This window comes from Pseudomonas sp. 28 E 9 (assembly GCF_900004785.1).
GTDB lineage: Bacteria > Pseudomonadota > Gammaproteobacteria > Pseudomonadales > Pseudomonadaceae > Aquipseudomonas > Aquipseudomonas orientalis_A.
In genome coordinates, this window is record NZ_CVTK01000050.1 from 195086 (window position 1) to 249976 (window position 54891).

Annotated in this window: 54 protein-coding genes and 1 pseudogene (1 of these 55 running past the window's edge); 25 read left to right on the plus strand and 30 right to left on the minus strand. The window is 61.8% G+C overall.

The window, feature by feature from the left end:
• Positions 1-14 precede the first annotated feature (14 nt).
• Entirely contained in the window at positions 15-848 is an 834-nt protein-coding gene (locus tag BFQ00_RS17120) for a thymidylate synthase (RefSeq protein ID WP_065934189.1), read from the plus strand.
• A 130-nt stretch (positions 849-978) separates the two neighbouring features.
• On the opposite strand, the gene cadR is transcribed toward BFQ00_RS17120, so the two are convergent.
• Positions 979-1419 carry a Cd(II)/Pb(II)-responsive transcriptional regulator gene (gene cadR / locus BFQ00_RS17125; RefSeq protein WP_065934190.1) on the minus strand — a complete coding sequence of 147 codons (441 nt, stop codon included), beginning with the start codon at positions 1417-1419 and terminating at the stop codon, positions 979-981.
• A gap of 85 nt (positions 1420-1504) precedes the next feature.
• Here cadR and BFQ00_RS17130 point away from each other — a divergent pair, with 85 nt between their 5' ends.
• From BFQ00_RS17130 to BFQ00_RS17160, 7 genes are all read left to right on the plus strand, one after another.
• Positions 1505-3751 carry a heavy metal translocating P-type ATPase gene (locus tag BFQ00_RS17130; protein WP_065934191.1) on the plus strand — a complete coding sequence of 749 codons (2247 nt, stop codon included), beginning with the start codon at positions 1505-1507 and terminating at the stop codon, positions 3749-3751.
• 16 nt (positions 3752-3767) lie between these two features.
• Entirely contained in the window at positions 3768-4631 is an 864-nt protein-coding gene (locus BFQ00_RS17135; protein ID WP_065934192.1) for a LysR family transcriptional regulator, read from the plus strand.
• 196 nt (positions 4632-4827) lie between these two features.
• Positions 4828-5892, plus strand: a complete 1065-nt coding sequence (locus BFQ00_RS17140) for a putative 2-aminoethylphosphonate ABC transporter ATP-binding protein (protein ID WP_065934193.1) — start codon at positions 4828-4830, stop codon at positions 5890-5892.
• A gap of 1 nt (position 5893) precedes the next feature.
• A complete protein-coding gene (locus tag BFQ00_RS17145; RefSeq protein ID WP_065934194.1) occupies positions 5894-7606 on the plus strand; it encodes a putative 2-aminoethylphosphonate ABC transporter permease subunit in 1713 nt (570 codons plus the stop codon).
• A gap of 20 nt (positions 7607-7626) precedes the next feature.
• Complete coding sequence (locus BFQ00_RS17150) at positions 7627-8640, plus strand: putative 2-aminoethylphosphonate ABC transporter substrate-binding protein (RefSeq protein ID WP_065893863.1); 1014 nt, start codon at positions 7627-7629, stop codon at positions 8638-8640.
• A gap of 130 nt (positions 8641-8770) precedes the next feature.
• Positions 8771-9895, plus strand: coding sequence for a TIGR03364 family FAD-dependent oxidoreductase (locus BFQ00_RS17155; protein ID WP_065934195.1), 1125 nt, complete (start codon positions 8771-8773; stop codon positions 9893-9895).
• Positions 9895-10467, plus strand: coding sequence for a phosphonate degradation HD-domain oxygenase (locus BFQ00_RS17160; RefSeq protein WP_065934196.1), 573 nt, complete (start codon positions 9895-9897; stop codon positions 10465-10467). The genes BFQ00_RS17155 and BFQ00_RS17160 overlap by 1 nt, the downstream gene beginning before the upstream one ends.
• On the opposite strand, the gene BFQ00_RS17165 is transcribed toward BFQ00_RS17160, so the two are convergent.
• Positions 10446-11813, minus strand: coding sequence for a GTPase/DUF3482 domain-containing protein (locus tag BFQ00_RS17165; protein ID WP_065934197.1), 1368 nt, complete (start codon positions 11811-11813; stop codon positions 10446-10448). The genes BFQ00_RS17160 and BFQ00_RS17165 overlap by 22 nt on opposite strands.
• Complete coding sequence (locus BFQ00_RS17170) at positions 11806-13185, minus strand: DUF2868 domain-containing protein (RefSeq protein WP_065934198.1); 1380 nt, start codon at positions 13183-13185, stop codon at positions 11806-11808. The genes BFQ00_RS17165 and BFQ00_RS17170 overlap by 8 nt, the downstream gene beginning before the upstream one ends.
• Positions 13186-13254: 69 nt before the next feature.
• Here BFQ00_RS17170 and BFQ00_RS17175 point away from each other — a divergent pair, with 69 nt between their 5' ends.
• Entirely contained in the window at positions 13255-13767 is a 513-nt protein-coding gene (locus BFQ00_RS17175) for a dihydrofolate reductase (protein ID WP_065934199.1), read from the plus strand.
• Between the two features lie 85 nt (positions 13768-13852).
• Here the strand turns inward: BFQ00_RS17175 and BFQ00_RS17180 are convergent, their stop codons facing one another.
• Positions 13853-15244 (minus strand): L-cystine transporter, encoded by a 1392-nt coding sequence (locus BFQ00_RS17180; RefSeq protein ID WP_065885324.1) that lies wholly within the window; start codon positions 15242-15244, stop codon positions 13853-13855.
• A 241-nt stretch (positions 15245-15485) separates the two neighbouring features.
• Between BFQ00_RS17180 and BFQ00_RS17185 the strand changes: the two genes are divergently transcribed.
• Entirely contained in the window at positions 15486-16544 is a 1059-nt protein-coding gene (locus tag BFQ00_RS17185) for a phosphorylcholine phosphatase (protein ID WP_065896128.1), read from the plus strand.
• 237 nt (positions 16545-16781) lie between these two features.
• Here the strand turns inward: BFQ00_RS17185 and BFQ00_RS17190 are convergent, their stop codons facing one another.
• Together BFQ00_RS17190 and ilvD are read right to left on the minus strand one after the other, a co-directional pair.
• Entirely contained in the window at positions 16782-18242 is a 1461-nt protein-coding gene (locus BFQ00_RS17190) for a hypothetical protein (protein WP_130183833.1), read from the minus strand.
• Positions 18243-18406: 164 nt separating this feature from the next.
• Positions 18407-20248 (minus strand): dihydroxy-acid dehydratase, encoded by a 1842-nt coding sequence (gene ilvD, locus BFQ00_RS17195; protein ID WP_065885327.1) that lies wholly within the window; start codon positions 20246-20248, stop codon positions 18407-18409.
• Between the two features lie 418 nt (positions 20249-20666).
• Here ilvD and BFQ00_RS17200 point away from each other — a divergent pair, with 418 nt between their 5' ends.
• Positions 20667-21125 (plus strand): REP-associated tyrosine transposase, encoded by a 459-nt coding sequence (locus BFQ00_RS17200; RefSeq protein ID WP_065896131.1) that lies wholly within the window; start codon positions 20667-20669, stop codon positions 21123-21125.
• A gap of 123 nt (positions 21126-21248) precedes the next feature.
• On the opposite strand, the gene BFQ00_RS17205 is transcribed toward BFQ00_RS17200, so the two are convergent.
• On the minus strand, positions 21249-22445 hold the full coding sequence (locus BFQ00_RS17205) for a class I SAM-dependent rRNA methyltransferase (RefSeq protein ID WP_065885329.1): 1197 nt from the start codon (positions 22443-22445) through the stop codon (positions 21249-21251).
• A 241-nt stretch (positions 22446-22686) separates the two neighbouring features.
• Between BFQ00_RS17205 and BFQ00_RS17210 the strand changes: the two genes are divergently transcribed.
• A complete protein-coding gene (locus BFQ00_RS17210; protein WP_065934201.1) occupies positions 22687-23553 on the plus strand; it encodes an HDOD domain-containing protein in 867 nt (288 codons plus the stop codon).
• Positions 23554-23574: 21 nt separating this feature from the next.
• Positions 23575-24387, plus strand: coding sequence for a bifunctional DNA-formamidopyrimidine glycosylase/DNA-(apurinic or apyrimidinic site) lyase (mutM, locus tag BFQ00_RS17215; protein WP_065891590.1), 813 nt, complete (start codon positions 23575-23577; stop codon positions 24385-24387).
• Between the two features lie 124 nt (positions 24388-24511).
• On the opposite strand, the gene BFQ00_RS17220 is transcribed toward mutM, so the two are convergent.
• From BFQ00_RS17220 to BFQ00_RS17240, 5 genes and pseudogenes are all read right to left on the minus strand, one after another.
• Positions 24512-24763, minus strand: coding sequence for a YfhL family 4Fe-4S dicluster ferredoxin (locus tag BFQ00_RS17220; protein ID WP_003195146.1), 252 nt, complete (start codon positions 24761-24763; stop codon positions 24512-24514).
• A gap of 101 nt (positions 24764-24864) precedes the next feature.
• Positions 24865-25344, minus strand: coding sequence for a pantetheine-phosphate adenylyltransferase (gene coaD, locus BFQ00_RS17225; RefSeq protein ID WP_003234650.1), 480 nt, complete (start codon positions 25342-25344; stop codon positions 24865-24867).
• A 103-nt stretch (positions 25345-25447) separates the two neighbouring features.
• Positions 25448-27043 carry a GMC family oxidoreductase gene (locus BFQ00_RS17230; protein ID WP_065934202.1) on the minus strand — a complete coding sequence of 532 codons (1596 nt, stop codon included), beginning with the start codon at positions 27041-27043 and terminating at the stop codon, positions 25448-25450.
• 35 nt (positions 27044-27078) lie between these two features.
• Complete coding sequence (locus BFQ00_RS17235) at positions 27079-27624, minus strand: twin-arginine translocation pathway signal protein (protein ID WP_065891588.1); 546 nt, start codon at positions 27622-27624, stop codon at positions 27079-27081.
• 28 nt (positions 27625-27652) lie between these two features.
• Positions 27653-29092: pseudogene (locus tag BFQ00_RS17240) on the minus strand (coniferyl aldehyde dehydrogenase); the annotation flags it as partial.
• A 133-nt stretch (positions 29093-29225) separates the two neighbouring features.
• On the opposite strand from BFQ00_RS17240, the gene BFQ00_RS17245 reads away from it, so the two are divergent.
• Together BFQ00_RS17245 and BFQ00_RS17250 are read left to right on the plus strand one after the other, a co-directional pair.
• Complete coding sequence (locus BFQ00_RS17245) at positions 29226-29897, plus strand: TetR/AcrR family transcriptional regulator (protein WP_065934204.1); 672 nt, start codon at positions 29226-29228, stop codon at positions 29895-29897.
• A 33-nt stretch (positions 29898-29930) separates the two neighbouring features.
• A complete protein-coding gene (locus tag BFQ00_RS17250; RefSeq protein WP_065934205.1) occupies positions 29931-30785 on the plus strand; it encodes a sulfurtransferase in 855 nt (284 codons plus the stop codon).
• Between the two features lie 119 nt (positions 30786-30904).
• Here BFQ00_RS17250 and BFQ00_RS17255 read toward each other — a convergent pair whose 3' ends face one another.
• From BFQ00_RS17255 to BFQ00_RS17270, 4 genes are all read right to left on the minus strand, one after another.
• Positions 30905-31900: a hydrolase gene (locus BFQ00_RS17255; protein WP_065934206.1), complete on the minus strand. Its 996-nt coding sequence runs from the start codon at positions 31898-31900 to the stop codon at positions 30905-30907.
• 132 nt (positions 31901-32032) lie between these two features.
• Positions 32033-32638: a 16S rRNA (guanine(966)-N(2))-methyltransferase RsmD gene (rsmD, locus tag BFQ00_RS17260; RefSeq protein ID WP_065934207.1), complete on the minus strand. Its 606-nt coding sequence runs from the start codon at positions 32636-32638 to the stop codon at positions 32033-32035.
• The gene (locus BFQ00_RS17265) at positions 32638-34128 is read right to left on the minus strand and encodes a M16 family metallopeptidase (protein ID WP_065934208.1); all 1491 of its coding nucleotides are present in this window, start codon (positions 34126-34128) and stop codon (positions 32638-32640) included. Before BFQ00_RS17265 ends, rsmD begins: the two co-directional genes overlap by 1 nt.
• Positions 34121-35476, minus strand: a complete 1356-nt coding sequence (locus BFQ00_RS17270; RefSeq protein ID WP_065885340.1) for a M16 family metallopeptidase — start codon at positions 35474-35476, stop codon at positions 34121-34123. The genes BFQ00_RS17265 and BFQ00_RS17270 overlap by 8 nt, the downstream gene beginning before the upstream one ends.
• Before the next feature lie 231 nt (positions 35477-35707).
• On the opposite strand from BFQ00_RS17270, the gene ftsY reads away from it, so the two are divergent.
• From ftsY to rpoH, 4 genes are all read left to right on the plus strand, one after another.
• A complete protein-coding gene (gene ftsY / locus BFQ00_RS17275; RefSeq protein ID WP_065934209.1) occupies positions 35708-37114 on the plus strand; it encodes a signal recognition particle-docking protein FtsY in 1407 nt (468 codons plus the stop codon).
• Complete coding sequence (ftsE, locus tag BFQ00_RS17280; protein WP_003213784.1) at positions 37111-37782, plus strand: cell division ATP-binding protein FtsE; 672 nt, start codon at positions 37111-37113, stop codon at positions 37780-37782. The genes ftsY and ftsE overlap by 4 nt, the downstream gene beginning before the upstream one ends.
• Positions 37779-38801, plus strand: coding sequence for a permease-like cell division protein FtsX (gene ftsX / locus BFQ00_RS17285; RefSeq protein ID WP_065885342.1), 1023 nt, complete (start codon positions 37779-37781; stop codon positions 38799-38801). The genes ftsE and ftsX overlap by 4 nt, the downstream gene beginning before the upstream one ends.
• 130 nt (positions 38802-38931) lie before the next feature.
• Positions 38932-39786, plus strand: a complete 855-nt coding sequence (gene rpoH / locus BFQ00_RS17290; protein WP_003176698.1) for an RNA polymerase sigma factor RpoH — start codon at positions 38932-38934, stop codon at positions 39784-39786.
• Positions 39787-39917: 131 nt separating this feature from the next.
• Here the strand turns inward: rpoH and mtgA are convergent, their stop codons facing one another.
• Positions 39918-40640 carry a monofunctional biosynthetic peptidoglycan transglycosylase gene (gene mtgA, locus BFQ00_RS17295; protein ID WP_065934210.1) on the minus strand — a complete coding sequence of 241 codons (723 nt, stop codon included), beginning with the start codon at positions 40638-40640 and terminating at the stop codon, positions 39918-39920.
• A gap of 74 nt (positions 40641-40714) precedes the next feature.
• Here mtgA and BFQ00_RS17300 point away from each other — a divergent pair, with 74 nt between their 5' ends.
• The 4 genes from BFQ00_RS17300 to trmB all read left to right on the plus strand — a co-directional run bounded on the left by BFQ00_RS17300 (position 40715) and on the right by trmB (position 42953).
• A complete protein-coding gene (locus BFQ00_RS17300) occupies positions 40715-41089 on the plus strand; it encodes a DUF423 domain-containing protein (RefSeq protein WP_065891580.1) in 375 nt (124 codons plus the stop codon).
• Between the two features lie 79 nt (positions 41090-41168).
• Positions 41169-41369 carry a sulfur carrier protein ThiS gene (gene thiS / locus BFQ00_RS17305; protein WP_065885539.1) on the plus strand — a complete coding sequence of 67 codons (201 nt, stop codon included), beginning with the start codon at positions 41169-41171 and terminating at the stop codon, positions 41367-41369.
• A gap of 54 nt (positions 41370-41423) precedes the next feature.
• The gene (locus tag BFQ00_RS17310) at positions 41424-42218 is read left to right on the plus strand and encodes a thiazole synthase (protein ID WP_065934211.1); all 795 of its coding nucleotides are present in this window, start codon (positions 41424-41426) and stop codon (positions 42216-42218) included.
• A 9-nt stretch (positions 42219-42227) separates the two neighbouring features.
• The gene (gene trmB, locus BFQ00_RS17315) at positions 42228-42953 is read left to right on the plus strand and encodes a tRNA (guanosine(46)-N7)-methyltransferase TrmB (RefSeq protein ID WP_065934212.1); all 726 of its coding nucleotides are present in this window, start codon (positions 42228-42230) and stop codon (positions 42951-42953) included.
• 141 nt (positions 42954-43094) lie between these two features.
• Here the strand turns inward: trmB and BFQ00_RS17320 are convergent, their stop codons facing one another.
• From BFQ00_RS17320 to BFQ00_RS17360, 9 genes are all read right to left on the minus strand, one after another.
• Positions 43095-43418 carry a DUF3392 domain-containing protein gene (locus tag BFQ00_RS17320; RefSeq protein ID WP_003176691.1) on the minus strand — a complete coding sequence of 108 codons (324 nt, stop codon included), beginning with the start codon at positions 43416-43418 and terminating at the stop codon, positions 43095-43097.
• 19 nt (positions 43419-43437) lie between these two features.
• Positions 43438-44640, minus strand: coding sequence for a radical SAM family heme chaperone HemW (gene hemW, locus BFQ00_RS17325; RefSeq protein ID WP_065934213.1), 1203 nt, complete (start codon positions 44638-44640; stop codon positions 43438-43440).
• Positions 44637-45233, minus strand: a complete 597-nt coding sequence (gene rdgB / locus BFQ00_RS17330; protein ID WP_005792276.1) for an RdgB/HAM1 family non-canonical purine NTP pyrophosphatase — start codon at positions 45231-45233, stop codon at positions 44637-44639. Before rdgB ends, hemW begins: the two co-directional genes overlap by 4 nt.
• A complete protein-coding gene (locus BFQ00_RS17335) occupies positions 45230-45664 on the minus strand; it encodes a DUF4426 domain-containing protein (protein ID WP_065934214.1) in 435 nt (144 codons plus the stop codon). The genes rdgB and BFQ00_RS17335 overlap by 4 nt, the downstream gene beginning before the upstream one ends.
• A 21-nt stretch (positions 45665-45685) precedes the next feature.
• A complete protein-coding gene (gene metW, locus BFQ00_RS17340; protein ID WP_016972957.1) occupies positions 45686-46306 on the minus strand; it encodes a methionine biosynthesis protein MetW in 621 nt (206 codons plus the stop codon).
• Positions 46307-46331: 25 nt separating this feature from the next.
• Complete coding sequence (locus BFQ00_RS17345) at positions 46332-47474, minus strand: homoserine O-succinyltransferase MetX (protein WP_065934215.1); 1143 nt, start codon at positions 47472-47474, stop codon at positions 46332-46334.
• Positions 47475-47617: 143 nt separating this feature from the next.
• Complete coding sequence (locus BFQ00_RS17350) at positions 47618-48205, minus strand: YggT family protein (protein WP_057723513.1); 588 nt, start codon at positions 48203-48205, stop codon at positions 47618-47620.
• A gap of 25 nt (positions 48206-48230) precedes the next feature.
• Entirely contained in the window at positions 48231-49049 is an 819-nt protein-coding gene (proC, locus tag BFQ00_RS17355; protein WP_065934216.1) for a pyrroline-5-carboxylate reductase, read from the minus strand.
• A gap of 33 nt (positions 49050-49082) precedes the next feature.
• Positions 49083-49769, minus strand: coding sequence for a YggS family pyridoxal phosphate-dependent enzyme (locus BFQ00_RS17360; RefSeq protein ID WP_065885351.1), 687 nt, complete (start codon positions 49767-49769; stop codon positions 49083-49085).
• Between the two features lie 57 nt (positions 49770-49826).
• Here BFQ00_RS17360 and BFQ00_RS17365 point away from each other — a divergent pair, with 57 nt between their 5' ends.
• Positions 49827-50861, plus strand: coding sequence for a type IV pilus twitching motility protein PilT (locus BFQ00_RS17365; protein WP_065934217.1), 1035 nt, complete (start codon positions 49827-49829; stop codon positions 50859-50861).
• A 135-nt stretch (positions 50862-50996) separates the two neighbouring features.
• Here BFQ00_RS17365 and BFQ00_RS17370 read toward each other — a convergent pair whose 3' ends face one another.
• Positions 50997-51635 (minus strand): C40 family peptidase, encoded by a 639-nt coding sequence (locus tag BFQ00_RS17370; RefSeq protein ID WP_065885353.1) that lies wholly within the window; start codon positions 51633-51635, stop codon positions 50997-50999.
• A 267-nt stretch (positions 51636-51902) separates the two neighbouring features.
• Between BFQ00_RS17370 and BFQ00_RS17375 the strand changes: the two genes are divergently transcribed.
• Positions 51903-52313, plus strand: coding sequence for an NINE protein (locus BFQ00_RS17375; RefSeq protein WP_165386099.1), 411 nt, complete (start codon positions 51903-51905; stop codon positions 52311-52313).
• Between the two features lie 134 nt (positions 52314-52447).
• On the opposite strand, the gene BFQ00_RS17380 is transcribed toward BFQ00_RS17375, so the two are convergent.
• The 3 genes in view from BFQ00_RS17380 to pyrR are tightly spaced (at most 24 nt apart) and all read right to left on the minus strand, a layout consistent with a single transcriptional unit that may run on beyond the window.
• A complete protein-coding gene (locus BFQ00_RS17380) occupies positions 52448-53719 on the minus strand; it encodes a dihydroorotase (protein WP_065891572.1) in 1272 nt (423 codons plus the stop codon).
• The gene (locus tag BFQ00_RS17385) at positions 53716-54720 is read right to left on the minus strand and encodes an aspartate carbamoyltransferase catalytic subunit (RefSeq protein ID WP_065885356.1); all 1005 of its coding nucleotides are present in this window, start codon (positions 54718-54720) and stop codon (positions 53716-53718) included. Before BFQ00_RS17385 ends, BFQ00_RS17380 begins: the two co-directional genes overlap by 4 nt.
• A 24-nt stretch (positions 54721-54744) precedes the next feature.
• Positions 54745-54891 carry the 3' end of a bifunctional pyr operon transcriptional regulator/uracil phosphoribosyltransferase PyrR gene (gene pyrR, locus BFQ00_RS17390; RefSeq protein WP_065934219.1) on the minus strand. It continues 360 nt past the right edge of the window, so 147 of the gene's 507 nt are visible here — the last part of the coding sequence; its start codon lies off the right edge, out of view; the stop codon is at positions 54745-54747.

A 54891-nucleotide genomic window follows, 5' to 3' on the forward strand; every position in this document is an offset into this window, starting at 1 on the left:
ATACGGGTAATCACATGAAGCAATACCTCGAACTCCTGCACGACGTCGTGACCAATGGCCTGACCAAGGGCGATCGTACCGGCACCGGCACCAAGGCCGTGTTCGCCCGCCAGTATCGGCATAACCTGGCCGACGGCTTCCCGCTGCTGACCACCAAGAAGCTGCACTTCAAAAGCATCGCCAACGAGCTGATCTGGATGTTGAGCGGCAACACCAACATCAAGTGGCTCAACGAAAACGGCGTGCGCATCTGGGACGAATGGGCCACCGAAGACGGCGACCTGGGCCCGGTGTACGGCGAGCAGTGGACCGCCTGGCCCACCAAGGAGGGCGGCACGATCAACCAGATCGACTACATGGTTCACACGCTCAAGACCAACCCCAACAGCCGCCGCATCCTGTTCCACGGCTGGAACGTCGAATACCTGCCGGACGAAACCAAGAGCCCCCAGGAAAACGCGCGTAACGGCAAGCAAGCGCTGCCCCCGTGTCACCTGCTCTACCAGGCGTTCGTGCACGACGGCCACCTGTCAATGCAGCTGTACATCCGCAGCTCCGATGTCTTCCTCGGCCTGCCCTATAACACCGCCGCGCTGGCGTTGCTCACCCACATGCTGGCGCAGCAGTGCGACCTGATCCCCCACGAGATCATCGTCACCACCGGCGATACCCACGCCTACAGCAACCACATGGAACAGATCCGCACCCAACTGGCGCGCACGCCGAAAAAGCTGCCGGAACTGGTGATCAAGCGTAAACCGGCATCGATCTACGACTACAAGTTCGAAGACTTCGAAATCGTTGGCTATGACGCGGACCCGAGCATCAAGGCTGAAGTCGCGATCTAAACCCTGCCTCGGTAAAAGTGTGGGAGGGGGCTTGCCCCCGATTACGGTGTGTCAGTACCCAATATTCTGACTGACACACCGCTATCGGGGGCAAGCCCCCTCCCACATTTTGATCTGTGTTCACTTGAGGCTAATGGCCGTGGCTGCGGCCCACGTGCGAGGGCTCGGCCTCGCTGGCCGCAATCGCGCCGCTGACTTCCAACTGCTGCAGGATTCCACACGGCTCCCCACCCCCGCAGCGCTGGCGCAGGTCCAGCAATTGCTCCTGCAACGCCAGCAGCCCATCGATCCGCGCCTTTACATGGTGGATATGCTCATCAATCAACGCATTCACGCTTTCGCACTGGTCCTGGGGGCTGTCGCGCAGGTTTAGCAGGCTGCGGATTTCTTCCAGTGTCATGTCGAGGCTGCGGCAGTTGCGGATAAAAATCAGCCGCTCGGTATGCGCCTGGGTGTACACGCGGTAGTTGCCCTCCGTGCGCGCGGGGGGTGGCAGCAGGCATTCCTTCTCGTAATAACGGATGGTTTCCACCGGGCAGTCGGTGAGTTTGGCCAGTTCGCCGATCTTCATCGCAGCAATCTCCAAATGGGTGCTTGACCCTATAGTGGCTACAGGGTCTTTACTTGGCAACAGGCACCTTTCCGGACGCGACACCATGAGCGATTCCCTCAACACCCCGCACAAGCACGACCACGATCACGATCACAGCGAGCACACGCTCAAGCCGGTGCATGACCACGGCGGCGCCTGCTGTTCCGGCGCTCCGGCACCTGCGCGGGTGCAACTGAGCGACGCCCCCACCGCTGGCTCGCGCCTGAGTACCTTTCGCATCGAAGCGATGGACTGCCCTACCGAACAGACGCTGATCCAGAACAAACTGGGCAAGCTTGCCGGCGTGCAGCAGTTGGAATTCAACCTGATCAACCGCATCCTCGGCGTCACCCACGATTTGCCGAGCATTGCGCCGATCATCGACGCGATCAAATCCATCGGCATGCAGGCCGACCCGATTGAAGAAGGCACGCCTGCCGCCGCCCCGCCGGCCAAGAAGCACTGGTGGCCGCTGGCTGTGTCGGGCGTGGGCGCGTTGGGCGCCGAGGTCCTGCATTTCAGCGGCATTGCACCGACCTGGGTGATTGCCCTGGTGGCGCTGGTGTCGATCCTCAGCGGCGGTCTCACGACCTACAAAAAGGGCTGGATTGCCCTGAAAAACCTCAACCTGAACATCAACGCACTGATGAGTATCGCCGTGACCGGCGCGGTGCTGATTGGCCAGTGGCCGGAAGCGGCGATGGTGATGTTCCTGTTTACGGTGGCCGAGTTGATCGAAGCCAAGTCCCTGGACCGTGCGCGCAATGCCATCAGCGGCTTGATGCAGATGACCCCGGAACAGGCCACGGTGCGGCAGGCTGATGGTTCCTGGGTGGAACAGGAAGTGAAAAACATCGATCTTGGCGCCATTGTGCGGGTCAAGCCCGGCGAGCGCATTGGCCTGGACGGCGAGGTGACTGCTGGTCAATCCACCATTGACCAGGCACCGATCACCGGTGAAAGCCTGCCGATTGAAAAGACCGTGGGCGATAAAGTCTTCGCCGGTACGATCAACCAGGCCGGCTCCCTGGAATACAAAGTGACCGCAGCCGCCAACAACTCCACCCTGGCGCGGATCATTCATGCGGTGGAGCAGGCCCAGGGCGCCCGGGCACCGACCCAGCGATTTGTCGACAGCTTCTCGAAAATCTACACCCCGGCGGTGTTCCTGTTCGCCCTGGGCGTGGCCGTCATCCCGCCGCTGTTCATGGCGGGCGTCTGGTTCGACTGGATCTACCGCGCCCTGGTGTTGCTGGTGGTCGCGTGCCCGTGCGCCCTGGTGATCTCCACCCCGGTGACCATCGTGAGCGGCCTTGCGGCGGCGGCGCGCAAAGGCATCCTGATCAAGGGCGGCGTGTACCTGGAGGGCGGTTACAAGCTCGACTACCTGGCCCTGGACAAGACCGGCACCATCACCCACGGCAAGCCGGTGCAAACCGACTATGTGCCGCTGTTCGACACCGTGCAGGACAGCGCGCCGGCCCTGGCCGCGAGTCTGGCGGGGCGTTCCGACCACCCGGTGTCCCTGGCCATTGCCAACGCGGCGGTGGATAAAAACCTGCCGTCCCACGTTGTGGATAACTTCGAGGCATTGCCCGGGCGTGGTGTGCGCGGTGACATCAACGGCGAAACCTACCATCTGGGCAACCACCGTCTGGTGGAAGACCTCGGGCTGTGCTCGCCGGCGCTGGAGGAGAAACTCTTCGCCCTGGAAAAACAGGGCAAGTCCGTGGTGTTGCTGCTCGACAAGTCCGGCCCGCTGGCCTTGTTTGCGGTGGCCGACACCGTCAAGGACAGCAGCCGCGAAGCCATCCGGCAACTGCACGACCTGGGCGTCAAGACCTTGATGCTGACCGGTGATAACACCCACACCGCCCAGGCGATTGCGGCTCAGGTCGGTATCGATCAGGCCCGGGGCGACTTGTTGCCCACCGACAAGCTGCAGGCGATTGAAACGCTCTACGGCCAGGGCTACCGCGTCGGCATGGTCGGGGACGGCATCAACGACGCGCCGGCCCTGGCCCGTGCCGAAATCGGCTTTGCCATGGCCGCAGCGGGCACCGACACCGCGATCGAGACCGCCGACGTGGCATTGATGGATGATGACCTGCGCAAGATTCCCGCATTCATCCGGCTCTCCAGGCAAACGTCGAGTATCCTCAAGCAGAACATCGCCCTGGCGCTGGTGATCAAGGCGATTTTCCTGGCGGTCACGTTCCTGGGCATGGCCACCATGTGGATGGCGGTGTTCGCCGACATGGGCGTCAGCCTGCTGGTGGTGTTCAATGGCCTGCGCCTGTTGCGCAAATAGACGATGAGAGGGCGGTGTGCTGAGTGCTGAGCTGAAGGCGTTTTACAAGGTCGCCCGCCTGGGCAGCATCACCCAGGCGGCGAAAAAACTCGGCCTGAGCCAGCCCACGGTCACCACCCAGATTCGCAACCTGGAAAGCCAATACGGCGTTGAACTGTTCTACCGTGGCGGTCGCCGTCTGACGGTGAGCGATGAAGGCGCGCGGCTGTTGCCGATGGTCAAGGCGCTGTTGCAGCAGGAAGCGGATATCGAGTTTTTCCTGCGCAACAACGGTCAGGTCCAGGGCTCCTTGCGCATTGCTGCGACGGCGCCGTACTACATCCTCGATCTGGTCAAAGCCTTTCGCGAACGCCTGCCGCAAGTGGAAGTGTCGGTGGAAATCGGCAACTCCCAGCAGGTGCTCGAAGCGCTGGACGACTACCGTGTCGACGTCGCCGCCTCGTCGCAACTGCTGGAAAACGCGCGCCTGGTGCGTCGTGTGCTGGGCACTGATCCTCTGGTATTGGCGGTGCATCGCAACCATCCGTTGGCCAGGCTTGATCATGTGCCGTTGACTGCGCTGGCCGGGCATACGCTGCTGATGCGTGAAGCGGGGTCCACCACCCGCCGGCTGACGGAAGACATGCTTCAGGGCGCTGGCGTCAGCTACGGGCCGCTGCTGGAAATCGGCAGTCGTGAGTCGATCCGCGAGGCGGTGCTGCGCAATATCGGCATCAGCATCATTGCGCGGCAGGAAGTGCCCCATGATCCGCAGCTGAAGGTGCTGACCCTTGAGAATGCGCCGCAGATTCCGGAGTATCTGTACTGCCTCAAGGAGCGCAAAGGTGCGCGGCTGCCGGCGGCTTTCCTTGGCCTGGCTCAGGAAATGTCGCCCTTGTAGGAGCGAGCTTGCTCGCGAAAAAACCCAACGATGACGCAGCGCTATCAGGCAGCCCGCGTTGTTCTCAAGTTCTTCGCGAGCAAGCTCGCTCCTACAAAGAATACCAATACCCCTATCACGCCCTTTTGCCCTTCTGCCACATCAGCGAAGTATTCCCCCCCTAGCATGGCCTTCATCCGATCGATGAGGCGCCACCATGAACACAGCCCTGACCCACCCCGGCGCACCGATGAAGGTGCGCGGTCTCCAGAAACGCTTCGGCGCCTTTACCGCGCTCGATAACGTGTCCCTGGATGTCGCCGCCGGCGAACTGGTGTGCCTGCTGGGCCCGTCCGGCTGCGGCAAGACCACCATGCTGCGCTGCATCGCCGGCCTTGAGCACCAGGACAGCGGCGAAATTTACCTGGGTGACCGCGATGTTTCCCGGCTGCCGCCCCAGGCGCGGGACTACGGCATCCTGTTCCAGTCCTACGCGCTGTTTCCCAACCTGACCGTAGAAGCGAACATCGGCTACGGCCTTAGCGGCGGCGGCCGCGATGAGGTGCGCAAGCGTGTCGGGCAGATGCTTGAACTGGTCGGCCTGCTCGGCAGCGAAAAGAAATACCCCGGCCAATTGTCCGGCGGGCAACAGCAGCGGGTAGCCCTGGCGCGTGCCCTGGCGCCGGCACCTTCGTTATTGCTGCTGGATGAACCGATGTCGGCCCTCGACGCCCAGGTTCGCGAGCATCTGTGCACCGAACTGCGCCAACTGCAACGACGCCTGGGCATCACCACGCTGATGGTTACCCACAATCAGGACGAAGCCATGCTGATGGCCGACCGTATCGCCGTGATGAACAACGGCAAGGTCGAGCAATACGCGACGCCCCAGGACATCTACGACCGCCCGGCCACGCCGTTCGTGGCGGAATTTGTCGGCCAGGGCAATTGGTTGCCGTTCAGCCGCAACAGCGCCAGCCACGCCCAGGTCGGAGGGCTGAAGATGCGCCTGGCCGACGACGCCGGCATGGCCACCTCCGGTCGCCTGTTCTGCCGGCCGGAAGCCATCAGCGTGAATCCGCCGGTGCATGAAGAAAACCTGTTTGCGGCCAAGGTGCGCGAGATCACGTTTCTGGGCAACCGCTGCCGCATGAGCTTCGAACTGGCGCAGCTGCCGGGCCACGCGTTGCTGGCCGAACTTGCGCCGCACGACATGCCGCGCCTGGGCAGCCAGGATATCTGGGTGGCGTTGCCGCCGCGCAGCCTGCAGGTGTTTGCCTGAGATGGCTTCGATCATGAGCGTGCCGCTGCCGCGTCAGGCGGCCCGCGCCGGGTGGGGTGACCGCCTCTTCGTGGTCGGCGGCAAATGGCTCTGGCTGGGCCTGTTGGTGGTGGCGGTGCTGCTGCCGCTGCTGGCGATCTTCTGGCGTGGCTTCAGCAGCGAAGCCGGGCAGGGCGGCGGCCTGATCGCCACACGGGAATTGCTGGCCAGCGCCAATTTCCACTGGTTGCTGGGCAATAGCCTGAAAGTCTCCCTGAACGTAGCCGCCATCGTCGTACCGCTGGCCTATCTGTTTGCCTACGCGCTGCAACGCACCTTGATTCCCGGCAAAGTGATCTGGCGCGGCGTTTCGCTGCTGCCGTTGATGGCGCCCTCGATGTTGCCGGGCATCGCGCTGGTGTACCTGTTCGGCAACCAGGGGCTGTTGCGTGGGTTGCTCTCGGACAATATCTACGGCTTCTGGGGCATTGTCCTGGGCGAAGTGATTTACACCTTCCCACACGCCCTGATGATTCTGCTGTCCGCATTGTCGCTGGCGGATGCGCGCTTGTTCGACGCGGCCTCCAGCATGGGCGCCAGCCCCGCCCGGGCGTTTCGCAGCATCACCTGGCCGGCCACGCGCCAGGCGGTGTTCGCGGCGTTCTGCCTGGTGTTCACGTTGACGATCACCGACTTTGGCGTGCCGGTGGTGGTCGGTGGGGACTACCAGGTGCTGGCCCTGGAAGCCTACAAGGCCGTGGTCGGTCAGCAACAATTCGGGCGTGGCGCGTTGATCGGCATGGTGCTGCTGTTGCCGGCGCTGTTCAGCTTTGGTGTGGATGCGTGGTTGCGCCGTCGTCACGGTGATGCCATGAGCGGCCGTGCCCAGGTCTTTCAACCGCTGCCGTCGCGTCCAAGGGATGGCTGCTACCTGGCCATCGTGCTGCTGATCTGCGCGGCCCTGCTGCTGGTGTTCGGCATGGCGGTGTATTCCTCGCTGGTCAAATTCTGGCCCTATAACCTGTCGCTGTCGCTCAACCACTATCAGTTCGAAGACACCGCCGGCGGCGGTTGGCTGGCCTATCGCAACAGCCTGACCATGGCACTGTGCACGGCGCTGATCGGCAGTGTGCTGATCTTCACCGGTGCCTATTTGATGGAAAAAACCAAGGGCCAAAGGGGCCTGAATCTGGCCCTGCGTCTGCTCAGCTTTGTGCCGATGGCCGTGCCGGGCCTGGTGCTTGGCCTGGGCTATGTGTTCTTTTTCAACCTCGGCGGCAACCCGCTGCATGTGTTCTACGGCAGCATGGCACTGCTGGTGGTGTGCACCATCGCTCACTACCTGACCACTGCACAAATGACCGCCACCACCGCACTGCGCCAACTGGACGCCGAGTTCGAAGCCGCCGCGTTGTCCCTCAAGGCGCCGCTCTACCGCCATTACCTGAAAGTGACGGTGCCGATCTGCCTGCCCGCGCTGCTGGATATTCTGCGTTACCTGTTCGTGTCGGCAATGACCACCGTCTCCGCTGCGATCTTTCTCTACAGCCCCGACACCATCCTCGCCGCCGTCGCCGTGTTGAACATGGACGACGCCGGCAATGTGGGCGGTGCGGCGGCCATGTCGACCCTGATTCTGTTCACCTCAGGCAGCGTTTCGTTGCTGCTGGCGTGGGCTTCACGTGGCGCCTTGCGCCGCTCCCAAGCCTGGCGCCAGACCGCGCCCGGGCAATGATCCTTCAAAGGAGGTATTCCATGTTCAAGCCCCTGGCGCTGGTCGCTGCCGTACTCACTGCATTCAGCCTGAATGCCTTCGCCAAGACTGAGCTGACCGTGTACACGGCCCTCGAAGCCGAACAGTTGAAGACCTACAAAAAGGCCTTCGAACAGGCCAACCCCGACATCGAGATCAAGTGGGTGCGCGACTCCACCGGCATCATCACCGCCAAACTGCTGGCCGAGAAAGACCGCCCGCAGGCTGACGTGGTCTGGGGTCTGGCCGCCTCCAGCCTGGCGATACTCGACCAGCAAGGCATGCTCGATACCTATGCTCCGAAAGACTTGGACAAGATCGGCAAAAACTACCGCGACGCCGCCAACCCGCCGGCCTGGGTCGGCATGGACGTGTGGGCCGCCACCATCTGCTTCAACACCGTCGAAGCCGAAAAGCAGGGCCTGACCAAGCCGGTGAGCTGGCAGGACCTGACCAAGCCTGAGTACAAGGGCAAGATCGTGATGCCCAACCCGGCCTCCTCCGGCACCGGCTTCCTGGACGTGAGCGCCTGGTTGCAGACCTTCGGCGAGAAGCAGGGCTGGCAATACATGGACGACCTGCACCAGAACATCGGCCAGTACGTGCACTCCGGCTCCAAGCCGTGCAAGTTGGCGGCATCCGGTGAGTTCCCGATCGGGATTTCGTTTGAATACCCGGCCGTGCAGTTGAAACGCCAGGGCGCACCGCTGGACATCATCCTGCCCAAAGAGGGCCTGGGCTGGGACATCGAAGCCACGGCGGTGATCAAGGGCACGACCCATGCCGAGGCTGCGAAAAAACTGGCGGACTTCTCTGCAAGCCCGGCGGCGATGGCGTTGTACAAGGACAATTTCGCCGTGCTCGCCCAACCGGGAATCGCCAAGCCGCAGACCGAATTACCCGCCGATTACGAGCAGCGGTTGATCAAGAACGACTTTGTGTGGGCGTCGAAGCATCGCGACAGCATTCTGGCTGAATGGCGCAAGCGTTATGACGGGAAGTCGGAGAAACAATAACTTTTACCTCAACCTGTAGGAGCGAGCTTGCTCGCGAAAAACCAACAGGCGACGCGGGTAATCAGACGCACTGCGTCATCGTTGGCGACTTTCGCGAGCAAGCTCGCTCCTACAGAGGGCTGCATACTCCATGACAGATTTACTGATTGTCGGCGCCGGCATCCTCGGCCTCTCCCATGCCTACGCCGCCGCCAAGCGCGGCCTCAAGGTCAAGGTCTTCGAACGCAGCGCCACGCCCCTGGGTGCCTCGGTGCGCAACTTCGGCCAGGCGCTGGTCACCGGCCAACCACCGGGGCCGATGCTCGACCTGGCAAGGGAAAGCCGCGCGATCTGGGGGCATTGGGCGCAGGTGGCCGGCCTTGCGCTCAAGCGCAATGGCTCCTACCTGTTTGCCCGTACCGAAGCCGAAGCGCATCTGCTCGAAGCCTTTTGCCTCGGGCGTGCCCGCGAGCACGGCTACAACGTCGAGCTGCTGCAAGGCGCGGCCTTGAATGACCTGTACGCCGGCCAGTTCCGCCATCACCGCGCCGCGCTGCATGGCAGGGACGACCAGCAACTCTATTCACGCGAAGCGATTCCTGCGCTGATCAACTACCTGGCGCAAGCGCTGAACGTGGAGTTTCACTTTTCCACCCTGGTGCATGATGTCGAGCCGGGCCAGTTGCACAGCACGGCGGGGCGTTTTCGCGGCGAGCAGATCATTGTGTGTTCCGGTCACGACTACCAGACCCTGCTGGCCGATTCGATGGCCGCACTCAACCCGCAAGTCTGCCGCCTGCAAATGCTGCGGGCACGGCCGGCGCATGACCTGAACCTGCAACATGCCTTGCTGACCGGCCTCAGTTGCGTGCATTACGGTGCGTTTGCCGACTTGCCCGAGGCCGCCGCGGTACAGGCGCAGATCCTGCGCGAAACGCCGCACTTGCAGGCGCACGGGATTCACCTGCTGATCAGCCCCACGCCCCATGGCGAGTTGATCATCGGCGATTCCCATGATTACGGCAGCGATGCATCACCCTTCAACGCCGAACAGGTCGATGACTGGCTGATCGAACTGGCCGAGCAGACCCTGGGTTGCAAGATCCAGGTGGTGGAGCGCTGGCAGGGTGTGTATGGCTCGCGTGGGCCTGCGCCGTTTTCATTTGTACAGGCGGCTGCGGGCATCAGCGCCGCGTTGATGCACACCGGTGTGGGCATGAGCGTGGGCCCGGCGATGGCCGAGCGGAATATCACCACAGTGTGGGGGCCGGCGTAATGACTCGTGAGCGCTTGCTTGCCGAGCTGTTCGGCCTGTACGAACGCCATGGCACGGCGGATTACATTGGCGAGCCGGTGTCGCAGATCGAGCACATGTCCCAGGCCGCGCAACTCGCGATGGCCGAAGGCTTTGACGATGAAGTGGTGCTGGCGGCGTTCTTCCACGATATCGGCCACCTCTGTGGTCAGGGTGGCGAGGGCATGGGTGGGTATGGCGTGCTCAGCCATGAGCGGCTTGGCGCAGACTACCTGCGCCGTGCGGGCTTCAGCGAACGCATGGCGAAGTTGGTGGAGTATCACGTACAAGCCAAGCGCTACCTGACCTTCAAGCAGCCGGACTATTACGCACAGTTGAGCGAGGCCAGCCGCCGCACGCTGGCGTATCAGGGAGGAGTGATGACCGCGCAGCAAGCGCAGGCGTTCGAGCAGGACCCGCTCTGTCACATCAGCCTGCGCATGCGCCATTGGGACGAACAGGCCAAGCAGATGCACGTCTCGTTGCTGGACCTTGAAGTGCTCAAGGCCAAGGCCCTGCGACTATTGGCCGATCAGGACGCGTCCAGCCGCTGAGCCAGCGCCTGGATTTGCTCCTGACGCTCGGCCTGGCTCAACTTGGGGTGTGGGTTGAGCGACGACCATTGCGGATAGGCGCGGGCCCTGTTCAGCGCGTCCGGCAGCTTGCCTTCGCGCCAGGTCTTGTCCTGGGGCGTGTCGACTTTGATGCTGTGCATGGCCGCATGGCCGCGCAGGTTCAAGGCCTTGACCAACTGGCGCTGGCGCAGGGCGAGCAGCCGCAGCACGCTGTCGTCGACGGTCAGCTCGCGCTGGCCCTTGATCTTGCCGAGCAGGCGACTGCCGTAGCTGCGTGCGGTTTGCAGGGCGCCGCCGGCAATCGCGCCGGCCAGCGCGGCAGCGCCAAGGGTCAAGCCGCCGACCAGCAGGTCCACGCCGGCGCCTGCCGCCGCGCCTGCCGCAATCCCGCCACCGACGCGCACGCCGAGTTGCTTGAGGGTTTGCGGATTGAACAGGTCGTCGCCCCAGCGCCCGTCCAGCAGCGGCAAGTCACTGGCGGCGGCGTCCTGGGGGCGGAAACCAAATAGCTTGAGTAACGCTTCCACACATTCCTGTTCGCGCTGGCGCACGGCGTTGCGTAAATCACTGATGGCTTGGGGTTCATCTTCAGTCACCACACTGCGACGGCAGGCCGCGCAGTCGATCAACAGTTCGGCGATCAAGCGCGCGGCGCTTTGCTGGCGGGCCTGGCGCTGGGCCTCCTGATCAAGGATCAACCGTTCCAACTGCGGTCGTGCGCTTTCCAGCAGCAGGGCCAGGCTTTCATACAATCGGCGCTCGCCGTCTTCGGGCGGTGCCACACTGTCGAAACGCACCAGCGCATGCAGGCCGAGGCGGGCCAGGGCTTCGCGCCAGTCCGGTTCGCGGTGGTCGGCGCTGCTGACGAAATTGAGCACCGGCAGCAACGGTTTGCCGCAACTGGCCAGCACTTGCAGCTCGTCACGGTACTTGGCCAGCACCGGCTCGCGGGCATCGATCACATACAGGCCGGCGTCCGAGGCCAGCAGTTGGCGCAATACCTTGGCTTCCTGTTCGAAGCGTTGGCGCGCCTCGCTGCCCTCCAGGAACCGCGCCAGGCGTGCCGGACCATCGAGGCGTTCGCCGGGGCGGTCCAGGCGCTCCAGGTAGTCGAGCAGGGCGATGGCATCTTCCAGGCCGGGCGTGTCGTACAACTCCAGCAAGGCTTGGCCGTCCACCGACAAGCGTGCGCCCTCCACATGCCGCGTGGTGCTGGGGCGATGGGAGACTTCGCCAAAGCCGACATCGCGGGTCAGGGTGCGCAGCAGCGAGGTCTTGCCCACATTGGTATGGCCGACCACGGCGAGCTTCAGCGGTTTAGTCATGACCGGTCTCCAGCCAGTTCAGCGGCGCGCAATCGGCGAAGGGCAGCTCAAGCTGTTGCAGCGCGCTGTGCCAGTCGCCCAGGCGCTCGGCGTCCAGCGCCTGGCCGGGCGGCGCCTGCAGCAGCCATACGCGGGTGGCGGTGGCGCTGCGTGTCAGTTCGGCGATCAGCGCCAGGCTGCCACGGTCGGGCGAGCGGCGCGGGTCGCAGACGATGGCCAGGCGCGCGGGGGGGAATCGGCTGAGTTGTTCCAGCAGTTTGTTGCGCGATTCGCGGCTGTCGAGGATGCCGGCGTTCCTCACATTGGCGGGCAGTTTGGGCGGCCAGGGGTGCTGATCATCGAGTTCGATGGCCACCAGCAAGGCTCCATCGCTTTGCATCTCGCTGACGCCGCCGCTGACGTGATGCAACTGTTCGGGGGCGGCATCGTTGACCCCAAGCCGTTCGCTGCTGGGCATCAGGCGTTCGCGCAGTTGGGCGTAGCCGGGCAGGTTGAGGTCCAGGCGCAAAGCGGCGCGCCCACGCTTCCAGCGCCACAGGCAGAACAGGGCAAGGACCGCGCGGGGCGACAGGCCGTAGACCAGCAGCACGCCCACCAGCCAGGCGGCCCAGGCTTGGCGGGCGCTTTCGATATTCAGGGCGGAATCGCCGCTGGCGCGGATCATTTCAACTGTCGGTACATTGAAACCGAGCAGGGCGGGCAGGGTGCCGAGGGCCTGGGTGACGGCGATGAAGGTGTCGGCACCGAGGATGGTGGTTTCCCACACAAAGCCGTAACGTCGGGTGGCGAGCAGTATCAGCAACATCAGCATGGCGCTGAGCAACGCCAGTGACCACAGGCTGTTGACCAGCACGCCGACTGCCCAGCGATTGAGCTTCTGGCGCTGTAGCAACAGCAGCAGTGCCGGCGCCAGTTGCGCGGCCTTGGCGTCGCGGGCGAGTTTTTCACTGAGCCACAGCCACAGGCGACCGAGGCTGGCACTGTGTTCGCCGGCAAACACCAGCCCCAGGGCCCAACCGAGCAGCAGGATCAGGTTCAGGCCGAGCAGGCTGCCCAGGGCCCAGAACACATTGACCGGGGCCAGGCCGTTGCCCAGGGCGGCAAACGCCAGGCCGGCGCCGCTGATAATCGCGACGATCGCCAGCAGCACCAGGGCCAGGCGTGCGCCTTGCAGCCAGCGTGTGAGGGCGCCGGTCAGGCCATCTCGTTCGGCCAGGTGCAGCGCGCGATGCACGATGCGCGTCGGCAGGTTGCCACCGGCCGTGCGGGCCAGGCGGTTGGCTTCGAGATCTTCCAGAGGGCCGGCGTGTTCTTCGCGCAGGCGCACGGTTTCGGTCAGCCAGAGGTTGTGCAGCGGGTTCAGTGCAGTCACGCGCCATCCTGTTGTGTTCGTGAGGTTGGAGCATAACTGCTGACTCGCAGCTCTGGTATTCTCGTGACCATGAAAAAAACTCTCCCTTTAAGCCTGATCGCAGCCCTCGGTGAAAACCGCGTGATCGGCGTCGACAACAGCATGCCCTGGCATTTGCCGGGGGATTTCAAGTATTTCAAGGCCACCACCCTGGGCAAGCCGATCATTATGGGGCGCAAGACCTGGGATTCCCTGGGCCGACCGTTGCCGGGGCGGCTGAACATTGTGGTCAGTCGTCAGACCGACCTGGTGCTCGAAGGTGCGCAAGTATTTGCGTCACTGGAGGCGGCGATAGCGCGCGCGGAGGAGTGGGCCAAGGCCCAGGGCGTGGACGAGCTGATGTTGATCGGCGGCGCGCAGTTGTATGCCCAGGGGCTGGAGCAGGCGGATCGCCTGTACCTGACGCGGGTGGCGTTGAGCCCGGAAGGGGATGCGTGGTTTCCGGCGTTTGATGCGAACCAGTGGACGTTGGTGTCGAACGTGGAGAACCCAGCCGAAGGGGATAAACCGGCTTACAACTTTGAAGTCTGGGAGAAAGCTTAAAAGCATCGGGGGCAGGCCCCCTCCCACACTTGAATGTATTCGCACATCAAAATGTGGGAGGGAGCTTGCCCCCGATAGCGCTCTATCAGACCTGCGCTAACTCAGCATGCTCATCGGCCTCGAGCAACGCCTTGTCCGTCTGCCCCATGATCTGGCTGGTAATCGCCCCCGCCGTCATCGAGCCATTCACGTTCAGCGCCGTACGGCCCATGTCGATCAGCGGCTCCACGGAAATCAGCAGCGCCACCAGTGACACCGGCAAGCCCATGGCCGGCAGCACGATCAATGCCGCGAAGGTCGCACCACCGCCCACACCCGCCACACCGGCCGAGCTCAGGGTCACAATCGCGACCAGCGTCGCGATCCACAGCGGGTCCAGCGGGTTGATGCCGACGGTCGGCGCGACCATCACCGCCAACATCGCCGGATAGAGCCCTGCACAGCCGTTCTGGCCGATGGTCGCGCCAAACGAAGCGGCGAAACCGGCAATGGACTGCGGGATTCCCAGGCGGCGGGTCTGCGCTTCAATACTCAAGGGGATCGAGGCGGCGCTGGAGCGGCTGGTGAAGGCAAAGGTCAGTACCGGCCAGACCTTGCGGAAGAAGCGCAGCGGATTGACCCCGGCCAGCGACAGCAACAGGCCATGCACCACAAACATCAGGCCCAGGGCCAGGTACGACACCACGACAAAGCTGCCGAGCTTGATGATGTCCTGCAGGTTGGAGCTGGCGACCACCTTGGTCATCAGCGCCAGAACACCGTACGGGGTCAGCTTCATGACCAGGCGCACCAGGCGCATCACCCAGGCTTGCAGCGTGTCGATGGCGTTGAGCACCTTCTGGCCTTTTTCCACGTCGTCCTTGAGCAGTTGCAGCGCGGCAACCCCCAGGAACGCGGCGAAAATCACCACGCTGATGATCGACGTCGGCTTGGCCCGGGCCAGGTCGGCGAACGGGTTGGCCGGCACGAACGACAGCAGCAATTGCGGGATATTCAGGTCGGCGACCTTGCCCGCGTAATCGTTCTGGATCACTTGCAGGCGCGCCATTTCCTGGGTGCCGGCGACCAGCCCTTCGGCGGTGAGGCCGAACAGGTTGGTCAGGCCGATACCGATCAGCGCCGCGATCGCGGTGGTGAACAGCAAAGTGCCGATGGTCAGGAAGCTGATCTTGCCCAGGGACGAGGCGTTGTGCAGGCGCGCCACGGCACTGAGGATCGAGGCGAACACCAGCGGGATCACGATCATTTGCAGCAGTTGCACATAGCCGTTGCCGACCAGGTCAAACCAGCCTATGGAGGCCTTGAGTACCGGGTGACCGGCCCCGTAGATGGCGTGCAGCACCACACCGAACACCACGCCAAGCACCAGGGCGAACAGGACCTTCTTGGCCAGGCTCCAGTTCGTACGGCGGGTTTGTGCCAGGCCCAGCAACAGGGCCACGAACACCAGTAAGTTGAGAATCAGGGGAAGATTCATTGAAGCTCCGTTGAGAAGGCAGCCAATCGCGCGAGCCTGCGATTGCGAACAGGGAAGCCTAACAGCTTGAAATATATTGATTTAATACCGATATGGAATGGTGACTGTCGTTTTTGGAATAAGCGCTTGACGCTCTGGCGTACGACCCTGGCGCGATCAGGATGCACACGGTCGGGCTCGACACGGGAACTGTCACAGGGATTTGTTAGCGTCGATGTTTTTCACTCAGGAAGAAACGCTTATGAAGCTTGCGCCGAAATTGCTTGCCGCCGCGCTTTGCCTCGGACTCGCCAGCCAGGTATTCGCCGCCACCGAGTTGAAACACTGGCCGGCGCCTGCCGCCAAACAGTTGAACGAGATGATCGCCGCCAACGCCAACAAGGGTAACTTCGCGGTGTTCGACATGGACAACACCAGCTACCGCTACGACCTTGAAGAGTCCTTGCTGCCGTACATGGAAAACAAGGGCCTGATCACCCGCGACAGCCTCGATCCGTCGCTCAAGCTGATGCCGTTCAAAGACACCGCCGACCATAAGGAAAGCCTGTTCAGTTACTACTATCGCCTCTGCGAAGTGGACGACATGGTGTGCTACCCGTGGGTGGCCCAGGTGTTTTCCGGGTTTACGCTCAAGGAACTCAAGGTCCAGGTCGACGAGTTGATGGCCTCCGGCAAACCCGTTCCCGTCAGCTATTTTGAAGGCGATACGGTGAAAAAGTCCGAGGTGCAGCCACCGAAAGTCTTCACCGGCCAGGCCGAGCTGTACAACAAGCTGATGGAGAACGGCATCGAGGTGTACGTGATGACCGCCGCCTCCGAGGAACTGGTGCGCATGGTCGCCGCCGATCCGAAGTACGGCTACAACGTCAAACCCGAGAATGTGATCGGCGTGACCACCCTGCTCAAGGACCGCAACACAGGCGAACTGACCACCGCGCGCAAACAGATTGCCGCCGGCAAGTATGACGAGAAGGCCAACCTCGGCCTGGAACTGACCCCGTATCTGTGGACCCCGGCGACCTGGATGGCCGGCAAGCACGCGGCGATCCTCACCTATATCGACGAATGGAAAAAACCGGTGATCGTCGGCGGCGACACGCCAACCAGCGATGGCTACATGCTGTTTCATGACGTGGATGTGGCCAAGGGCGGCATTCACTTGTGGATCAACCGCAAGGACAAATACATGACCCAGCTTAATGGCATGATCGCCAAGCATGCGGCGGCGCAGGCCAAGGAGGGGTTGCCGGTAACGGCGGACAAGAACTGGGTGATCGTCAAGCCGGAAGATATCCAGTAACAGGCTGGATGCAGTAAAAAATGTGGGAGGGGGCTTGCCCTGATAACGCTTTTGTAGGAGCGAGGGGGGTGCCTAGCTCTTGCTCGCGAAAAGCTCACAGGCACCGCGTTCAGTCAGGAAGCGCGCGTTATCGTTGACGTTTTTCGCGAGCAAGCTCGCTCCTACAGATGGCGGTTTACGCCCTTTCCTGATTTTTCAGGCAATTCAGTGTTGGGTATTTAAAAAGTATCTATAAAATCAATGCCTCGAGCGTGAAGTGTTCAATAATTTGCAGGCATCAAGCACTCTTTGATAAGCGTGTTCTACTGCGTCGGCGTTATATTGGTCCGCGCCTGCCAGTTGATTGAATAATAAAGGCGTGAAGTTTTTCTGATCGTTATACGAAAACACCGTATAGGCTTCGTTAAGCGAGTGGCCTCCGCTGAAGGTGAGATAGGCCGCCGTCAGGGTTTTCGCATGCTCCATGGAAAATACCTTGCCTTCCTCGGTCAGACTTTTAAATAAATGGTTCAGCACGTTGGTGCTGCCGGACATGCCGGTGCCTATTGCACGCTCAGCGTGCAGCGCGGCTCGATTGTGTGGAGTTATTTTCTGTGTGGTAAGTTGGTAGCAGTCAATCGGCCTGATGCCCTTGGTGCCCAGCAGGCGGGTCGGTTGCTGTGGTGCTGACTGATAAGGTAGCAATAGCCCGTATCGATCGCTGCGAAAGTTGCTGTTTTCGAGAGATTCAATCCGCTCTCGCTGGTTCTCGATGACATCGATATAGTGCTGCGTTGCCACCTCCGCCAGTGGCCGTAAATTGGGGGCCACCAACATATATTTCACTGCCAGCGACAAGGTCAATGGAATCGCATAAGGGTCGCGACTTTGCAGCATGGCGGTAAATTTTTGCGTATCGAAGGCTCGCAGGAATTCTTGAGTTTCCTTGATCTGTTCGCGCCATCCGGGTGGGTCGTCGCGCATCCTCTGATGGATTTCCGCGCACAGCGCGAGTTGCATGGCAGGTGGGTAACTGTTGAAGTCCGTTAGAAGTTTTTGCGTCAGCAATTCGTTGATGTGGTGCGATTGTGCCGTGGGATTGTTAATTACATATTCTGAAAACGCAGTGTCGAAAAGCCGTCCATAGTAATTGTCATTGCGTTTGGTAATATAAAATTCCTTTTCCAGGGTATTTGATATCTCCTCTATTCTCGACAGTAACGCCTGGTTTTTTTTCGCTTCGAATGACAGGTCGCGCTGAAGCTGCGTTATAAGGTTTTGCGTAATGTCTCTTGAACTCCTGTTATCCAGCCAGCTTACTTTAAGGCGCTCGATGATGGGCGTTTTGATCGAGGTATCCAGCTCCGACTCTGCAATCGCAAGGGTCAACGCCAACAGCACTTCCTTGGGCGTCCTTATCAGCTCTTGCGCAGGCTGTGGTCGCTGAGTCAGTGGCGCGGTGATTGAATTGGAGATGTCTGTAAAGTTGCTGTTGGACAAGTGCCTGGGTTGAACTTTAGTGATCATGCCTCGGCTGTCCACCGTGACCATTTCCCTCATCCGAAACGCAGTTTCAGGGCTTATGGTTTTGCCGAGCAAGGTGTTGGCCATTTCGTCAGGACGTAAACGCCTGGTGCTGTTTTCAGAGCGCTGAGGTGCACAGGGGGCGTAGTCCTGGGCCCGGAATTCTGCTGGAGGAACGCCGTCCGATATCTTCATCGCACCACCCTTTGGTTAAATCGATCGTCTCGCTTGGTGGGCGATTCGGTAAAAGGGTTCCAGATGGCAGTGCAAGGGACGCGGCGCGTCAGGCGGGGTAAAAAAATGCCCCGTGGGTACGGGGCATTTTTCAGGGGCAGCGATAGAGCGAAGGCAGATTAGACTTACAGCCCATCCAGCATCGCCTTGTTACGCACAGCGCCCTTGTCGGCACTGGTCGCCAGCAGCGCATACGCCTTCAACGCGGTGGTCACCTTGCGTGGACGTTTCTCCACCGGTTTCCAGCCCTTCTTGTCCTGCTCGACCCGACGCGCCGCCAGTTCTTCATCGCTGACCAACAGGTTGATCGAGCGGTTCGGGATGTCGATCAGCACCTTGTCGCCATCCTGTACAAGACCAATCGCGCCACCGGCAGCAGCTTCCGGCGAGGCGTGGCCGATGGACAGGCCCGAGGTGCCGCCGGAGAAGCGACCGTCGGTGAGCAGGGCGCAGGCCTTGCCCAGGCCTTTGGACTTGAGGTACGAAGTGGGGTAGAGCATTTCCTGCATACCCGGGCCGCCTTTGGGGCCTTCGTAGCGGATGATCACGATGTCGCCTTCTTTCACTTCGTCGGCGAGGATGCCGCGTACCGAGCTGTCCTGGCTTTCGTAGATCTTGGCGCGGCCTTCGAAGACGTGGATGGATTCATCCACACCGGCGGTTTTCACCACGCAACCGTCGAGGGCGATGTTGCCGTACAGCACGGCCAGGCCGCCTTCTTGCGAGTAGGCGTGCTCGACGCTGCGGATGCAGCCGTTTTCACGGTCGTCGTCCAGGGTGTCCCAACGGGTCGACTGGCTGAACGCGGTCTGGGTCGGGATACCCGCCGGGCCGGCTTTGAAGAAGTGATGCACCGCTTCGTCGTCAGTCTGGGTGATGTCCCACTTGGCGATGCCTTCGGCCAGGGATTTGCTGTGCACGGTCGGCAGGTCAGTGTGCAACAGGCCGCCACGGGCCAGGGAGCCGAGGATCGAGAAGATCCCGCCGGCGCGGTGCACGTCTTCCATGTGGTACTTCTGGATGTTCGGCGCGACCTTGCACAGCTGCGGCACGTGGCGTGACAGGCGGTCGATGTCGCGCAGGTCGAAGTCGATCTCGGCTTCCTGGGCGGCGGCCAGCAAATGCAGGATGGTGTTGGTGGAACCGCCCATGGCGATGTCCAGGGTCATGGCGTTCTCGAACGCCTTGAAGTTGGCGATATTGCGCGGCAGTACCGACTCATCATTCTCGGTGTAGTAACGCTTGCATAGCTCGACGATGGTGCGGCCGGCCTGCAGGAACAGCTGCTCGCGGTCGCTGTGGGTGGCCAGTGTGGAACCGTTGCCCGGCAAGGCCAGGCCCAGGGCTTCCACCAGGCAGTTCATCGAGTTGGCGGTGAACATGCCGGAGCACGAACCGCAGGTCGGGCAAGCGCTGCGCTCGTATTCCGCGACCTTCTCGTCAGACGCGCTGGAATCGGCGGCGATGACCATGGCGTCGACCAGGTCCAGGCCATGGGAGGCAAGCTTGGTCTTGCCGGCTTCCATCGGGCCGCCGGAGACGAAGATCACCGGGATGTTCAGGCGCAGGGCGGCCATCAGCATGCCGGGGGTGATCTTGTCGCAGTTGGAGATGCACACAATGGCGTCGGCGCAGTGGGCGTTGACCATGTACTCCACGGAGTCGGCGATGATCTCGCGGCTCGGCAGCGAATACAGCATGCCGTCATGGCCCATGGCGATGCCGTCATCCACGGCGATGGTATTGAATTCCTTGGCCACGCCGCCGGCGCGTTCGATCTCGCGGGCGACCAGTTGACCCAGGTCCTTGAGGTGGACGTGGCCGGGTACGAATTGGGTAAACGAGTTGGCAATCGCGATGATCGGCTTCTTGAAGTCGTCATCTTTCATCCCCGTGGCACGCCACAATGCGCGCGCGCCGGCCATGTTGCGGCCGTGGGTGGATGTTTTCGAGCGGTAATCAGGCATTGGAGCACTCCGGGCGGCTAATCACTTACTAATCAGGTGCTAAAGGGGAGAGAGCTTCTATTGACGTCTGGAACACTCAGAAAATGGCCGTGTGTCCGGAAGTTGCCACTCGCGTCGCGGGATCGCCGCGTGCTTGGGCCTCGAGCTCATAAACCCGCCGGGGGATGACTGGCGATGAATAGGGCCGATTCTACACCGCTGGCGGCTGGAGGGAATGGCCGTCTACCTGTAGGAGCGAGCTTGCTCGTGAAGATCGTCAACGATAACGCAGCGCTATCAGGTAGCCGGTGGCGTCTATTTGTTTTTCGCGAGCAAGCTCGCTCCTACAAGGATGGACATATCCAGAACAATTGTTTGAGGGCTGATTGGCGCTTCAGCTCCTACCGTTTCTCTTCCAATCACAGAAGAGGACGAAGGAATGTCCACTCAGCAAAATGCTTATCGGCTGCGCAAGGGGCGCTATTCAGAGTCGGGCCGTATCTACTTGCTAACGGCTGTCACCCATCAACGGCAACGCATTTTTCAAGACTGGCTTATCGGTCGCTTGCTGGTCCGCGAATTCAGAAAGGCTCAGGAAGATGGAGATGCAACGTCACTGGCCTGGGTGGTCATGCCCGACCATTTCCACTGGCTGGTGGAGTTGCACAACGGCGATTTGCCCAGGCTCATGCAGCGAACCAAATCGCGAAGTGCCCGTGCAGTCAATAAGGCAAGACAGTCCTTCGGAGTGCTTTGGCAAAAAGGCTATTTCGACAGGGCGCTGCGTCGTGAGGAGGACTTGAAGGCAATGGCTCGCTACATCGTCGCAAACCCACTGCGCGCGGGCTTGGTCGAGCACATTGGCCAATACCCGCTATGGGACGCCATCTGGCTATAAGGCACCTCTACCTGTAGGAGCGAGCTTGCTCGCGAAGAACGTCAACGATAACGCGGGGTATTTGATACTCCGCGGCGTTCTCGGGTTTTTCGCGAGCAAGCTCGCTCCTACAAGGTGGTCGGTTTAGCTATTGGGCAACAAACGGCACGTAATGCTCTTGATATACCGCGTCTCGACAATCGCCGGATGCACCGGATGATCCGGGCCCTGGCCGCCGCGTTCGAGCATCTGGATGTTGCGGTCCAGGTGGCGAGCGCTGGTGAGCAGGATGTTCTGCAGGTCGTCTTCGGGCAGGTGCATGGAGCACGAGGCGCTGACGAGGATGCCGTCCTTGCTGAGCAGGCGCATGGCTTGCTCGTTCAGGCGGCGGTAGGCGCCTTCGCCGTTTTTCATGTCTTTTTTGCGTTTGATGAAGGCCGGTGGGTCGGCGACGATCACGTCGAAGCGTTCTTCGCTGGCTTTGAGTTCCTTGAGCGCTTCGAAGACGTCGCCTTCGATGCAGGTCATCTTCTCGGCCACGCCGTTGAGCGCGGCGTTGCGCTCCACGCCGTCGAGGGCGAAGGCCGACGCGTCGACGCAGAACACTTCACTGGCGCCGAAAGCGGCGGCTTGCACGCCCCAGCCGCCGATGTAGCTGTACAGGTCCAGAACGCGCTTGCCTTTGGCATACGGCGCCAGGCGTGCGCGGTTCATGCGGTGGTCGTAGAACCAGCCGGTTTTCTGGCCTTGGATCACCGGGGCTTCGAATTTCACGCCGTTTTCTTCCAGCGCCACCCATTCCGGCACCAGGCCGAATACGGTTTCGACGTAGCGGTTGAGGCCTTCGGCGTCGCGCGCGGCGGAGTCGTTCTTGAACAGGATGCCGCTGGGCTTGAGCACCTGGGTCAGGGCAGCGATCACGTCTTCTTTATGGGCTTCCATGGTCGCCGAGGCGATCTGCACGACCAGGATGTCGCCGAAACGGTCGACCACCAGGCCCGGCAGCAGATCGGAATCGCCATAGACCAGGCGGTAGAACGGCTTGTCGAACAGGCGCTCGCGCAGCGACAGGGCGACGTTCAGGCGGTGCACCAGCAGCGACTTGTCCAGCGGCAACTTGATGTCGCGCGACAGCAGGCGGGCGCAGATCAGGTTGTTCGGGCTCATGGCCACGATGCCCAGGGTCTTGCCGCCGGCCGCTTCCAGGATAGCCTGGTCGCCTGCCTGGAAGCCGTGGAGTGGGGTGGCGGCCACGTCGATTTCGTTGCTGTAGACCCACAGGTGGCCGTTGCGCAAACGACGATCGGCGTTGGCTTTGAGACGCAGGCTTGGCAGGGACATGACGTCGCTCCGGAAAAAAGAGCGGGAGTATACCGTGTTGTGCATTGCTTGGCGGCGCCGCCGGACATGTGGGAGGGGGCTTGCCCCCGATAGCGGTGGGTCAGTCAGCTCATCTTTCATTGATATATCGCAATCGGGGGCAAGCCCCCTCCCACATTTGATCGAGTTTCAATCGGGCATTTGGGTGTCGGCCCGGTCTGCTTAAAGGGTAGAATCCACACCTAGCCCAGAGTGTGTACTTATGTCCCAAGAGCTTTCCGCCGAACAGATCCAGCAGGTCCTGCAAGGCATCAGCGTACCGCCCCAGCCGCAAATCATGGTGGATTTGCAGATGGAGCAGTACATGCCCGACCCGGACCTGGAAGTGATCGCCCGGTTGATCGCCCAGGACCCGGGCCTGTCCGGCGCATTACTGAAGATCGTCAACTCGCCGTATTACGGCCTGAGCAACAAGATCGCCTCGATTCAGCGCGCGGTGAACCTGTTGGGCAGCCGCTCGGTCATCAACCTGATCAATGCGCTGTCGATCAAGGGCGAGATGAGCGACGACACCATCGTCACGCTCAACCGCTTCTGGGACACCGCCCAGGATGTGGCCATGACGTGCCTGAGCCTGGCCAAGCGCACCGGCTCCCAGACGGTTGACGAAGCCTATGCCCTGGGCCTGTTCCACGACTGCGGCGTGCCGCTGATGCTCAAGCGGTTCCCGAACTACATGACGGTGCTGGAGCAGGCCTACGCCAATGCCGGCCCGGATTGCCGTGTGGTCGACACCGAGAACAACGCGTTCAACACTAACCATGCCGTGGTGGGTTACTACACCGCCAAGTCCTGGCGCCTGCCGGAGCATGTCACTGACGCCATCGCCAATCACCACAACGCCCTGGCGATTTTCAGCGATGAGTCGTCGCGCAACCCCGTCCTCAAGAACCTGCTGGCGATCCTGAAAATGGCCGAGCATATCTGTTCGTCCTATCGCGTGCTGGGCAACCAGGCCGTTGACCATGAGTGGGATGCGATCAGCCATCTGGTGCTCGATTACGTGGGCCTGTCGGACTACGACTTCGAAAGCATGAAGTTGTCGATCCGCGAACTGGGCGCGCACTGAGCCTTTCTTCCCGAGGTACACATGCCTGAGTTACCAGAAGTCGAAACCACCCGGCGCGGGATTGCCCCTCACCTGGAGGGCCAGCGCGTCAGCCGAGTGGTGGTGCGTGAGCGTCGCCTGCGCTGGCCGATCCCCGAAGACCTTGATGTGCGCCTGTCCGGGCAGCGCATCGTGCTGGTGGAACGGCGCGCCAAGTACCTGTTGATCAACGCCGAAGTGGGCACCTTGATCAGCCACCTGGGCATGTCGGGCAACCTGCGCCTGGTGGAAGTGGGCATGCCTGCGGCCAAGCATGAGCATGTGGACATCGAGCTGGAATCCGGCCTGGCCCTGCGCTATACCGACCCCCGGCGTTTTGGCGCAATGCTCTGGAGCCAGGACCCGCACAACCACGAGCTGCTGATCCGCCTGGGGCCCGAGCCGTTGACCGCGCTGTTTGATGGCGAACGCTTGTTCCAGCAGTCCCGTGGACGGTCGATGGCAGTGAAGCCGTTCATCATGGATAACGCCGTGGTGGTGGGCGTGGGCAATATCTATGCGACCGAAGCGCTGTTTGCGGCGGGGATCGATCCGCGTCGTGCGGCGGGCGGTATATCGCGGGCGCGTTACCTGAGGCTGGCGATCGAAATCAAGCGCGTGCTGGCTGCAGCGATCGAGCGGGGCGGTACCACCCTGCGCGATTTTATCGGCGGCGACGGGCAGCCGGGGTATTTCCAGCAGGAACTGTTCGTGTATGGCCGAGGCGGCGAGGCGTGCAAGGTCTGCGGGACCGAGTTGCGCAATGTGGTGCTGGGGCAGCGGGCGAGTGTGTTTTGTCCCAAATGTCAGAGCTGATTACTGTGTAAGGGCTGCCACAGCCATCGGGGGCAAGCCCCCTCCCACACTTTGATTTGTGAATACATTCAAAATGTGGGAGGGGGCTTGCCCCCGATGAGGCCTTTACAGGCGCTAAAGAAACTCAGGCCTTACCGGTAATCTTCCGGTACTTCTCCATCAACTGCTCTTCAGTCTCAGGATGGGCCTCATCCAGCGGAATGCAATCCACCGGGCACACCTGCTGGCACTGGGGTTCGTCGTAGTGGCCGACACATTGCGTGCACAGGTTGGGATCGATCACATAGATCTCTTCACCCTGGGAAATCGCAGCGTTCGGGCACTCGGGTTCGCAGACGTCGCAATTGATGCAATCGTCGGTGATGATCAGGGACATGAAAACTCCTGCCAGGGCTGTCAGCCAGGGCATTGAAAACGAATGCGCGCAATTGTGCCGCATTGGCGCCCGCAGTGCGAGCGGGCGCCGAGTGAGCGGTCTTACTTCTTGAAGCGCAGGGTGAGCGCGTCCGCCACGGCCGGGTGCACGAATTTGGTGATATCTCCGCCCAAAGCGGCGATTTCGCGCACCAACGTCGAGGAAATGAACGAATAACGTTCCGACGGCGTGAGGAACAGGCTTTCCACGTCCGGCGCCAATTGGCGGTTCATGTTGGCCAGCTGGAATTCATATTCGAAATCCGACACCGCGCGCAGGCCACGCAGGAACACATTGGCGTTCTGCTCCTTGGCAAAGTGCGCCAGCAGTGTCGAAAAGCCCACCACTTCCACATTAGGCAGGTGCCGGGTGACTTCACGTGCCAGCTCCACGCGTTGCTCCAGGGGAAACAACGGGTTTTTCTTGGGGCTGGCGGCAACCGCGATGATCACATGGTCGAACAGGCGAGAGGCGCGTTCGACCAGATCGCCATGGCCTTTGGTAATCGGGTCGAAGGTACCTGGGTACAACACTCGGTTCATCGCGTCGTCCTGGCGGAGTCCGTTGGGGAATCGGATGGTATCGCAGCCATCCCGGTCGGCCAAGTCGACTTATGGAGATAAATGCCGTGAATCGAACGGTTTTTCACGCTGTTTTCAGACGTTCGGCCAAGGCTGACGCCAGTTGGGCGCTCAATCCATACACCGACAACTGGGGATTTGCCCCAATGCTGGTAGGAAACAGCGAGCCGTCGTGAATCGACAGGTTGCGCAGTTGGTGGTGGCGCCCAAGGCTGTCGGTCACCGCGTTTTTCGGGTCTTCGCCCATGGCGCAACCGCCCATCACATGGGCGCTGCCCAGGGTGGTGCGATGCAATTGGAGGTTCAACCCATCAATTACGCTGCGCGCCTCGGCCAAGGTGTTCACGTAGCGGGCGTCGTGGTGCAGGGGCTTGACCGAGGTGGCGCCCGCCGCGAACTGAATCTCCGCCATGCTGTGAAAGGCCCGGCGCAGGCCGTCCCAGGCATAGGGCGAGACCTGATAGTCGAGCACCGGCGTACCGTCACCGCGCAGTTCCACCGTGCCGCCAGGGCTGTCGGGGTGAAACCCGTCGCGCAACAGCGCGAGCATGGCGTGGGTATGGGGCAATCGGCTCATGTCCAAGGCATTCTGCGCCCCGTAGCCGCCAAACAAGGTACTCGCCAGCCCTGGATGCAAGGGTGGTGCTTCTAGCTTGTAGGACATTTTGCCGGTAGTGCCGTCCTGCCACTGGAAGTGGTCGGAATAGATCGACTGCGGCGCCCCGTAGAACGGATTGATCACCTCGTCGAACAACCCGGCGGAGAAATTCACCAGGTGCAGGAAGGTGCGCTTGCCCAGCCGTGAATGCGGGTCGGGCGCGTCCGAGCGCATCAGCAGTGCCGGGCTGTTGATGCCGCCGCCCGAGAGTACGTAATGCCTGGCTTTCACGCTGATCGTGCGCCCGGTAGGGGCTACGCAGCGTGCGTCCATGGCCACGCATTCCAGGCTGCTGATCGTGTCGCCGCTGTAGTTGAGGCGCTCGGCTCGGGCCAGGTAGAGCAGCTCGCCACCTTTGTCCAGAGTGGCGGGGATGGTGGTCACCAGCATCGACTGCTTGGCGTTGACCGGGCAGCCCATGCCGCAATAACCCAGGTTGAAGCAGCCGCGCACATTGCGCGGGATCACGTGCCAGCTGTAGCCGAGCTTTTCGCAGCCTTTGCGGATCACGTCGTTGTTGGCGTTCGGCGGCAGGGCCCACGGCGCAATACCCAGGCGCTGTTCCATGGTCTCGAACCACGGCGCCATTTCGGCGCTGCTATGGCCCTTCACCGCGTATTCGCTGGCCCAGTGGGCGAGGGTGGCATCGGGGGTGCGGAAGCTGGAGGTCCAGTTGATCAGCGTGGTGCCGCCCACTGCCCGGCCCTGCAGGATGGTAATCGCACCGTCCTTGCTCATGCGCCCGATCCCTTCCTGGTACAGGCTGGCATAGGCTTCGTCTTCCAGCAGCTTGAAATCGCTGCTGGTCTTGAGTGGGCCTTCTTCGATCAACAGCACCTTGTAGCCGGCGGCGCTGAGAATTTCCGCGGTGGTGCCGCCACCGGCACCGCTGCCGATGATGGCCACGTCGGCTTCCAGGGTCAGGTCGCTGTCGAGGGCGGCGCCATTGTGGGTTTTCCAGCCACGGGCCAAGCCGTCGCGGAACAGATCGGGTACGGGCATCAGGGTCGTCTCTTTTTTATTGTGAGGGATGCAGATCAGATCTTCGGCGGGCCGGGGTAGCCGCAATGGGCCCAGGACTCGGGCCGGAAGTACCAGGCCATGATCACCAGCTTGAGCAGCGAGCCCTGGCCCATGCGCAGCAGGTTCAGGTAGCTGTTTTCCCAGCGGTGCAGGAAGTTGCGGATCTGCTCGCTGCCGGCGTTTTCCCAACTGCCCCAGATGCCGGTCAACGGTCCTCGGGTAATGCCCAGGCTCAACACGTCGAACAGCTGTTGGGTGAGCTTGAACATTTCCGGCGACAGGTGCTGAAGGCTGTAGTCGAGCTTTTTCAGGGTGTCTTCCAACCCGGCGCTGACGGACTGCGCGCTGGCGGCGCCTTCCAGCAGCACCGGGATGACCGCGCGCAGGAACGGCAAGTCACTGGCGCGCAACATCGCAAAACCGCTGGCCGGCGTGCTGCTCGAGCAACCGCTGAGGCTGGCGCCCAGCCCGGCGGTCGCCAGGAAGGCGCTGGCGCACAGGCCGATTTTCAAGACGCCGCGCCGCGACAGCGCAGGTGTTTCAGTCAGGCTGGGATTCATTGTCTTTATTGTCCCGGTGGTGGCGGTTTCAGCGGATAAACAGCTTCTGGATCAACGTCTGGATGGATTTCCCGTAGGGCGGGTAGATCAACTTCGCCGCGTTCAGACGCTGTTTGACCAGTACGCCCTTGGCCTTGCTGAATGTCAGGAAACCTTCGCGACCGTGGTAATGACCCATGCCGGAGGGGCCGATGCCACCAAACGGCAGGTCATCCTGGGCCACCTGCAGCAGGGTGTCGTTCAGGCACACGCCGCCGGAGTGGGTCTCGTGGAGCACGCGGTTCTGTTCGGTCTTGTTGTAGCCGAAGTAATACAGGGCCAGTGGACGCGGGCGCTGGTTGATGTAGGCAAAGGCCTCATCAATGCCGCGATAGGGCACGATCGGCAACAGCGGACCAAAGATCTCATCCTGCATCACCTTCATCTCGTCACTCACGTTCAGCAGCAGGCTGTGAGGCATGCGCCGTGCCTGGCCCTGGTCGTGCAGCGCAATCAGGGTGGCGCCTTTGTCAGTGGCGTCCTTGGCGTAGGCATTGAGCCTGGCCAGTTGCCGCTCGTTGATGATGGCCGTGTAGTCCGGGTTGTCGGTCAGGGTCGGATAGAACCCGCGAATCGCATCGGAGTAAGCCTCGACGAAGCCGTCCACACGATCCTCCGGTACCAGTACATAGTCGGGTGCCACGCAGGTTTGCCCGGCGTTCAACGCCTTGCCGAAGGCGATACGCTCGGCAGCATCCTTGAGCGGCACATCGGCGGAGACGATGGCTGGCGATTTGCCGCCCAGCTCCAGAGTGACCGGCGTGAGGTGTTCGGCGGCCGCACGCATCACATGCCTGCCGATGCTGGTGGCCCCGGTGAACAGCAAATGATCGAAGCGCAACGTGGAAAACGCCATGCCGACTTCGGCTTCGCCGAGCACCACGCACACCAGGTCCTCGGGGAAGATTTTCGCCAGCAATGCCTTGAGCAGTTCGCCGGTGGCCGGCGTGGACTCGCTGAGCTTGAGCATCACCCGGTTGCCGGCGGCCAAGGCGCCGACCAGCGGGCCGACGGCCAGGTACAGCGGGTAGTTCCAAGGCACGATGACGCCCACTACACCCAGCGGCTGGTAGATGACTTTGGCCGACGCGGGTTGAAAGGCAATGCCTACAGCGCGGCGGGAAGGTTTCATCCAACCTTTGAGGTGCTTGCTGGCGTAGTGAATACCCTGCAGGCTGGGCATCAGCTCGGCGAACAGGGTTTCGTCCGCGCTGCGATGGCTGAAGTCCTGGCTGATTGCGTTGATCAGCGCCTGGCGTTCGTTGCTGAGCACATCGCGCAGGGCCTTGAGCCATTGGCGGCGTTGCGCGGCCGGCGGCATCGGGTTGGCGGCGTAGGCGCGACGTTGCGCTTCGAACAGGTCCTGGAGATGATCCAGCGCCTGGGATTCTTGCAGGTAGGCAACGTTGGCAGACATGGCGCGATCCCGATTGTTATAGGTCTGCCTGGATTTTTAGAGTCATTGCTCTAAATTGTCAAATAAACATTGCAGTAACATCTGGATTTAACCTGACCGGCATAGGCCGTAAGATGCCCCATCCCGTGTTTGGAAGCTGATCCCTATGGCACCACGAGTAAAGACCAGCGAGCGCATTGTGCAAACCAGCCTGGAGCTTTTTAACCAGCAGGGCGAGCGCAGTGTCAGCACGAACCATATCGCCGCCCATATGGAAATTTCCCCGGGCAACCTGTACTACCACTTCCCCAATAAGCAGGCGATCATCGCCGTGCTGTTCCGCGAATACGAAGCGTTGGTGGACAGTTTCCTGCGCCCGCCCCAAGGGCGCGCGATGAGGGTGGAAGACAAGCGTTTCTACCTGCAGGCCGTACTGGCCGGCATGTGGCGCTACCGCTTCCTGCACCGCGACCTCGAACACTTATTGGAAAGCGACCCGGAGCTGGCCACCGGCTATCGACGGTTTTCCCAGCGCTGCCTGATTCAGGGCGGGGCGATCTACCAGGGCTTTGTCGACGCGGGCATTCTCACAATGGACCCGGTGCAAACCGAAGCCCTGACCCTCAATGCCTGGATTATCCTCACCTCCTGGGTACGGTTCCTGTGCACCACCAATGAAAACTCCACTCATTTGAGCGCTGAAGCGATAAAACGTGGGGTATACCAGGTGCTGGTGTTGGAGGCGGGTTTTGTCACGCCCCAGGCCAAGGCGGCGGTGAATGCGTTGTTCAAAGAGTTTTACGTGCCATTGAATCAGGCACTGGAAGAAGTGAAGTAGGACCTTTCCCCTTTGTATGCACAGGAGTCAGTCATGCCGCTTGCCCAATTGATCAGCCCCCAGGCGTTGGCCGAGCGCCAGCAGTTGGCAGGGCTGGTGATCCTCGATTGCCGCTTTGCCCTGGAAGACCCGGATTACGGGCTGTGCAGCTATGCCGAAGGGCATATCGAAGGGGCGCAATATGCCGACCTGGAGCGCCACCTCAGCGGCAAGGTGATCAAGGGTGTGACCGGCCGTCATCCTTTGCCTGCGGCGGACACCTTCGCCGAACAGCTGCGAGCCTGGGGCATCAGTGCCGACACCGACGTGGTGCTGTATGACGACGGCCCCGGTGCCTATGCCGCCCGTGCCTGGTGGCTGCTGACCTGGCTGGGCAAGCGTGATGGCGTGTTTATTCTCGATGGTGGCCTCAAGGCCTGGCACAGCGCCGGTTTCCCCTTGAGCCTGGATGCGCCAGTGACTGAGCCGGGCACCTTCACCGGTACGCCGGATAATCGGCTGGTGCTGGATGCCGAGCATGTGCAAAAACGCTTGGGTCAGCCCGGCCTGACCTTGATCGACGCCCGCGCCCAGCCGCGTTTTCGTGGCGAAGTAGAGCCCATCGACCCGATTGCCGGGCATATTCCCGGTGCGCAGTGCGCGGCCTTCAATGAAAACCTGGACAGTGATGGTCGTTTCTTGCCGGCCGAGCAACTCAAGCAACGCTTTGCCGCACAATTGCAGGGGCGCCCGCCGGAAGAATTGGTGGCGTATTGCGGTTCGGGGGTAACGGCGTGCCATAACCTGTTTGCGCTGAGCTTGGCGGGGTATCCATTGGGCAAGTTGTATGCGGGGTCTTGGAGTGAGTGGATTACGGATCCTGCTCGTGAAATTGCGACAGGCGACTAAAGGCCAGATCTGCAAACCCAATCAAAGTGTGGGAGGGGGCTTGCCCCCGATGGCGGTGGATCAGTAACAGATGTACTGACTGACACACCGCTATCGGGGGCAAGCCCCCTCCCACATTTTTACCTATGTTGTGCCAGTAGCCATTGGGGGATGCGGCGTTCCAGATAGTAGCCGGGGCGTTTCAGCGAACCCTCTACAAACCCCACATGCCCACCCTTGGCCAGCAGCTCAAACTCCGTACAGTCTGATAGCTCACTGGCTTCGGGCAGGCTGTGGGCAAACACAAACGGGTCATCGGCGGCCTGGATGATCAGTGTTGGTGTGCGGATAGCGCCCAGGTAGTAGCGACTGGAGGCGCGGCGATAGTAATCCTCAGCACTCAAGAAGCCATGCAACGGCGCAGTCACTCGCCCATCGAAGTCCCAGAACGTGCGCATCTTCTCCAGAGAGCCCAGTGCCTCCAGGGTTTTCAGCCCTTCCTCACGGCCATCCTGCAAAAACTGACGTTGCTTGACGCGGATATACGCCAGCATCTCGCGCATGAAATGCTTCTGATACACCCGCGAAAACCCCAGCCCGATACGATCCGCGCATTGGTCCAGGCGAAACGGCACCGACACTGCGGCCGCGCCTTGCAGCCCCGAAGCCGCACCGGTTTCGCCCAAATGCTTGAGCAACACATTGCCGCCCAGGGAATAACCCACCGCATACAACGGCGCCAAAGGTCGCTTGGTGCGCAGATGAGCAATCGCTGCGGCCAGGTCTTCGCTGGCACCGGAGTGATAGCTGCGAGCCAACAGGTTCGGCTCGCCCGAACAGCCACGCCAGTTCAATGCCGCGCTGGCCCAGCCTTGCGCGGCGAGGACTTTTTGCAGGCCGGCGACGTAAGGCGAATTGGACGAACCGGTCAGCCCGTGCAACACCAGCACCAGCGGCGCTTGCACGTCGTGGGGGCCATGCCAGTCGAGGTCGAGAAAGTCGCCGTCTTCCAGCCACAGACGTTCGCGTTGGCGCTCGATGTGGGTGGTCGGGCGCCACAGCGGCCCCCATAGTGTTTGCAGGTGGGGGTTGCCGAGGCCGAAGGCGGGTTTGAAGCGGTCCACAGAGGGAGTCATGAAATACTCGCTGCCGGACGAGCTTGCCACGCCCCCCGTAGGAGCGAGCTTGCTCGCGAAAAACGTTAACGATGACGCAGCGCTATCAGGCAGCCCGTGCCGCCTGTTCGACCTTGGCGAGCAAGCTCGCTCCTACAGGGCGCGGTGCCACAGCGCGTAATACACCCGCCCGGATTTCTGCTCCCGGTGCAGGCGCCAGCTGCCCGGCAGGCCGAGCGTCGACGGCGCGCTCTCGCTTTCAGTGTAGATCCACGCATCCGGCGCCAGCCACTGGCGTTCTTCCAGCAACGCACACACGGTCGGCAGCAGGTTCTGGTTGAACGGTGGGTCGAGGAACACTACGTCGTATTCGCTGGCGGCCTGGGTCTCCAGGTAGCGCAAGGCGTCGGCGGTCTGGACCTGGCCATTGGTGCAGCGCAAGGTACCCAAGTGTTCCTTGAGACTGGACACCGCCACATTGCTCGCATCCAGCGCCTGTGCCTGGGCTGCGCCACGGGACAGCGCCTCCAGGAACAACGCGCCACTGCCGGCAAACGGGTCGAGTACCTTGGCGCCGCCGATGTACGGCGCCAGCCAGTTGAACAGGGTTTCGCGCACGCGATCCGGGGTCGGGCGCAGGCCCACGACATCGGGGAAGCTCAGCTTGCGGCTGCCCCATTCACCGCCAATGATGCGCAGTTGACCCACACCGTTATGCACGTTGTGGACAGGTTTTTTCGGGCGAGATGAACTGGCCATTAATGCTCCGGAACCCCGAGCGGCTGCTCGGCGGGTTTATCAGTGGGGGGCGGTAGTGGCTTTTGCGCAATCGTCGGGCCGGCGGTCACGATGACCATCTTGTCGGCGCTCAAGTGTTTGTTCATTGCAGCCTTGACCTGCTCTACGGTCAGGGCCTGGGATTGTTTCATGAAATCTTCCAGATAGCTCAGCGGCAGGTTGTAGAAACCCATGGCCCCCAACTGCCCGACGATATCGGCGTTGCTGGCGGTGGACAGCGGAAAGCTGCCGGCCAGTTCGCGCTTGGCGTCATCCAGTTCTTTCTGGGTGGGGCCGTTTTTGAGGTAGTCAGCCACCACGTCTTCGACCAGGCGCAGGGTGCCGCCGCTCATTTCGGCGCGGGTCTGCAGGTTGATCATGAACGGGCCGCGCACCTGCATCGGCGAGAAACCGGAGTACACGCCGTAGGTCAGGCCGCGCTTTTCGCGCACTTCGCTCATCAAGCGGGTGCCGAAGCCACCGCCGCCGAGAATCTGGTTGCCCAGGGACAAGGCTGCGTAATCCGGGTCTGCACGGTCGATGCCCAACTGGGCGAACAGCAGGTGGGTTTGCTTGGAGGGGAACTCGATGCGGCTCAGGCCGGCCTTGGGCTCCGTCGGCTGGGCAATCTTCGCCAGGGCCGGGCCCTTGGGCAGCGCAGCAGAGACCTTGGCGGTCATGGCTTCGGCTTCGGCACGGGTCAGGTCGCCGACCACTGCGATCACCGCATTGCCCGCCGCGTAGGCCTTGGCGTGGAAGGCCTGCATCTGTTGCACGGTAATCGCCGGAACGCTTTCAGGCGTGCCTTCGCTTGGGTGTGCGTACGGGTGGTCGCCGTACAGGCGCTTGAACAGCTCGATGCTCGCCAGCTTGGCGGGGTTCTGTTTCTGGTATTCGAAGCCGGCCAGGATCTGGTTCTTGATGCGCGCCAGTGAATCGGCGGGGAACGTCGGCTTGCCGATCACGTCATCGAACAGCGCCAGTGCGGCCTCGCGCTTGTCGCTGTCGCTCAGGCTGCGCAGGGACACCAGGGCCATGTCGCGGTAGGCGCCATTGCCAAAATCGGCGCCCAGGCCTTCAAAGCCGCTGGCGATCTGGCTGACGTCCTTGCCCGGCACGCCTTCGTTGAGCATGGCATTGGTCATCAAGGCCAGTCCCGGCACGTTGCCGTCCTGGCTGCTGCCGGCGGCGAACAGGATGCGCACGTCGAACATCGGCAATTCATGGGCTTCGACGAACAGCACCTTGGCGCCTTCGGCGGTGGTCCAGGTCTGCACATCGAGCTTGCGGTTGGTCGGTGCTTTACCGTCAAGCTCAGCCAGCGATTGCAGCTTGCTGGCCGATTGAGCTTTGTCCAGCGCCGGGCTGGCAACGGATTCGCTCGGGCGCAGGAAGTACACGGCACTGGCCGCGCAGAGGGTAACGGCGATCAGGCCGGGCAGAATCAGGCGGCTGCTTTTGCGGTCACTCATGAGCGGTCTCCTCGGGCAAAACATGGGCGACGCTCAGACGTTCGCGGGTGAAATAGGTGCGCGCAGCCTTTTGGATATCTTCCGGGGTCACGCTTTGCAGGTCGGCAAGCTCAGTGTCCATCAGCTTCCACGACAGGCCGACGGTCTCCAGCGAGCCAATGGCCGTGGCCTGGCTGGTGATGGAGTCGCGCTGGTAGACCACGCCTGCTATCACCTGGGCGCGGATGCGCTCGAGTTCTTCGGCGGTGGGCGGCTTGGCCTTGAGCTCTTCCAGCAGGCGCCACAGGCCGGCTTCGGCTTGGGCGACGGTCTTTTTCTTCTGCTGGTTAGGCGTGGCGCTCAGCATGAACAGGGTATCGCCGCGGGTATAGGCGTCGTAATTGGTGGAGGCGGCGGAGACCAGTTCTTCACCGCGCTCCAGCTGCTCGGAGATACGCGCGCTGTAGCCGCCGTCGAGCAGGGCCGAGATCAGGCGCAGGGCTTGTACCGAGCGCTTGTCCTCGGCAGTCGCAAGGCCCGGCACGTTGAAACCGAGCATGACGCTCGGCAACTGGGTTTGCACGTGCAGGGTCAGCAGGCGCTCGCCGGGCTCGGCCAGCTCCAGCGGAATCTTGGCGGGCGGGACGTCGCGCTTGGGGATCGGGCCGAAGTAGCGCTGGGCCAGGGTTTTCACCTCGTCCGGCGTGACATCGCCGACCACCACCAGGGTCGCGTTGTTCGGTACGTACCAGGCCTGGTACCAGTGGCGCAGTTCCTCGACCTTCATGCGTTCCAGGTCGGCCATCCAGCCGATGGTCGGCGTGTGATAGCCGCTGGCCGGGAAGGCCATGGCCTTGAAACGTTCAAAGGCCTTGGACATCGGGTTGTCGTCGGTGCGCAGGCGGCGCTCTTCCTTGATTACCTCGATTTCGCGGCTGAACTCATCGGCCGGCAGGCGCAGGCTGGCCATGCGGTCGGCTTCCAGCTCGAAGGCCACGCCCAGGCGGTCACGGGCCAGCACCTGATAGTAAGCGGTGTAGTCGTCACTGGTGAACGCGTTTTCTTCGGCGCCCAGGTCGCGCAGGATCAGCGAGGCTTCGCCGGGGCCGACCTTGGCGCTGCCCTTGAACATCATGTGTTCCAGGGCGTGGGACAAACCGGTCTGGCCCGGGGTTTCGTAGCTCGAGCCCACCTTGTACCAGACCTGGGAAACCACCACCGGCGCACGATGATCTTCGCGCACGACGACCTTGAGGCCGTTGTCGAGGGTGAATTCGTGGGTGGGTTGTGGATCGGCAGCCAAAGCTGAAAGGGGCAGACAAACTGTGCTGAGCAGCAGGCCTGCGGCGCGGCGGGCTAGAGCATTCATTCGTTTTTTAACCTGTTGGACTGCCCGCTTGGTCTTAGCGTCGGCGGGCGAGGAGGTGCTAGGATACTGATCCGACTCAGGGACGGCCACTGTGGCTGTCCTGTTAAGGCTCTATTTAGGCCTTCAAAATGTTGCGCATGAACGAGCTGGCTAAAAAACAGTCTGTTACGCATCGAATTTTATTTACCGAAGCGCCCCTTGGCGCGTCGCTACCTTGAGATAGCCGTCTCCATGTTTGGTTCCAACGACGACAAGAAGACCCCAGCTGCGGCTGGCGAGAAAAAAGGCCTGTTCGGATGGCTGCGCAAAAAGCCGCAGGAAACCGTCGTCGAACAGCCGCAGGTTCAACCCGAACCTACCCCTGAGCCTATAGTAGAAGCCGAGCCGGTTGCCGAAACGCCTGCACCGGTGGTGTTGCCTATCGCGGAGCCGGTGTTGCAGCCGGTGGTCGAGGCAGAACCTGCGCCTGAACCTGAACCCGAGCACAAACCGTGGCTGGAGCTGCCGGTAGCCGAGGAGCCGGTGGCGCTTGTCGAGGATGTGCAGGCTGAACACGTGACGCCGCCCATTCCTGTGGCGCCGCCGGTAGAGCTTGTCGTCACGGCGCCCCCTGCAGTCGAAATGCCTGCTGAAATCCCTGTTGAAGTGCCAGCTGCAGTTGCCGTGCCTGCGGTCATCGAAGAGCCCGCCGCACCCGCCGAAACCAGTAAAACCGGCTTCTTCGCCCGCCTCAAGCAGGGCCTGAGCAAAACCAGCGCCAGTATCGGCGAAGGCATGGCCAGCCTGTTCCTCGGCAAAAAGACCATCGATGACGAGCTGCTGGAAGACATTGAAACCCGCCTGCTTACCGCAGACGTGGGCGTCGAAGCCACCGCCGTGATCATCCAGAGCCTGACCCAGAAAGTCGCGCGCAAGCAGTTGACCGACGCCGACGCGTTGTACAAGTCCCTGCAGGCCGAGCTGGCCGCCATGCTTAAACCGGTTGAAGCGCCGCTGGTGATTACGCCGAAGAAACCTTTCGTGATCCTGGTCGTGGGCGTCAACGGCGCCGGCAAGACCACCACCATCGGCAAGCTGGCCAAAAAGCTGCAGGGTGAGGGCAAGAAAGTCATGCTCGCCGCCGGCGACACCTTCCGTGCCGCTGCCGTCGAGCAGCTGCAAGTGTGGGGTGAGCGCAACAAGATCCCGGTGATCGCCCAGCACACGGGGGCCGACTCCGCTTCGGTGATCTTCGATGCCGTGCAGGCCGCCAAGGCCCGTAACATCGATGTGTTGATCGCCGACACCGCCGGTCGCCTGCACACCAAAGACAACTTGATGGAAGAGCTGAAGAAAGTCCGCCGCGTGATCGGCAAGCTCGACGCCGATGCCCCCCATGAAGTGCTGCTGGTGCTCGACGCCGGTACCGGCCAGAACGCCATCAGCCAGGCCAAGCAATTCAACCAGACGGTGCAACTGACCGGCCTGGCCTTGACCAAGCTGGACGGCACGGCCAAGGGCGGTGTGATTTTCGCCCTGGCCAAACAGTTCGGGTTGCCGATTCGTTACATCGGCGTCGGTGAAGGCATCGACGACCTGCGCACCTTTGAAGCCGAACCCTTTGTACAGGCACTGTTTGCCGAGCGGGAGCGTTCATGATTCGATTCGAACAGGTCGGTAAACGCTACGCCAACGGGCATGTGGGCTTGCATGAGCTGAGCTTTCGAGTACGGCGGGGCGAGTTTTTGTTCGTCACCGGTCATTCCGGCGCCGGTAAGAGCACCTTGTTGCGCCTGCTGCTGGCGATGGAGCGCCCGACCACCGGCAAGCTGCTGCTGGCGGGGCAGGACCTGGCCACCATCAGCAATGCGCAGATCCCCTTCCTGCGCCGTCAGATCGGCGTGGTGTTCCAGAACCACCAGTTGCTGTTCGATCGCACGGTGTTCAACAACATCGCCTTGCCCCTGCAGATCCTTGGGCTGTCCAAGGCCGAGATCGTCAAGCGGGTGGATTCGGCCCTGGAGCGCGTGGCGTTGTCGGACAAGACCGACCTCTACCCCGGCGACCTGTCCACCGGCCAGCAACAGCGCGTGGGTATCGCCCGCGCCATCGTCCACCGCCCGGCCTTGCTGCTGGCGGACGAACCCACCGGTAACCTCGACCCGCGCCTGGCAGCCGAGATCATGGGGGTGTTCGAAGACATCAATCGCCTGGGCACCAGCGTATTGATCGCCAGCCACGACCTGGCGCTGATTGCCCGCATGCGCCACCGCATGCTGACCCTGCAACGCGGCCGCCTGATCGGCGACGGGGAGGCCGGCGTATGAGTGCGACACGCAGCCCTAAAGTATCCGAACGCGTGGCGCCGAAACCGGCCGACCCGCAACCGAAAAAGAAAAAACGCGACGATGACGACGGCCCGGACTTCGGCACCCTGTTGCGTGCCTGGATCGAAAGCCACCGCGCCAGCCTGCTCGACAGTCTGCGTCGCCTGGGCAAGCAGCCGATCGGCAGCTTTTTCACCTGCCTGGTGATGGCCGTGGCCCTGAGCCTGCCGATGGGCTTGTCGTTGCTGCTCAACAATGTCGAGCGCCTGGGCGGTTCCTGGCAGCGCGCGGCGCAGATTTCGCTGTACCTGAACCTGGATGCCAGCACCCAGCAAGGCGAAGCGCTGCGCGACGAAATCAAGAACATGCCGGGCGTGGCGGAGGCCGAATACATCAGCCGCGACCAGGCACTTGAGGAGTTCCAGCAACAATCCGGCCTGGGCGAGGCGCTCAAGGAGCTGCCGCAGAACCCGTTGCCGGGCGTGGTGCTGGTGACGCCGGATGAAGTGGACAAACCGGCCCTGGAAGCCCTGCGCCAGAAACTTGCAGAGATGCCCAAGGTGCAACAGGCGCAACTTGATCTAGTCTGGGTAGAGCGCCTGGCTGCGATCCTCAAGCTGGGCGACCGCTTCGTGTTCGGTTTGACCGTGTTGCTGGTGTCTGCATTACTTTTGGTGATAGGTAATACCATTCGTCTTCATATTGAAAACCGCCGCACCGAGATAGAAGTGATTAAACTGGTCGGCGGCACGGACAGCTATGTGCGTCGTCCTTTTCTGTATATGGGCGCGCTTTATGGCTTCGGTGCCGGGGTTTTGTCCTGGGGCTTGCTGGCTTTTGGCCTGGACTGGCTGAACGATGCGGTTATCGGGCTGGCCGGCTTGTACGGCAGCGATTTTGCCCTGGCCGGCGTGCCGGTGGCCGATGGCTTGAGCCTCTTGCTTGGCGCGGTGCTGTTGGGGTATATCGGTGCGTGGATTGCGGTCGCACGGCATTTACGTGAGCTGGCACCTAAGTAGTTAATGTCAGGGTAATGTAGTTTCGTTTGTATTGACCTTGTCAGCAGTTTAGGGAACTTGTCCTACGGTTCCCCGGTCAATTTTCGCAGTGCTGAACTGCACGAGTTATGTGAGTCGGAGGTTTTTTCGTATGACCACTTCTTTGCAACCTGCTTATGCCTTGGTCCCGGGTGCGAACCTGGAAGCCTATGTGCACACGGTAAACAGCATTCCTTTGCTGACGCCCGAGCAGGAGCGTGAACTGGCCGAGAGTCTCTACTATGAGCAGGATTTGGGGGCGGCTCGGCAGATGGTGCTCGCCCACCTGCGTTTTGTCGTACATATCGCCCGTAGCTATAGCGGCTACGGTCTGGCCCAGGCTGACCTGATCCAGGAAGGCAACGTCGGCCTGATGAAGGCTGTAAAGCGCTTCAACCCCGAGATGGGTGTGCGCCTGGTGTCGTTTGCGGTGCACTGGATCAAGGCGGAAATCCACGAGTTCATCCTGCGCAACTGGCGCATTGTGAAAGTGGCGACCACCAAGGCCCAGCGCAAGCTGTTCTTCAACCTGCGCAGCCAGAAGAAACGCCTGGCGTGGCTGAACAACGAGGAAGTCCACCGCGTGGCCGAAAGCCTCGGCGTGGAGCCCCGTGAAGTGCGCGAGATGGAAAGTCGCCTGACCGGCCATGACATGGCGTTCGACCCGGCTGCCGAGGCAGACGACGACAGCGCCTTCCAATCGCCGGCCAACTACCTGGAAGACCACCGGTACGACCCGGCGCGTCAACTGGAAGATGCCGACTGGAGCGACAACTCCAATCACAACCTGCACGAAGCGCTGGAAGTGCTGGACGACCGCAGCCGTGACATTCTCTACCAGCGCTGGCTGGCGGAAGAAAAAGCCACGCTGCACGACCTGGCGCAGAAGTACAACGTGTCGGCCGAGCGGATTCGTCAGCTTGAGAAAAGCGCGATGAACAAGCTGAAGTTGTCGATCGCTGCCTAACGCTACTGGCAGCACTGGGTAAAAAATGTGGGAGGGGGTTTGCCCCCGATAGCAGAGTGTCAGTCGACATCAAATTGACTGACCCATCGCTATCGGGGGCAAGCCCCCTCCCACAGTTGTTTTGTATTGTGTCAGCTGGACCAGGGGGCCTTGCGGGAGTTGTTCAGCTCAAGCAGGTAGCCATCGCCACCGAGTTGACTCATCTGCTGACGAATCCACGCCGCCCGCCGCGCCACATAGGCGGTTGGATGACTGGCACTCCACACTCGTGGGTTAGGCAACACCGCTGCCAGATAGCTGGCCTGTTGCCGTGACAGCCCCTTGGCGCTCACGCCAAAGTGATGCCGCGCTGCCGCCTCTGCGCCAAACACGCCCTCATCCCACTCCACGCTGTTGAGGTACACCTCAAGAATGCGCTGCTTGGGCCACAGCACTTCGATCAACCCGGTAAACCAGGCCTCCAGGCCCTTGCGCAGATAGCTGCGGCCGGCCCACAGGAACAGGTTCTTCGACACCTGCTGGCTCAATGTACTGGCGCCCCGGATCGATCCGCCACGTTCGTTGTGCACGATCGCCGCCTGGATGGCGCCAAAGTCAAAGCCCCAATGCTGTGGGAAACGCTGGTCTTCACCGGCCATCACCGCCACTTTGAGGTCATCGGAGATCTCGTCCCACGGCACCCAGCTGCGCTGCAAATCAATAGGCTCGCCGTCGATCCAGGATTCGACCTTGCGTTCCACCATCAGCGCGGTGAACGGCGGCGGTACGACGCGAAACAGCAGCACCAGCAGCACACTGCCGATGGCGAACCATTTCACGACGTTGAGAAAGCGTTTGAAGAAGATACGCAGCATAGAGATGGCTTGGCCGAACCCGTTGAGCGGGCCATTATACAGACCCTGCCCGATGAGTCTGACTGGAGTTCCTCATGCTGCGTAGCTTTCTGATGCTGGCCGCTTTTTTCGGTTTCACCGGTGTCGCCCTGGGCGCCTTCGCCGCCCACGGCCTGAAGAACCGCCTGAGCGCCGATTACCTGGCGATCTTCCACACCGGCGTGACCTATCAACTGGTGCATGCCCTGGCCTTGTTTGGGGTGGCCCTGCTGGCCGCGCATATTCCCGGCCGACTGGTCACCTGGGCGGGCATTTCGTTTGTCGTCGGTATTTTGCTGTTTTCCGGCAGCCTGTATGTGTTGACCATGACCGGCATCAGCAAACTGGGCATCATCACGCCGTTTGGCGGCCTTGCCTTCCTGCTCGGCTGGTTCTTCCTGGGCTTGACGGCGTGGCGCTTGCAGGTTTGACCGCTTGACGCCCGGAGCTGACCTTCAGGTGCCAATCGCGTTAGAATGCCGGCCCCTAAAAACGATGGCGGCCCGTGGCATGCGCATTCAGTTGAACGGCGAACCTCTTGAACTGCCCGACGGTGAAACCGTTGCGGCCCTGCTGACCCGCCTGGATTTGACCGGGCGTCGTGTCGCAGTGGAGCTCAACCTGGATATCGTCCCGCGCAGCCAGCACGAAGGCACCGCGCTCAGCGAGGGTGACCAGGTCGAAGTGGTCCACGCCATCGGCGGCGGCTAGTCGCGCCGGCGGTAACGCATTCTGCAGAACCTCACCCCATTACGAGGATTTCCCATGAGCATCGTTCGTAGCGACAAGCCCTTTGTCCTGGCCGGTCGTACCTACCAGTCCCGTCTGCTGGTTGGCACCGGCAAGTACCGCGACATGGAAGAAACCCGTCTGGCCATCGAAGCCTCGGGCGCCGAGATCGTTACCTTTGCGGTGCGCCGTACCAACCTCGGCCAGATCGCGGGCGAGCCGAACCTGCTTGAGGTCCTGTCGCCGGACCGCTTCACCTTTTTGCCGAACACTGCTGGTTGCTACGACGCCATCGAGGCCGTGCGCACCTGCCGCCTGGCCCGCGAGCTGCTCGACGGCCACAATCTGGTGAAGCTGGAAGTGCTGGCCGACCAGAAAACCCTGTTCCCCAATGTGATCGAAACCCTCAAGGCCGCCGAAACCCTGGTCAAGGAAGGCTTTGACGTGATGGTCTACACCAGCGATGACCCGATCATCGCGCGCCAGCTGGCAGAAATCGGCTGTATCGCGGTGATGCCGCTGGCCGGGCTGATCGGCTCCGGCCTGGGTATCTGCAATCCGTACAACCTGCAGATCATCCTTGAAGAAGCCAGGATCCCGGTGCTGGTGGACGCGGGCGTGGGCACGGCCTCCGACGCCACCATCGCCATGGAGCTGGGTTGCGATGCGGTGCTGATGAACTCGGCCATCGCCCATGCCCAGCAACCGATCATGATGGCCCAGGCCATGCAACACGCAATCGTCGCGGGCCGCCTGGCCTATCTCGCCGGGCGCATGCCGAAAAAACTCTATGCCAGCGCCTCTTCGCCGCTGGATGGTCTGATCAAGTAAGAGCTATTGATGACTGAATCAAACGAAACGCCGAACACCCTGGAAGCAGGCGACGAGTCCAAGCACCGCCGCATCAAGAGCTTCGTGATGCGCGCCGGCCGCATGACCGAAGGCCAGCAAAAGGGCCTGGAGCAAGGCACGCCTCTGTTCGTATTGCCGTTGGCCGACGCGCCGGTGAATTACGACCAGGTATTCGGCCGTTCGGCCCCGCGCTCCCTGGAAATCGGCTTTGGCATGGGGCACTCCCTGCTGGAAATGGCGGCGGCCGCGCCGGATCAGGATTTCATCGGTGTGGAAGTGCACCGCCCAGGCGTCGGTGCGTTGCTTAACGGCGTGCTGACCCAGGGCCTGACCAATCTGCGCGTCTACGATTGCGACGCGATTGAAGTGCTCAACCGCTGCATCGCCGATAACAGCCTCGACCGGCTCATGCTGTTCTTCCCCGACCCCTGGCACAAGGCCCGTCACCACAAGCGTCGCATCGTCCAGGCTTCCTTCGCGGAACTGGTGCGCAGCAAGCTGAAAGTGGGCGGCATCCTGCACATGGCCACCGACTGGGAACCCTATGCCGACTACATGCTGGAAGTGATGAACGTCGCCCCCGGCTACCGCAACCTGGCCGAAGACGGCAAGTGCGTACCGCGCCCTGCGGAGCGCCCGATCACCAAGTTCGAACGCCGTGGCGAGCGGTTGGGACATGGGGTGTGGGATTTGAAATTCGAGAAGCTGGCTTAACTCGCCCCTGACTTGAAATGCAATCAAATGTGGGAGGGGGCTTGCACCCGATAGCGGTGTATCAGCCAAAGATTTGGTGACTGATCCACTGCAATCGGGGGCAAGCCCCCTCCCACATTTGGTTTTGTGTTGGGTTCAGAATCAGCGGCGGTCGGCGACTACGCCGATCAACACCAGCACCACCACCAACACCGGCGCCAGGCTGTAGTTATTGAACTGGCTCAGCCCCCGCACAATCCACGGTGTGGCATAGATCAGTGCCGCGCCGCTGCCGATCATGCACAGCAGGGCCATCAACGGCACGCGCAACGCACCGGCGATGCTGCCCAGGCGAGCTTCGACCCAGCCCTTGATATCGGCGCCGAACAGCACCAGCAGACAGCCGACCAGGGCCAGGGAGATTTCCGACAGGTTGCTACGGCTCCAGCGGGACACGGTGGCGAGCAGGTCGAGTACCAGATCCATTCGATTTCCTTAAAAAACGTCAGCTCAAAAACGTCTGCAACAGGTCATTGAGAAAGAGTTGCCCGCGGTCGGTCGCCGCCAGGCGTGACGGTTCGACCCGCATTAAGCCACTTTGTTCTGCCTCGCGGCGGCCTTCGTCGAGGCTTGCCAGGTCAAGCCCGGTGCGCTCGGCGTAGAGCTTGGCATCGACTCCTTCGGTGAGGCGCAGGGCGTTCATCAGGAATTCGAATGGCAGCTCTTCGTGGGTCAGCTCTTTCGCCCCGGCCTGGAAGCTTTTGGCCGGGTTGAGGTAGTCCTTCGGTGCGCGGGTTTTCCAGGTGCGCACGATGCGCCCGTCGGGGTGGCTGAGCTTGCCGTGGGCGCCGGCGCCAATGCCGATAAAGTCGCCAAAGCTCCAGTAATTGAGGTTATGTCGCGCCGGGCGACCCTGTTGGGCGTAGGCCGACACTTCGTATTGTGCGTAACCGTGCTCGGCGAGCAGCGCCTGGCCGGCTTCCTGGATATCCCACAGCGTATCGTCTTCGGGCAGCGCGGGCGGCTGGTTCCAGAACACGGTGTTGGGTTCCAGGGTCAGCTGGTACCAGGACAGATGCGTCGGCTTGAGCGCAATGGCCTGGCGCAGGTCGCTCAACGCATCGTCCAGGGATTGGTTGGGCAAACCGTGCATCAGGTCCAGGTTGAAGTTATCGAACCCGGCCTGGCGTGCCATATCCGCTGCACGTACGGCTTCGTCGCCATTATGAATGCGACCCAGCGCCTCGAGTTTTTCCTGCTGGAAGCTCTGGATGCCGATGGACAGGCGATTGATCCCCAGCTTGCGATAAGCGACGAACTTCTCTTGCTCAAAGGTGCCCGGGTTGGCTTCCAGGGTGATCTCGATATCGCCGGCAAACGGGATGCGCGCTTGCACGCCTTCGAGCAGGCGCCCCAAGGCTGCGGCGCTGAACAGGCTGGGGGTGCCGCCGCCAAAGAAGATCGAACTCAGCGCTCGGCCGTAAACGGCGTGCAGGTCCTGGTCGAGGTCCGCCAGCAGGGCGTCCACGTACTCTTCTTCCGGCAGCACGTTGCTTGCGGTATGGGAGTTGAAATCGCAATACGGGCATTTGCGCACGCACCACGGAATGTGAATGTACAGCGCCAGGGGCGGCAGCACTGGCAGAGCCGCCCGGGGTGTTTGCGCGCCACCGTGGATCAGCGGCTGCGCAGAGGTGTTCTGGGTCATTTCAGGCCCAAACGCTGGCGCAGCAACGCCATGGCGCGGGCGCGGTGGCTGATCTGGTTCTTGTCGGCCGGGCTCAGTTCGGCGCTGGAGACATTGCGCTCCGGTACCCAGAACAGCGGGTCATAGCCAAAGCCATGCTCACCGCTGGCCGCATGCAGAATGCGACCGTGCCACAAGCCTTCGCACAGGATCGGCAGCGGGTCATCGGCGTGCCGCACCAGCGCCAGCACGCAGACGAACTGCGCGCCACGTTCGGCATCGGGCACGTCCTTGAGGGCGTCGAGCAGCTTGGCGTTGTTGGCCGCGTCGCCCTTGCCATCGGCGTAGCGTGCCGAATAGATGCCCGGCGCGCCGCCGAGGAAATCCACCGCCAGGCCCGAATCATCCGCCAAAGCCGGCAGGCCGGAGATCCGTGCGGCGTTGCGTGCCTTGAGGATGGCGTTCTCGACGAACGACAAGCCGGTTTCCTCCGGCTCTACCTGGCTGAACTCGCCAATGGAGCGCAGTTGCACGGACTCACCGAGCATGGCCTGCAGTTCCTTGAGTTTGCCGGCGTTGTGGCTGGCCAGTACGAGTTGGGTAAGGTTCATCATTCGGCCGGGAACAGTTCTTGGTTGAATTGGAAACCATGGGCCTTGCCACCGGTTTCAACGTTGATGGTGAACGTCTTGTATTCCCGCTGCGTCACCGAGTAGGGCGCGAGGTAACTGATGCCGCCTTTCTCTTCGATTTGCTTGAAGGTGAGGATTTCGCTCTTGCCGCCCAGGTCCTTGATGGTACCGGTTACCTGGGCTGCGACCGGGGTGACGCCCTTGATCACGGTCACATTGATCAAGCCCTTTTCCTTGCTGCGCACGATGCCGACGTTCTGGGCGGTCTCGGGTGGCAGGAAGCTGGAGGTGAAGGTGTTGTAGTGAACGGTGATATCGCCGAAGTCTTTTTTGCGGTTAGCGTCGATAGCGTCCGCAGCCACGGCGTTGGCACCCAGGCAGGCGGTCAGTAGAAAAACAGCCAGACGATTCATGAGCGTCCCTCTTGATAATGATTAGACGGCAATCTTGTGGTCGGTCAGGCCAGGGCTGCTGACCCGGTAGATACCAATTTCGCCCAACAGGTTGGGCCATAGCTTACTCGCCCAGCCGTGGCGGTGCTGTTGATCGACGGCAAGGCGGTTGATGACCTTGGCTTCACGCTCGCCACACAGCGCTTCGAAGTCTTCGAAGGTGCAAAAGTGGATGTTCGGCGTGTTGTACCAGGTGTACGGCAGGAAGTCCGACACCGGCATACGGCCCTTGGTGGCCAGGTACCAGCGGCAGCGCCAGTGACCGAAGTTGGGAAAGGTGATGATGCATTGGCGGCCGACCCGCAGCATTTCATCGAGGATACGGTCCGGGTAGTGCACCGCTTGCAGGGCCTGGGTCATCACCACGATGTCGAAGCTGTTGCTGGCAAAGTTGCCCAGGCCCTTGTCCAGGTCCTGCTCGATCACGTTGATGCCCTTGGCCACGCATTGGGCGATGTTGTCCGGGTCGTTTTCCAGGCCGTAGCCGGTGACTTGCTTGTTGTCGCGCAGCCAGCTCAGCAGTTCGCCGTCGCCGCAGCCCAGGTCGAGCACGCGGCTGCCGGCGGGGATCCAGTCTTGGATGATTTCCAGGTCGGCTCTCATGGCGTTCTCCAAAAGCGTAAGCAATTCATATAAGCGCGATTCGGTTCATGTAATTGCTGAACGCCTGCAGATAACGGGGGATCGGAATCAGGAAGGCGTCGTGGCCCTGCGGTGCATCGATCTCCAGGTAGCAGACGTCTTTCTTGGCGGCCATCAGGGCGTCCACCAGCTCACGGGAGCGCGCCGGCGAGAAGCGCCAGTCGGTGGTGAATGACATCACGCAGAACTTGGCCGTGGCGTGCTCGAAGGTTTTCGCCAGGTCGTCGTCATGGTTCGCGGCCGGGTCGAAGTAGTCCAGCGCCTTGGTCATCAGCAGGTAGGTGTTGGCGTCGAACCGCCCGGAGAACTCCTCGCCCTGATAACGCAGGTAGCTTTCCACCTGGAACTCGACGCTGTGGAAGTCGTAATTGAGCTTTTCGCTCTTGAGCCCACGGCCGAATTTTTCGCCCATGGAATCATCGGACAGGTAGGTGATGTGCCCGACCATTCGCGCCAGCATCAGGCCGCGCTTGGGGATCACGCCGGCTTCCTGGAACGAACCGCCGTGGAACTCGGGGTCGGTGAGGATGGCCTGGCGCGCCACTTCGTTGAAGGCAATGTTCTGCGCCGACAACTTGGGGGCCGAGGCAATCGCCAGGCAATGACGCACGCGATCCGGGTAGGTGATGGTCCATTGCAGGGCTTGCATGCCCCCCAGGCTGCCGCCGATCACGGCGGCCCATTGGGCGATGCCCAGCTGGTCGGCGAGGCGCGCCTGGCTGTGCACCCAGTCTTCGACGGTCAGTACCGGAAAGTCGGCGCCGAAGGGCTTGCCGGTTTCCGGGTTGAGGCTGCTGGGGCCGGTGGACCCGTTGCAGCCGCCGAGGTTGTTCAGGCTGACCACGAAGAACTTGTCTGTGTCGATGGGCTTGCCGGGGCCGATGCAGCTGTCCCACCAGCCGGGTTTGCGCTCGTCGACGCTGTGAAAGCCTGCGGCGTGATGGTGGCCGGACAACGCGTGGCAGATCAGCACGGCGTTGCTCGCCGTGGCGTTCAGTTGGCCGTAGGTTTCGTAGATCAGGTCGTAGGCTGGCAGCGAACGGCCGCAGGCCAGGGCCAGCGGTTCGCTGAAGTGCGCCACTTGGGGCACGACCAGTCCAACGGAATCGGGGGGGAAGGCAGTTGGCATCGACCCTGCTCTCGTTTAAATGAGGCGTAAGTCTAAAGAGCGGGGGACCCAGCGGCAAGCAATGGTCTGCGCGCATTCAATTCAATACGCAGATGCAAAATGTGGGAGGGGGCAAGCCCCCTCCCACATTTTCCAGCGTAGTGTCAGATCAGGCCGAACAGCTCTTTAGGCATGAACGCATAGAACGCCAGACGCGGAATCACCCAGCTCTGAATCAGCTGGATCGCGATAAACGCGAAGATCGGCGAGATATCCAGCCCGCCCAGGTTCGGGATCAGGCGACGGAATGGCGCCAATACGGGCTCGGTGATCTGATACACCAGTTCGGCACCCGGACTGCGGCTGCCCGGTGCGACCCAGGAAAGGATCACGCTGATGATCATCGACCAGAAGATGATCTTCAAAAACAGCGAGAAAATGCCGATCAGCGCCCATGGCAGCAGCAGCACCGTGAAGGCCTGGTAGCCGTTGAGCATCAGGATCACCACAAACAGCAGGATCTGCAGCAGCAGTGCCAGTACCAGCGACGACATGTCCAGCCCGAACAGGCTCGGGATCACGCGGCGCAGCGGCTTGAGCAGGGGTTGGGTGGCCTTGACCACGAACTGGCACAGCGGGTTGTAGAAGTTCGCCCGCACCAGTTGCAGGATAAAGCGCATCAGCACGATCAGCAGGTACAGGCTGCCCAGGGTCTGGATGATGAAGACGGCAGCGTCATTGATTCCGAGCATGTTTGATTACCTTGGTAAGGGACGACTATTTGCCCAGTTGTTCGGCCATCTCGGCTGAACGATGTGCCGCGGCACCCAGTGCTTTTTCCACCAGGGCTTTAAAGCCCCCGGCCTGGAACGATTCGATGGCGGCTTGCGTGGTGCCGCCCGGAGACGTTACGCGACGGCGCAGCTCGGCCGCATCCACCTCGCTGGACACCGCCATCTTCGCGGCGCCCAGGGCGGTCTGCTCGGCCAGTTGCTCGGCAACGTCGGCGGGCAGGCCCAGTTTCACGCCGGCGGCGGTCATGGCTTCGATCAACAGGAAGAAGTACGCCGGGCCACTGCCGGAAACGGCGGTGACCGCGTCCAGTTGCTGCTCCTGTTCGAGCCACAGGGCGATGCCCACGGCGGATAACAGTTGCTGAGCTTGATCACGCTGCGCGGCGCTGACTTCGGCGGTGGCGTACAAACCGCTCACGCCCTGGCGCAACAACGACGGGGTATTCGGCATGCAGCGAACGATCGGTTGGGCGCCGAGCCAGTTGTTCATGCTGGCGCAGGTGATGCCGGCAGCGATGGACACCACCAGTTGATGGGCCTGCAGGCTCGGGCGCAGGCTTTCGCACACGGCTTTCATGGCCTGGGGCTTGACCGCCAGCAGGATCACATCGACGCCTTCGATGGCCTCGGCGTTGTCGGCAAAGGTTTCAATGCCGTGTTCGGCGCTGACCCGGGCACGGGTCTCGGCGCCCGGGTCGCTGGCGCGAATCTGCGCAGCGTCCAGGCCCTTGGCCCGCAGGCCGCCGATCAGGCTGGCCGCCATGTTACCGGCGCCGATAAAGGCAATACGCATGTCTTTCATGACAGGTCCTTAGCTAAATGAACGTCAGCCATTTCACGGCTGGCCGTAGTCACGGGCGCCAAACAGCGCGGTACCGATCCGCACCCAGGTGGCGCCTTGAGCGATGGCCGACTCGAGGTCGTGGCTCATGCCCATGGAAAGTGTGTCCAGTGGCAGGTTCAGGCTGCCTTGCAGCTCGCGCACCGTGGCGAACGCGGCATCTTGCGCCGCGCGATCTTCAGTCGGTTCGGGGATCGCCATCAAGCCCCGCAGCTTCAGGCGCGGCAGGGCGCTGATGGCGTTGGCCAGGGCCGGCAGGTCGGCGGGCGTACAGCCGGACTTGCTGGCTTCGCCACTGACATTGACCTGAATGCAGATATTCAGCGCAGGCAGGTCGGCAGGGCGTTGTTCGGACAGGCGTTGTGCGATTTTCAGGCGGTCCACGGAATGCACCCAGGCGAAGTTCTCGGCGATCGCGCGAGTCTTGTTCGATTGAATGGGGCCGATGAAGTGCCAACTCAAGGGCAGGTCGGATAATTGCGCCTGTTTGCCCAGGGCTTCCTGCAGGTAGTTTTCACCAAAATCATGCATCCCTGCGGCATAGGCTTCGCGCACGGCTTGCGCCGGTTTGGTCTTGCTCACGGCCAGCAGGTGGATGCCGCTTGCGTCACGCTGCACGGCGTCGGCGGCGGCGCGGATGCGCTGGCTAACCAGGCCGATGTTGTCTGCTATCGTCGACATTCAAGTTGCGCCCGTGGATATGGAGTCCGCGGCATTCTACTGGAAATGGAAAGCCCTATGGATATCACTGAATTACTGACGGCCAGCGTGCGCCGTGGCGCCTCCGACCTGCACTTGTCGGCCGGCCTGGCGCCGATGTTGCGCATCGATGGCGAGGTCTGGCCGCTGGATGGCCCGGTGCTGGCCGGGTCGCAGGTAGCGGATTTATTGAGCCCTTTGCTCAATCAGCACCAACAAAAGGATTTCGAAACATCTCTTGAAACAGACTTTGCCTTCGAACTGCCCGGCGTGGCGCGCTTTCGCGTGAATGTGTTCCAGCAGGCGCGTGGCGTGGGGGCGGTGTTTCGCACCATCCCCAGCGACATCCAGAGCCTGGAAAGCCTTGGCCTGGGTGAGGTGTTCCAGCGTATCGCGCAGCTGCCGCGCGGCCTGGTGCTGGTGACCGGGCCCACCGGCTCGGGCAAGTCCACCACCTTGGCGGCGCTGATCGATTATCTGAATCGGCATCGACGCCAGCACATCCTCACGCTGGAAGACCCCATCGAATTTATCCACCGGCCGAAAATGGCGCTGATCAACCAGCGGCAGGTGCATCGCGATACCCACAGCTTCTCGGTGGCGCTGCGCTCGGCATTGCGCGAAGACCCGGACGTCATCCTGGTGGGCGAGCTACGTGACCTGGAAACCATCCGCCTGGCGCTGACGGCCGCTGAGACGGGGCACCTGGTATTCGGCACCCTGCACACCACTTCGGCGGCAAAGACGGTAGACCGGCTGGTGGACGTGTTCCCGGGCGAGGAAAAGGCCATGGTCCGCTCGATGCTGTCGGAGTCGCTGCAGGCGGTGGTGTCCCAGGTGCTGGTCAGGAAGATTGGCGGCGGGCGTGTCGCGGCTCACGAAATCATGCTGGGCACGCCGGCCATTCGTAATCTCATCCGCGAAGACAAAGTGGCGCAGATGGTCTCGGCGATCCAGACCGGCGGGGCGATGGGGATGAAAACGCTGGATATGAGCTTGAAGGTGCTGGTGAGCGAGGGGGTAATCAGCCAAGAGGAGGCGCGGGAGAAGGCGAGGGTGCCGGCAGACCTATGAGATTCAGCAAACAATGAAACCAAATGTGGGAGGGGGCTTGCCCCCGATTGCAGTGGGTCAGCCACAACTAAACTGACTGATCCACCGCCATCGGGGGCAAGCCCCCTCCCACATTTACTGCATTTCAGCCTGGAATCAGCGCTGCACGATCCGCAGGGTGTTGTTCTGCTCTTTGGGCAGCACCCGCTTGGCGATCACGTAGTTCTTGTCCCAGAACGGCTTTTTCAGTGTATCGATGCTCACCGACTTGCCACGACGCGGCGCGTGGATAAAGCGGTCGTTACCCAGGTAGATGGCAACGTGGTTGACCTGGCGGCTCTTGAGCTTGAAGAACAGCAAATCGCCCGGCTTCAGGTCTTTGCGATCAACTTTCAAGCCGTGGCCGGCCGCCATGGCGTTGGACGTACGCGGTAAATCCACCGCCTTGACGTCGTTGAACGCATATTTTACCAGGCCGCTGCAGTCGAACCCTTTACTTGGGCTGCTGCCGCCCCAACGATAAGGAGTACCGAGCACGTTCACGGCGCGGCTGAGGACATTGCTGCTCTGCTTGGTGTTCACGGCCAGCTGGGTGGAAAGCACTTTGCCGTGGGCCTTGCTCAGTTGAGTCGGGCGGCTGACGGTGGGCTTTGCCGATTTGGCGGTGCTGGGTGTGCTATGGACTTTAGGGGTAAAACCGTTAACGTTTGGAAGACGTTGCTCACGATTGGTGGCGTGGGCGGCCAGTGGCATTAATAGGCAAATGGTTAGCCATGTCTTGATAAATGGTCGCATTAGGCGTGGCTCATATGGGTTTGCGCGCAACTTTATAACAGCTTTTTGTGCTGTTCTCAGGCCGTTTGTCGACTGAACCTTGGGGTCAAATTCGGAAAAAACGCGACGATTAGCCGCAATTGTCCGACACAAGTCAGGTGGCATAAGGGTTTGAGGGCAGAACGATACCATTTACCGTGCGTCGGGCGCCCGTAAAAAAGTCACAAAAAAAATGAACAAATTTATCTATTGAGTGAAAAGAGGTCCTTCATGAACACCTATCAACAGATTGCTTCGCAGCAAGACACCCACAGCAAGGTGATCGGTTACCTGCTATGGATTTTCGGTTTCACCGGCGCGCATCGCTTCTATTACGGCAAACCGGTCACCGGGACGATCTGGTTTTTCACCTTCGGCCTGCTGGGTATTGGCTGGCTGATCGACCTGTTCCTGATCCCGGCCATGGACCGTGAAGCCGACCTGCGTTTTACCGCCGGGCCCATCGAATACAACGTGGCCTGGATTCTGTTGGCGTTTCTGGGCGTGTTCGGCGTGCACCGGATGTACCAGGGCAAATGGATCACCGGCCTGATCTACCTGCTGACCGGCGGTTTGTTCCTGATTGGGGTGCTGTATGACTTCTGGACATTGAACAGCCAGGTTTCGATCCGCAATGCCGAGCGTAATGGCGGGCGCTGATTTCTCGGCCCTATAGAGAACCAAATGTGGGAGGGGGCTTGCCCCCGATTGCAGTGTGTCAGCCAATAGAGTTGGTAGCTGACACTCCGCCATCGGGGGCAAGCCCCCTCCCACATTTTTTTACCGTGCCCGTTTCAAGCCTGGTAGCTGATCCGCCCATCCATCAGGGTGTAGCGCACCGTGGCCGGCAGGCTGTGACCAATGAACGGGCAGTTTTCGCCCCTGGACAGCCAGTGTTCTCCGGCAACCGTGGAACTGGCCGGGTCGAACAGCACCAGATCCGCCGCCGAACCCACCGCCAACTTACCCGCCGGCAGGCGCAAGGCCTCGGCAGGGCCGGCGCTCAGGCGTGCCAACAGCGTAGGCAGGTCCAGCAGGCCATCCTCCACCAGAGTCATTGCCAGCGGCAGCAGCAACTCGACGCTGCTGATGCCGGGCTCGGTGGCGCCGAACGGCGCCAGTTTGGCATCGCGCTCGTGGGGCTGGTGATGGCTGGAGATCGCCGAGACCACGCCTGACTTCACCGCCGCACGCAACCCCTCACGATCGGCCAGGGTACGCAGCGGCGGTTGCACGTGGTACAGGCTGGAGAAGTCGATCAGCGCCTCATCGGTCAGGATCAATTGGTACAGCGCCACGTCCGCCGTCACCGGCAAGCCACGGGCCTGGGCCTGGGCGATCAGCGCGACGCCGCGGGCGCTGGTCAACTGGCTGAAATGCGCGCGTACGCCGCTTTGTTCCACCAGCAACAGGTCACGGGCCAGGGCCACGGTTTCTGCGGTTTCCGGGATGCCCGGCAAGCCGAGGAAGCTGGCCACCGCGCCTTCATGGGCCAGGCCGCCTTCAGCCAGGTCGCGGTCCTGGGAATGAAAGATCACCGTCAGGTCGAACGTGGCCGCGTATTCCAGGGCCCGGCACAGGGTGCGCGTGCTGCGAAAGCTCTCCAGGCCGTTGCTGAACGCCACGCAACCGGCGTCGCGCAAGGCGATCAGTTCAGCCAGTTGCTCGCCCTCCAGGCCTTTGCTCAGCGCGCCCACAGGGAACACTTTGCAGTTGCCCGCTTCACGGGCGCGGTCGAGGATCAGCTCGGTGACCGCCGAGGTGTCCAGGACCGGCTTGGTGTTCGGCGGGCAGCACAGGCTGGTCACGCCACCGGCGGCGGCGGCGCGGGTTTCGCTGGTGATGTTGCCTTTGCGACTGTAGCCCGGCTCGCGCAGGGCGACGTTGAGGTCCACCAGCCCGGGCGCGGCGACCAAGCCTTTGGCGTCGATGCTTTCGACTGCGCTGAAGCCTGCGGGCGCGGCACCGATGGCGATAATCTTGCCGGCGTCCAGGTGAAGGTCGGTGACTTGATCCAGGCCGCTGGCCGGATCGATGACTCGGGCGCCGAGAATGCTGAGCTTCACTGGGCGTTCTCCTGCTCGAATTGACGTTGCGCGGTTTGCCCGCTCATGGCCATGGACATTACGGCCATGCGGATGGCGATGCCGTAGGTCACCTGGTTGAGAATCACCGATTGCGGACCGTCGGCCACCGCCGATTCGATTTCCACCCCGCGGTTGATCGGGCCCGGGTGCATCACGATGGCATCCGGCTTGGCGCCGGCCAGGCGCGCGGTGGTCAGGCCGAACAGGCGATAGAACTCGCCCTCGCTCGGCAGCAGGCCGCCGGCCATGCGTTCGCGTTGCAGGCGCAGCATGATCACCACGTCCACATCCTTGAGGCCTTCGGCCATGTTGGTGTAGACCTTCACGCCGTACTGCTCGATGCCGATGGGCAGCAGGGTTTTCGGGGCGATCACGCGGATGTCCGGGCAGCCCAGGGCTTTGAGGGCCAGCATGTTCGAGCGCGCAACCCGCGAGTGCAGGATGTCACCGACGATGGCCACCGAGAGGTTTTCAAAACCGCCCTTGTGCCGACGGATGGTGAGCATGTCGAGCATGCCCTGGGTCGGGTGGGCGTGGCGACCGTCGCCGCCGTTGATGATTGCCACATTCGGGCACACGTGTTCGGCGATGAAGTGCGCGGCGCCGGAGTCGCCGTGGCGCACCACGAACATGTCGGCGGCCATGGCTTCCAGGTTGCGCAGGGTGTCGAGCAGGGTTTCGCCCTTGCTGGCCGACGAGGTGGACACGTTCAGCGTGATCACGTCAGCCGACAGCCGCTGGGCCGCCAGTTCAAAGGTGGTGCGGGTGCGCGTGGAGTTCTCGAAGAACACGTTGCAGATGGTCTTGCCGCGCAGCAGCGGGACCTTCTTCACCGCCCGGCCACCGACTTCGAGGAACGAGTCGGCGGTGTCGAGGATTTCGGTGAGCAGTTCGCGGGGCAAACCATCGAGGGACAGGAAGTGTTGCAACTGGCCCTGAGCATTGAGCTGCAGCGGGCGCTTGGCATCTAGAGGCGTCATCGCGGGGACTCTGTACAAGGCGGTTTAAAGGGCAAGGTCTTGCAGTTCGAGTTCGAGCGGCGTGGGACCGGACAATTTTACCCGCTGGTGGGCTTCCAGGGACAGTGTCGCGCCGACTACATCCGGGCTGATCGGCAATTCGCCGGCGTCCAGGTCCAGCAGGCATACCAG

What these genes read in the sequence shown, in the direction of transcription:
- BFQ00_RS17120 (WP_065934189.1), top strand. Translation starts at nt 15, where the DNA reads ATGAAGCAATACCTCGAACTCCTGCACGACGTCGTGACCAATGGCCTG.
- cadR (WP_065934190.1), bottom strand. Translation starts at nt 1,419, where the DNA reads ATGAAGATCGGCGAACTGGCCAAACTCACCGACTGCCCGGTGGAAACC.
- BFQ00_RS17130 (WP_065934191.1), top strand. Translation starts at nt 1,505, where the DNA reads ATGAGCGATTCCCTCAACACCCCGCACAAGCACGACCACGATCACGAT.
- BFQ00_RS17140 (WP_065934193.1), top strand. Translation starts at nt 4,828, where the DNA reads ATGAACACAGCCCTGACCCACCCCGGCGCACCGATGAAGGTGCGCGGT.
- BFQ00_RS17145 (WP_065934194.1), top strand. Translation starts at nt 5,894, where the DNA reads ATGGCTTCGATCATGAGCGTGCCGCTGCCGCGTCAGGCGGCCCGCGCC.
- BFQ00_RS17150 (WP_065893863.1), top strand. Translation starts at nt 7,627, where the DNA reads ATGTTCAAGCCCCTGGCGCTGGTCGCTGCCGTACTCACTGCATTCAGC.
- BFQ00_RS17155 (WP_065934195.1), top strand. Translation starts at nt 8,771, where the DNA reads ATGACAGATTTACTGATTGTCGGCGCCGGCATCCTCGGCCTCTCCCAT.
- BFQ00_RS17160 (WP_065934196.1), top strand. Translation starts at nt 9,895, where the DNA reads ATGACTCGTGAGCGCTTGCTTGCCGAGCTGTTCGGCCTGTACGAACGC.
- BFQ00_RS17165 (WP_065934197.1), bottom strand. Translation starts at nt 11,813, where the DNA reads ATGACTAAACCGCTGAAGCTCGCCGTGGTCGGCCATACCAATGTGGGC.
- BFQ00_RS17175 (WP_065934199.1), top strand. Translation starts at nt 13,255, where the DNA reads ATGAAAAAAACTCTCCCTTTAAGCCTGATCGCAGCCCTCGGTGAAAAC.
- BFQ00_RS17180 (WP_065885324.1), bottom strand. Translation starts at nt 15,244, where the DNA reads ATGAATCTTCCCCTGATTCTCAACTTACTGGTGTTCGTGGCCCTGTTG.
- BFQ00_RS17185 (WP_065896128.1), top strand. Translation starts at nt 15,486, where the DNA reads ATGAAGCTTGCGCCGAAATTGCTTGCCGCCGCGCTTTGCCTCGGACTC.
- BFQ00_RS17190 (WP_130183833.1), bottom strand. Translation starts at nt 18,242, where the DNA reads ATGAAGATATCGGACGGCGTTCCTCCAGCAGAATTCCGGGCCCAGGAC.
- ilvD (WP_065885327.1), bottom strand. Translation starts at nt 20,248, where the DNA reads ATGCCTGATTACCGCTCGAAAACATCCACCCACGGCCGCAACATGGCC.
- BFQ00_RS17200 (WP_065896131.1), top strand. Translation starts at nt 20,667, where the DNA reads ATGTCCACTCAGCAAAATGCTTATCGGCTGCGCAAGGGGCGCTATTCA.
- BFQ00_RS17205 (WP_065885329.1), bottom strand. Translation starts at nt 22,445, where the DNA reads ATGTCCCTGCCAAGCCTGCGTCTCAAAGCCAACGCCGATCGTCGTTTG.
- BFQ00_RS17210 (WP_065934201.1), top strand. Translation starts at nt 22,687, where the DNA reads ATGTCCCAAGAGCTTTCCGCCGAACAGATCCAGCAGGTCCTGCAAGGC.
- mutM (WP_065891590.1), top strand. Translation starts at nt 23,575, where the DNA reads ATGCCTGAGTTACCAGAAGTCGAAACCACCCGGCGCGGGATTGCCCCT.
- BFQ00_RS17220 (WP_003195146.1), bottom strand. Translation starts at nt 24,763, where the DNA reads ATGTCCCTGATCATCACCGACGATTGCATCAATTGCGACGTCTGCGAA.
- coaD (WP_003234650.1), bottom strand. Translation starts at nt 25,344, where the DNA reads ATGAACCGAGTGTTGTACCCAGGTACCTTCGACCCGATTACCAAAGGC.
- BFQ00_RS17230 (WP_065934202.1), bottom strand. Translation starts at nt 27,043, where the DNA reads ATGCCCGTACCCGATCTGTTCCGCGACGGCTTGGCCCGTGGCTGGAAA.
- BFQ00_RS17235 (WP_065891588.1), bottom strand. Translation starts at nt 27,624, where the DNA reads ATGAATCCCAGCCTGACTGAAACACCTGCGCTGTCGCGGCGCGGCGTC.
- BFQ00_RS17245 (WP_065934204.1), top strand. Translation starts at nt 29,226, where the DNA reads ATGGCACCACGAGTAAAGACCAGCGAGCGCATTGTGCAAACCAGCCTG.
- BFQ00_RS17250 (WP_065934205.1), top strand. Translation starts at nt 29,931, where the DNA reads ATGCCGCTTGCCCAATTGATCAGCCCCCAGGCGTTGGCCGAGCGCCAG.
- BFQ00_RS17255 (WP_065934206.1), bottom strand. Translation starts at nt 31,900, where the DNA reads ATGACTCCCTCTGTGGACCGCTTCAAACCCGCCTTCGGCCTCGGCAAC.
- rsmD (WP_065934207.1), bottom strand. Translation starts at nt 32,638, where the DNA reads ATGGCCAGTTCATCTCGCCCGAAAAAACCTGTCCACAACGTGCATAAC.
- BFQ00_RS17265 (WP_065934208.1), bottom strand. Translation starts at nt 34,128, where the DNA reads ATGAGTGACCGCAAAAGCAGCCGCCTGATTCTGCCCGGCCTGATCGCC.
- BFQ00_RS17270 (WP_065885340.1), bottom strand. Translation starts at nt 35,476, where the DNA reads ATGAATGCTCTAGCCCGCCGCGCCGCAGGCCTGCTGCTCAGCACAGTT.
- ftsY (WP_065934209.1), top strand. Translation starts at nt 35,708, where the DNA reads ATGTTTGGTTCCAACGACGACAAGAAGACCCCAGCTGCGGCTGGCGAG.
- ftsE (WP_003213784.1), top strand. Translation starts at nt 37,111, where the DNA reads ATGATTCGATTCGAACAGGTCGGTAAACGCTACGCCAACGGGCATGTG.
- ftsX (WP_065885342.1), top strand. Translation starts at nt 37,779, where the DNA reads ATGAGTGCGACACGCAGCCCTAAAGTATCCGAACGCGTGGCGCCGAAA.
- rpoH (WP_003176698.1), top strand. Translation starts at nt 38,932, where the DNA reads ATGACCACTTCTTTGCAACCTGCTTATGCCTTGGTCCCGGGTGCGAAC.
- mtgA (WP_065934210.1), bottom strand. Translation starts at nt 40,640, where the DNA reads ATGCTGCGTATCTTCTTCAAACGCTTTCTCAACGTCGTGAAATGGTTC.
- BFQ00_RS17300 (WP_065891580.1), top strand. Translation starts at nt 40,715, where the DNA reads ATGCTGCGTAGCTTTCTGATGCTGGCCGCTTTTTTCGGTTTCACCGGT.
- thiS (WP_065885539.1), top strand. Translation starts at nt 41,169, where the DNA reads ATGCGCATTCAGTTGAACGGCGAACCTCTTGAACTGCCCGACGGTGAA.
- BFQ00_RS17310 (WP_065934211.1), top strand. Translation starts at nt 41,424, where the DNA reads ATGAGCATCGTTCGTAGCGACAAGCCCTTTGTCCTGGCCGGTCGTACC.
- trmB (WP_065934212.1), top strand. Translation starts at nt 42,228, where the DNA reads ATGACTGAATCAAACGAAACGCCGAACACCCTGGAAGCAGGCGACGAG.
- BFQ00_RS17320 (WP_003176691.1), bottom strand. Translation starts at nt 43,418, where the DNA reads ATGGATCTGGTACTCGACCTGCTCGCCACCGTGTCCCGCTGGAGCCGT.
- hemW (WP_065934213.1), bottom strand. Translation starts at nt 44,640, where the DNA reads ATGACCCAGAACACCTCTGCGCAGCCGCTGATCCACGGTGGCGCGCAA.
- rdgB (WP_005792276.1), bottom strand. Translation starts at nt 45,233, where the DNA reads ATGATGAACCTTACCCAACTCGTACTGGCCAGCCACAACGCCGGCAAA.
- BFQ00_RS17335 (WP_065934214.1), bottom strand. Translation starts at nt 45,664, where the DNA reads ATGAATCGTCTGGCTGTTTTTCTACTGACCGCCTGCCTGGGTGCCAAC.
- metW (WP_016972957.1), bottom strand. Translation starts at nt 46,306, where the DNA reads ATGAGAGCCGACCTGGAAATCATCCAAGACTGGATCCCCGCCGGCAGC.
- BFQ00_RS17345 (WP_065934215.1), bottom strand. Translation starts at nt 47,474, where the DNA reads ATGCCAACTGCCTTCCCCCCCGATTCCGTTGGACTGGTCGTGCCCCAA.
- BFQ00_RS17350 (WP_057723513.1), bottom strand. Translation starts at nt 48,205, where the DNA reads ATGCTCGGAATCAATGACGCTGCCGTCTTCATCATCCAGACCCTGGGC.
- proC (WP_065934216.1), bottom strand. Translation starts at nt 49,049, where the DNA reads ATGAAAGACATGCGTATTGCCTTTATCGGCGCCGGTAACATGGCGGCC.
- BFQ00_RS17360 (WP_065885351.1), bottom strand. Translation starts at nt 49,769, where the DNA reads ATGTCGACGATAGCAGACAACATCGGCCTGGTTAGCCAGCGCATCCGC.
- BFQ00_RS17365 (WP_065934217.1), top strand. Translation starts at nt 49,827, where the DNA reads ATGGATATCACTGAATTACTGACGGCCAGCGTGCGCCGTGGCGCCTCC.
- BFQ00_RS17370 (WP_065885353.1), bottom strand. Translation starts at nt 51,635, where the DNA reads ATGCGACCATTTATCAAGACATGGCTAACCATTTGCCTATTAATGCCA.
- BFQ00_RS17385 (WP_065885356.1), bottom strand. Translation starts at nt 54,720, where the DNA reads ATGACGCCTCTAGATGCCAAGCGCCCGCTGCAGCTCAATGCTCAGGGC.